Source organism: Streptomyces sp. NPDC088733, assembly GCF_044751185.1.
GTDB lineage: Bacteria > Actinomycetota > Actinomycetes > Streptomycetales > Streptomycetaceae > Actinacidiphila.
In genome coordinates this window covers 114,574-172,244 of sequence record NZ_JBIVLH010000020.1, presented here as the reverse complement: position 1 = coordinate 172,244, position 57,671 = coordinate 114,574, and the positions used below count along the sequence as shown (strand labels likewise).

The 57,671-nt window shown below is 70.4% G+C and carries 50 protein-coding genes and 1 pseudogene (2 of these 51 only partly in view); 35 read left to right on the top strand and 16 right to left on the bottom strand.

The features are described 5' to 3' along the window. The 4 genes in view from ACIP64_RS30450 to ACIP64_RS30435 are tightly spaced (at most 1 nt apart) and all read right to left on the bottom strand, a layout consistent with a single transcriptional unit that may run on beyond the window. A protein-coding gene (locus tag ACIP64_RS30450; protein ID WP_401592869.1) for an AMP-binding protein crosses the window boundary here: on the bottom strand, positions 1–1,434 show its 5' portion. It extends 132 nt beyond the left edge of the window; 1,434 of the gene's 1,566 nt are visible here — the first part of the coding sequence; it begins with the start codon at positions 1,432–1,434; the stop codon falls past the left edge of the window. After that, positions 1,434–3,113, bottom strand: coding sequence for an AMP-binding protein (locus ACIP64_RS30445; RefSeq protein WP_401592867.1), 1,680 nt, complete (start codon positions 3,111–3,113; stop codon positions 1,434–1,436). Before ACIP64_RS30445 ends, ACIP64_RS30450 begins: the two co-directional genes overlap by 1 nt. 1 nt (position 3,114) lies before the next feature. Next, complete coding sequence (locus tag ACIP64_RS30440) at positions 3,115–3,369, bottom strand: phosphopantetheine-binding protein (RefSeq protein ID WP_401592865.1); 255 nt, start codon at positions 3,367–3,369, stop codon at positions 3,115–3,117. Further along, positions 3,366–4,283, bottom strand: coding sequence for an ACP S-malonyltransferase (locus ACIP64_RS30435; protein ID WP_401592899.1), 918 nt, complete (start codon positions 4,281–4,283; stop codon positions 3,366–3,368). The genes ACIP64_RS30440 and ACIP64_RS30435 overlap by 4 nt, the downstream gene beginning before the upstream one ends. Before the next feature lie 495 nt (positions 4,284–4,778). Here ACIP64_RS30435 and ACIP64_RS30430 point away from each other — a divergent pair, with 495 nt between their 5' ends. From ACIP64_RS30430 to ACIP64_RS30410, 5 genes are all read left to right on the top strand, one after another. Further along, complete coding sequence (locus ACIP64_RS30430) at positions 4,779–5,540, top strand: thioesterase II family protein (protein WP_401592863.1); 762 nt, start codon at positions 4,779–4,781, stop codon at positions 5,538–5,540. Continuing rightward, entirely contained in the window at positions 5,533–6,387 is an 855-nt protein-coding gene (locus tag ACIP64_RS30425) for a metallophosphoesterase family protein (RefSeq protein WP_401592861.1), read from the top strand. The genes ACIP64_RS30430 and ACIP64_RS30425 overlap by 8 nt, the downstream gene beginning before the upstream one ends. Beyond that, entirely contained in the window at positions 6,384–7,139 is a 756-nt protein-coding gene (locus tag ACIP64_RS30420; RefSeq protein ID WP_401592859.1) for a 4'-phosphopantetheinyl transferase, read from the top strand. Before ACIP64_RS30425 ends, ACIP64_RS30420 begins: the two co-directional genes overlap by 4 nt. Positions 7,140–7,312: 173 nt before the next feature. After that, positions 7,313–10,117, top strand: coding sequence for an AAA family ATPase (locus ACIP64_RS30415; RefSeq protein ID WP_401592857.1), 2,805 nt, complete (start codon positions 7,313–7,315; stop codon positions 10,115–10,117). A gap of 327 nt (positions 10,118–10,444) precedes the next feature. Continuing rightward, complete coding sequence (locus ACIP64_RS30410) at positions 10,445–12,586, top strand: glycoside hydrolase family 27 protein (RefSeq protein WP_401592855.1); 2,142 nt, start codon at positions 10,445–10,447, stop codon at positions 12,584–12,586. 135 nt (positions 12,587–12,721) lie between these two features. On the opposite strand, the pseudogene ACIP64_RS30405 reads toward ACIP64_RS30410, so the two are convergent. Then, a pseudogene (locus tag ACIP64_RS30405) lies at positions 12,722–12,934 on the bottom strand (hypothetical protein); the annotation flags it as partial. 337 nt (positions 12,935–13,271) lie between these two features. Here ACIP64_RS30405 and ACIP64_RS30400 point away from each other — a divergent pair. Next, complete coding sequence (locus tag ACIP64_RS30400) at positions 13,272–13,958, top strand: alpha/beta hydrolase (RefSeq protein ID WP_401592853.1); 687 nt, start codon at positions 13,272–13,274, stop codon at positions 13,956–13,958. A 6-nt stretch (positions 13,959–13,964) separates the two neighbouring features. Here ACIP64_RS30400 and ACIP64_RS30395 read toward each other — a convergent pair whose 3' ends face one another. After that, on the bottom strand, positions 13,965–18,230 hold the full coding sequence (locus ACIP64_RS30395) for a CHAT domain-containing protein (RefSeq protein ID WP_401592851.1): 4,266 nt from the start codon (positions 18,228–18,230) through the stop codon (positions 13,965–13,967). Between the two features lie 91 nt (positions 18,231–18,321). Here ACIP64_RS30395 and ACIP64_RS30390 point away from each other — a divergent pair, with 91 nt between their 5' ends. From ACIP64_RS30390 to ACIP64_RS30365, 6 genes are all read left to right on the top strand, one after another. Continuing rightward, a complete protein-coding gene (locus ACIP64_RS30390) occupies positions 18,322–18,729 on the top strand; it encodes a hypothetical protein (RefSeq protein WP_401592849.1) in 408 nt (135 codons plus the stop codon). After that, positions 18,726–19,691 (top strand): hypothetical protein, encoded by a 966-nt coding sequence (locus tag ACIP64_RS30385; protein ID WP_401592847.1) that lies wholly within the window; start codon positions 18,726–18,728, stop codon positions 19,689–19,691. The genes ACIP64_RS30390 and ACIP64_RS30385 overlap by 4 nt, the downstream gene beginning before the upstream one ends. A 22-nt stretch (positions 19,692–19,713) precedes the next feature. After that, a complete protein-coding gene (locus ACIP64_RS30380; RefSeq protein WP_401592845.1) occupies positions 19,714–19,857 on the top strand; it encodes a hypothetical protein in 144 nt (47 codons plus the stop codon). A gap of 666 nt (positions 19,858–20,523) precedes the next feature. Continuing rightward, complete coding sequence (locus tag ACIP64_RS30375; protein ID WP_401592843.1) at positions 20,524–21,807, top strand: MFS transporter; 1,284 nt, start codon at positions 20,524–20,526, stop codon at positions 21,805–21,807. 437 nt (positions 21,808–22,244) lie between these two features. Continuing rightward, complete coding sequence (locus ACIP64_RS30370) at positions 22,245–22,847, top strand: sigma-70 family RNA polymerase sigma factor (protein ID WP_401592841.1); 603 nt, start codon at positions 22,245–22,247, stop codon at positions 22,845–22,847. 25 nt (positions 22,848–22,872) lie between these two features. Beyond that, positions 22,873–23,661: a zf-HC2 domain-containing protein gene (locus ACIP64_RS30365; protein ID WP_401592839.1), complete on the top strand. Its 789-nt coding sequence runs from the start codon at positions 22,873–22,875 to the stop codon at positions 23,659–23,661. A 337-nt stretch (positions 23,662–23,998) separates the two neighbouring features. Here the strand turns inward: ACIP64_RS30365 and ACIP64_RS30360 are convergent, their stop codons facing one another. The 4 genes from ACIP64_RS30360 to ACIP64_RS30345 form a co-directional block, all read right to left on the bottom strand. After that, entirely contained in the window at positions 23,999–24,289 is a 291-nt protein-coding gene (locus ACIP64_RS30360; RefSeq protein WP_401592837.1) for a hypothetical protein, read from the bottom strand. Between the two features lie 69 nt (positions 24,290–24,358). Further along, positions 24,359–24,814 carry a hypothetical protein gene (locus ACIP64_RS30355; protein WP_401592835.1) on the bottom strand — a complete coding sequence of 152 codons (456 nt, stop codon included), beginning with the start codon at positions 24,812–24,814 and terminating at the stop codon, positions 24,359–24,361. Then, on the bottom strand, positions 24,811–25,740 hold the full coding sequence (locus ACIP64_RS30350) for a metallophosphoesterase family protein (protein WP_401592833.1): 930 nt from the start codon (positions 25,738–25,740) through the stop codon (positions 24,811–24,813). The genes ACIP64_RS30355 and ACIP64_RS30350 overlap by 4 nt, the downstream gene beginning before the upstream one ends. A 71-nt stretch (positions 25,741–25,811) precedes the next feature. Then, positions 25,812–26,111, bottom strand: a complete 300-nt coding sequence (locus tag ACIP64_RS30345) for a plastocyanin/azurin family copper-binding protein (protein ID WP_401592831.1) — start codon at positions 26,109–26,111, stop codon at positions 25,812–25,814. Positions 26,112–27,633: 1,522 nt separating this feature from the next. On the opposite strand from ACIP64_RS30345, the gene ACIP64_RS30340 reads away from it, so the two are divergent. The 6 genes from ACIP64_RS30340 to tatC all read left to right on the top strand — a co-directional run bounded on the left by ACIP64_RS30340 (position 27,634) and on the right by tatC (position 31,808). Next, on the top strand, positions 27,634–28,407 hold the full coding sequence (locus ACIP64_RS30340) for a zf-HC2 domain-containing protein (protein ID WP_401592829.1): 774 nt from the start codon (positions 27,634–27,636) through the stop codon (positions 28,405–28,407). A 532-nt stretch (positions 28,408–28,939) separates the two neighbouring features. After that, positions 28,940–29,362, top strand: coding sequence for an ATP-binding protein (locus tag ACIP64_RS30335; RefSeq protein ID WP_401592827.1), 423 nt, complete (start codon positions 28,940–28,942; stop codon positions 29,360–29,362). Then, the gene (locus tag ACIP64_RS30330) at positions 29,359–29,574 is read left to right on the top strand and encodes a hypothetical protein (protein ID WP_401592825.1); all 216 of its coding nucleotides are present in this window, start codon (positions 29,359–29,361) and stop codon (positions 29,572–29,574) included. The genes ACIP64_RS30335 and ACIP64_RS30330 overlap by 4 nt, the downstream gene beginning before the upstream one ends. 2 nt (positions 29,575–29,576) lie before the next feature. After that, positions 29,577–30,005, top strand: a complete 429-nt coding sequence (locus tag ACIP64_RS30325) for a hypothetical protein (RefSeq protein WP_401592897.1) — start codon at positions 29,577–29,579, stop codon at positions 30,003–30,005. A 297-nt stretch (positions 30,006–30,302) separates the two neighbouring features. Then, positions 30,303–30,575 (top strand): Sec-independent protein translocase subunit TatA, encoded by a 273-nt coding sequence (gene tatA / locus ACIP64_RS30320; protein ID WP_401592895.1) that lies wholly within the window; start codon positions 30,303–30,305, stop codon positions 30,573–30,575. A 330-nt stretch (positions 30,576–30,905) separates the two neighbouring features. Continuing rightward, on the top strand, positions 30,906–31,808 hold the full coding sequence (gene tatC / locus ACIP64_RS30315; protein ID WP_401592893.1) for a twin-arginine translocase subunit TatC: 903 nt from the start codon (positions 30,906–30,908) through the stop codon (positions 31,806–31,808). Positions 31,809–32,020: 212 nt separating this feature from the next. Here tatC and ACIP64_RS30310 read toward each other — a convergent pair whose 3' ends face one another. Beyond that, on the bottom strand, positions 32,021–34,168 hold the full coding sequence (locus tag ACIP64_RS30310) for a HEAT repeat domain-containing protein (protein WP_401592823.1): 2,148 nt from the start codon (positions 34,166–34,168) through the stop codon (positions 32,021–32,023). Between the two features lie 361 nt (positions 34,169–34,529). Between ACIP64_RS30310 and ACIP64_RS30305 the strand changes: the two genes are divergently transcribed. From ACIP64_RS30305 to ACIP64_RS30285, 5 genes are all read left to right on the top strand, one after another. Continuing rightward, entirely contained in the window at positions 34,530–35,468 is a 939-nt protein-coding gene (locus tag ACIP64_RS30305; RefSeq protein WP_401592821.1) for a hypothetical protein, read from the top strand. 108 nt (positions 35,469–35,576) lie between these two features. Then, a complete protein-coding gene (locus ACIP64_RS30300; protein WP_401592819.1) occupies positions 35,577–36,023 on the top strand; it encodes a peptidase inhibitor family I36 protein in 447 nt (148 codons plus the stop codon). A gap of 378 nt (positions 36,024–36,401) precedes the next feature. After that, positions 36,402–36,932: a hypothetical protein gene (locus ACIP64_RS30295; RefSeq protein WP_401592817.1), complete on the top strand. Its 531-nt coding sequence runs from the start codon at positions 36,402–36,404 to the stop codon at positions 36,930–36,932. Between the two features lie 324 nt (positions 36,933–37,256). Beyond that, entirely contained in the window at positions 37,257–37,688 is a 432-nt protein-coding gene (locus ACIP64_RS30290) for an SMI1/KNR4 family protein (protein ID WP_401592815.1), read from the top strand. 467 nt (positions 37,689–38,155) lie between these two features. Next, a complete protein-coding gene (locus tag ACIP64_RS30285; RefSeq protein ID WP_401592813.1) occupies positions 38,156–39,028 on the top strand; it encodes a C40 family peptidase in 873 nt (290 codons plus the stop codon). 642 nt (positions 39,029–39,670) lie between these two features. On the opposite strand, the gene ACIP64_RS30280 is transcribed toward ACIP64_RS30285, so the two are convergent. Continuing rightward, on the bottom strand, positions 39,671–41,020 hold the full coding sequence (locus ACIP64_RS30280) for a tetratricopeptide repeat protein (RefSeq protein ID WP_401592811.1): 1,350 nt from the start codon (positions 41,018–41,020) through the stop codon (positions 39,671–39,673). A 216-nt stretch (positions 41,021–41,236) separates the two neighbouring features. On the opposite strand from ACIP64_RS30280, the gene ACIP64_RS30275 reads away from it, so the two are divergent. Together ACIP64_RS30275 and ACIP64_RS30270 are read left to right on the top strand one after the other, a co-directional pair. Beyond that, a complete protein-coding gene (locus ACIP64_RS30275) occupies positions 41,237–42,037 on the top strand; it encodes an SDR family NAD(P)-dependent oxidoreductase (RefSeq protein ID WP_401592891.1) in 801 nt (266 codons plus the stop codon). A gap of 620 nt (positions 42,038–42,657) precedes the next feature. After that, complete coding sequence (locus ACIP64_RS30270) at positions 42,658–43,278, top strand: TetR/AcrR family transcriptional regulator (RefSeq protein WP_401592809.1); 621 nt, start codon at positions 42,658–42,660, stop codon at positions 43,276–43,278. A gap of 227 nt (positions 43,279–43,505) precedes the next feature. Here ACIP64_RS30270 and ACIP64_RS30265 read toward each other — a convergent pair whose 3' ends face one another. Beyond that, positions 43,506–44,345 (bottom strand): helix-turn-helix transcriptional regulator, encoded by an 840-nt coding sequence (locus tag ACIP64_RS30265; protein ID WP_401592807.1) that lies wholly within the window; start codon positions 44,343–44,345, stop codon positions 43,506–43,508. Positions 44,346–44,353: 8 nt separating this feature from the next. Next, on the bottom strand, positions 44,354–45,343 hold the full coding sequence (locus ACIP64_RS30260; protein ID WP_401592889.1) for an aldo/keto reductase: 990 nt from the start codon (positions 45,341–45,343) through the stop codon (positions 44,354–44,356). A 572-nt stretch (positions 45,344–45,915) separates the two neighbouring features. Between ACIP64_RS30260 and ACIP64_RS30255 the strand changes: the two genes are divergently transcribed. From ACIP64_RS30255 to ACIP64_RS30220, 8 genes are all read left to right on the top strand, one after another. Continuing rightward, positions 45,916–47,259 carry an MFS transporter gene (locus ACIP64_RS30255; protein ID WP_401592805.1) on the top strand — a complete coding sequence of 448 codons (1,344 nt, stop codon included), beginning with the start codon at positions 45,916–45,918 and terminating at the stop codon, positions 47,257–47,259. A gap of 94 nt (positions 47,260–47,353) precedes the next feature. Next, positions 47,354–48,055 (top strand): SDR family oxidoreductase, encoded by a 702-nt coding sequence (locus ACIP64_RS30250; protein ID WP_401592803.1) that lies wholly within the window; start codon positions 47,354–47,356, stop codon positions 48,053–48,055. 136 nt (positions 48,056–48,191) lie between these two features. Next, on the top strand, positions 48,192–49,061 hold the full coding sequence (locus ACIP64_RS30245; protein WP_401592801.1) for an MBL fold metallo-hydrolase: 870 nt from the start codon (positions 48,192–48,194) through the stop codon (positions 49,059–49,061). After that, positions 49,058–49,504, top strand: a complete 447-nt coding sequence (locus tag ACIP64_RS30240; RefSeq protein ID WP_401592799.1) for a lipocalin-like domain-containing protein — start codon at positions 49,058–49,060, stop codon at positions 49,502–49,504. Before ACIP64_RS30245 ends, ACIP64_RS30240 begins: the two co-directional genes overlap by 4 nt. Before the next feature lie 342 nt (positions 49,505–49,846). Continuing rightward, on the top strand, positions 49,847–50,548 hold the full coding sequence (locus tag ACIP64_RS30235) for a winged helix-turn-helix transcriptional regulator (protein ID WP_401592797.1): 702 nt from the start codon (positions 49,847–49,849) through the stop codon (positions 50,546–50,548). A 339-nt stretch (positions 50,549–50,887) separates the two neighbouring features. Continuing rightward, positions 50,888–51,025: a LuxR C-terminal-related transcriptional regulator gene (locus ACIP64_RS30230; protein WP_401592795.1), complete on the top strand. Its 138-nt coding sequence runs from the start codon at positions 50,888–50,890 to the stop codon at positions 51,023–51,025. Between the two features lie 332 nt (positions 51,026–51,357). After that, a complete protein-coding gene (locus ACIP64_RS30225; protein ID WP_401592793.1) occupies positions 51,358–52,035 on the top strand; it encodes an RICIN domain-containing protein in 678 nt (225 codons plus the stop codon). Positions 52,036–52,468: 433 nt separating this feature from the next. Beyond that, the gene (locus ACIP64_RS30220; protein WP_401592791.1) at positions 52,469–52,990 is read left to right on the top strand and encodes a hypothetical protein; all 522 of its coding nucleotides are present in this window, start codon (positions 52,469–52,471) and stop codon (positions 52,988–52,990) included. A 125-nt stretch (positions 52,991–53,115) separates the two neighbouring features. On the opposite strand, the gene ACIP64_RS30215 is transcribed toward ACIP64_RS30220, so the two are convergent. Then, complete coding sequence (locus ACIP64_RS30215; protein WP_401592789.1) at positions 53,116–54,804, bottom strand: LysE family transporter; 1,689 nt, start codon at positions 54,802–54,804, stop codon at positions 53,116–53,118. A gap of 317 nt (positions 54,805–55,121) precedes the next feature. Continuing rightward, on the bottom strand, positions 55,122–55,742 hold the full coding sequence (locus ACIP64_RS30210; protein WP_401592787.1) for a LysE family translocator: 621 nt from the start codon (positions 55,740–55,742) through the stop codon (positions 55,122–55,124). A gap of 111 nt (positions 55,743–55,853) precedes the next feature. Between ACIP64_RS30210 and ACIP64_RS30205 the strand changes: the two genes are divergently transcribed. Both ACIP64_RS30205 and ACIP64_RS30200 read left to right on the top strand, forming a co-directional pair. Then, positions 55,854–56,306 carry an Lrp/AsnC family transcriptional regulator gene (locus ACIP64_RS30205; protein ID WP_401592785.1) on the top strand — a complete coding sequence of 151 codons (453 nt, stop codon included), beginning with the start codon at positions 55,854–55,856 and terminating at the stop codon, positions 56,304–56,306. A gap of 197 nt (positions 56,307–56,503) precedes the next feature. Then, positions 56,504–57,671 carry the 5' portion of a hypothetical protein gene (locus ACIP64_RS30200; RefSeq protein WP_401592783.1) on the top strand. Its footprint extends 20 nt past the window's final position, so the window shows 1,168 of its 1,188 coding nt (coding positions 1–1,168); the start codon lies at positions 56,504–56,506; its stop codon lies off the right edge, out of view.

The following is a 57,671-nucleotide window of genomic DNA, read 5'->3' as shown; positions in this document are numbered from 1 at the left end:
CCGAAGGACCGTGTGGGGATCGAGTTCGCTCGCCACCACGATCGCCAGGTCGCGGCGGTCGGTGGGGGCGAGGACGACACAGGCCCGCACACCGGGTATGTCGGCGGCGGCGGCCTCGATCTCGACGACGCTCATCCGTGTCCCGCGCCGTTTGAACAGGTCGTCGCGGCGGCCCTCGAAGTAGAGGAAGCCGTCCTCGTCGAGCCGTCCGAAGTCGCCGGTGTGCAGCCGGAGACCGCCGGCGCCGTCGGGCCGGAAGGTCACGGCGGAGCGCTCGGGGTCCCGCCAGTACCCGGGCATGACGTGCGGTCCGGCGGCGACGATCTCGCCGGTCTCCCCGGCCGGCACCGGGCGGCCCTCGCCGTCCACGATCAGGACGCTGGTGCCGGGCAGCGCGAGGCCGACCGATCCGGGGCGTTCGTCGTCACGGTCGACGGGCATGACGGTCAGCCGCTTGCATTCGGTCTGCCCGTACTGGCGCACGACGCGAGCACCGGGGAAAGCGCGGCGCAGGCCGTCGATGGTCGCCTGCGGCAGGGCCGCTCCGGTGCTGGTGAACATCCGCACGCCCGGTACGGGTTCGGCCTCCCGGGCGGCCAGCTTGACCAGCATCGCGGCGAGCGACGGGACAACCGGCACGACGGTGGCCGCGGTCTCCCGGATCCTGCGCATCAGGACCAGGTCCGACGTACCGTCACCGACCAGCACCAGGTGGGAGCGGCCCAGGGTGCTCAGCAGGACCTTGTACAGCCCGACGTCCCAGGACATCGGGAACCGGCTGAGCACGACGTCGTCGGGGCGGTAGCCGAGGACCTGCTGGATCGCCGAGGCCGCGAAAACGACCTGGGCGTGCGGGCAGGCGACCGCCTTGGGCGTGGAGGTGCTGCCGGAGGTGTACAGCAGGACGGCGAGTGCGGTGGGGGCGACGGCCGCTCCCGGGAGCCGTTCGCCGTCGGGCAGGTCCGCCCGTCGCTCGACGTCGGCCCAGACGTCCTCGATGCTGTGCACCGGGGCCGGGGTCAGGCCGCCGAGCCCGCTCGCGGCCGCGGCCTCGGCCTCGGCCACCAGCAGCGCGGGTTCCGCGTCCGCCAGCAGCGGCCGCAGCTGGAACCCCCGGGTCTCGGGGTTGAGCGGAACGAAGACCGCTCCGGCGCGGGACGTTCCGAAGAGCAGCACGGCGAGCCGGGCCGAGGTGGGCAGGCGTACCGCGACACGGTCTCCCGGACGAACGCCCTGAGCAAGCAGCCACTGCGCGAACGCGTGGCTGAGCCGGGCGAGACGGCGGTAGGTCCAGTGGTCCGCGCCGTCGCTGACCGCGGGGGCTTCGGGGGCCTCGCGCGCGGCGGCGTCGAGCAGCCCGTGCACGAGCGAAGGCCCCGAGGCGGCAGCCCCGTGCGCGCCATCGCCCTGGAGGTTGTGGGTACTGGACGGCATCACGGTTCCTTGTGGTTCGCCGGGAAGGACCCGGCGTCCGGCACCGTGGGGGTCCGGTCGCCGGGGTCCGCGCCGGGCCCGGAAATGGGAGCGGGGTCCGCCGCCGGGAGGCCGACCAGGCGTTCTGCTCTGCTGATCAGCGCAGCCCGGTCGATCTTCCGGTTGGTGTTCAGCGGCATCTCCGCCAGGTGCTGGAAACGCCGCGGCACCAGTTCGACGGGGACGGTGCGCAGGAGGTGGCGGGCGAGGGTGGCGACCGGAAGCGGCGCGCCGGTGTGGAAGGTGACGAGTTCGTCCGTCCCGGCGGACCTGACGCCCACCGTCAGGGTTTCGTCGACACCGTCGCAGTCCGCAAGGGCATGGTCGATCTCCGCGGGTTCGACCCGCCATCCGCGTACCTGCACCTGGGCGTCCCCGCGGCCGAGGCAGACGAGTTCACCGCCCTCGACCCGCCGTACCCGGTCGCCTGTGCGGTACCAGGTACGTCCGTCCCTGACCAGGAAACGACCGCGGTCCTGCTCCGGGTCGAGGTAGCCGGTGACGGTCTGGGGACCGGTGACGCACAGTTCACCCTCGTCGGCTACGGGCTCGCCGTCGGCGTCGAGCAGCAGATGCTCGTGGCCGTCGTGGACGGCGCCGATGGGCAGGACCCCGTTGACGGACAGTGCGGGCGACCGGTCCTGCTGATAGCGGTGCGCCGAGATGCTGATGGTCAGTTCGGTCGGGCCGTACAGGTTCTCCACCGCCGAGGCGGGGGCCGCCCGCTGCCAGTCGGCGGCGTCGCGCCGGCGGAATGCCTCTCCGATGAACAGGCTCCAGCGCAGACCGGGCAGTGCGTCCGGGGTCAGGCCTCCGGCGCGGCGCACGACGGCGATGGCGGCCGGGGTGGAGAACCACACGGACAGGCTGTTCCGGGCGGCGAACCCCGGCAGGTCGTGGTATGCGCGCTCCGGGACGCCCAGCAGGGTGCCGCCCGCCCCCCAGGCGCAGAACAGGTCGAACATGGCGCAGTCGAAACCGAGGTCGAACGTCTGGGAGAAGACGTCGTCCGGTGCGAAGTCGTACCGGGCGTCCAGGGTGCGGAAGTAGTGCGCGGTGTTGCCGTGGGTGACCGGCACCGCCTTGGGAGTACCGGTCGATCCCGAGGTGAACAGGATGTAGGCGCGGTCCTGCGGGCTCACGGCGCGCGGCCGGTCCAGCGCCGACCCCGGGTTCGGCCGGACGGCCGGGCCGGCCGCGGGTCCGGCGCCGCCGGAAGCCTCGGCGGCGAGCACCGGCAGGCGCGGCCGGTCGGGCAGCGCCTGGAGCAGGGCGGGCAGCACGGCGTCGCCGAGCGCGTCGGTGACAAGGGCCGTGACCCCCGCGGCGGTGACCATCCGGCGCAGTCGCTCGGGCGGGAAGGCGGGGTTGAGCGGGACCACGGGGGCGCCCGCGTAGAGTCCGGCGAGGACCGCGGTCCAGCCGGTGATTCCTCCGGCGGTCAGGATGCCCAGGGTCAGCGGCCGCCGCGGCGTCGCGTCGAGCAGCGCCCCGGCCCAGGCCAGGGCACGTCCGTGCAGTTCGGCATAGCGCACGCGCTGTTCCTCGTACCGGGCCGCCGTTCCTTCCGGGTTCCGGTCCAGGCCGCGCAGGAACCGGCCGTGCAGTGCGTCGCTGAAGTCGGCCTGATCGGTGGCCATGTCACGCCGACCGAGGTCGGAGGCCGTCGATGACGGCCCACAGCGCGGCCGGGGTGTGGAAGGTCGCGGGGGTGAGGTTGTCGTCCCGGAAATGCACGCCGTAGGCGGTCTCCAGGTCGGACAGCAACTCGACGGTGCCCATCGAGTCCAGGCCGAGTTCGCGCAGGGGAAGATCCTCGGCGAGCGGCTCCTGCGCGCCGAGGAACGGCAGGTGGCCGCGGAGGATGTCCTCGAACTGCTGGTTCCACACGGTCATCGGGTTCCTTCCGGGGTCGGTTGCGGTCGGCTCTCGCCGTCCGGGGCCATGCGGGCGGCGGCACGCCGCGCCGCGGGGAGCAGGGCGAACTGCGGGCTGACGGAGGTGACCTCGAACGCGCGCCGGGTCGCGGCGACCCGGCCGAAGAGGTTGTCGGGGCCCGCCACCACGACGTCGCCCACTGCGAGTTCCCGCAGGGTTCCGATGACCAGGGGCCAGCGGAGCGGACGGACGAAGCAGTCCAGGAGCAGGGTGCGGACGTCGTCCGCGCGGTCGACGAGCCGGCCGTCGTGGTCGGCCACGATCGGCACGGCCGGATCGGTGAAGGGCAGGGAGTCCAGGAACAGCCGCGCCCTCTCCCGCAGTGGGCCGAACACGCTGGAGTGCATGGGCGGCCGCATCGTGTACAGGGGCAGTCCGCCGACCGCGCGCAGGCGTCGCTGCAGGTCGTCGAGGGCGCGTTCGCGCAGGGTCACCATGAAGAAGTCGTCGTCGAGGTAGCAGGAGATCTCGTACCACTCGCCGGCTGCGTCCATCTCCGCGAGGATCTCGTCCAGCCGGTCGGCGGGAGTGCGGATGAAGGAGTGGGTGACCACGTCCTGGTGGTCGGTGCGGAAGTACTCCTCGGTGATGCGGGCGAGTTCCGCGGTCATCAGGACCGCGTCCGGGAAGGACAGGCTGCCCGTCCAGGCGGCGGCGGACTTCCCGCCGAAGCTCGGTCCCGCGCAGTACGCGGGGTCGGTTCCCAGCTCGTGCTGCGACCAGCGGGCCAGGGCGACGCAGTTGACCATGAAGGCGACTTGGGCGTCGACGCAGTAGGGGTCCTCGGAGGCGCTGAACCGGTCGGCCACACTGTGGCCGAGCACGTCGTCCGCGACCGCGGCGAGTTCACGTGCGTGCGGGTTGCTCAGCATGAAGCGGGCCACGTCGGCGTAGCGGACCGGTCCCATGCCCGGGAAGACCACGGCGCTGGGCCCCGTCGCGGGCTGTGGGCGGTTCACCGGGTCCCGCCGGTGCCCTGGTGGCGGCGCGGGCGCCGCTTTGAGCGGACGCAGTCCCGGACAGGGGGGACGGCAGACAACATGGGTTTCCCATCGGCGGATCAGAGCCGGGTGGCCCGCGGCGCCGGGGCCCGGATTCCTCACGGTGCACCGCGCGGTCGGAGGCCGGCGTGGTCGGACAGGACGACCCTAGGACGGTGAAAACGGACCCGGACCCCTAGGAGAGCCCCTAACGCCCCCTGAGGCCGCTGGCTCTCCTGCCGTCCGGCGGACCGGCTTGGGGTACGTTCGGGAATTCGGGACGCGAAGCGGCCGACGTGGGCCGATCCGGCCGCGCGGCCCGGCCGGAGCGGCCTGTCCGGGCCGGTGTCAGGTTCCGGAATCCATCAACGCTGCGGGAGAACCGACGTGTCAGGACCAGTCATGGACAACGACCTGTGGATCAGGAGGTTCCAACCCGCCACGCCCGGCACTGTGCCCCTGGTGTGCTTCCCCTTCGCCGGCGGCTCGGCCGGCTACTTCCGTCCGCTGCCGGCGCTGCTCGGACCTGGTGTCGATGTGCTGGCCGTGCAGTATCCGGGACGTCAGGACCGCCGGAACGAACCGGTGGTGGACGACATCCCGCGGCTGGCGGAACTGATCTGCGATGCGCTGGCGCCCATGGCGGACCGGCCGTACGCGTTCTTCGGGCACAGTATGGGCGCCCTCGTCGCCTTCGAGGTGGTGCGGTGCCTCGCGCTGCGCGGCCGCCGCGGGCCGGCCGTCCTGTTCGTCTCCGGCCGGCGGGCGCCCTCGGTGGTACGCGACGACCGGGTGCACCTGAAGTCCGACGCCGACTTGGTGACGGAGCTGCGGTCGCTCGGGGGAACGGACGCCGCCATCCTCGCGGACGACGAATTGGTGCAGATGATCCTTCCCGCGATCCGGGGCGACTACCGCGCCGTCGAGACCTATCGGGCACCGGTCCCGCCGGCCGTCCTGGACGTCCCGATCGCGGCCCTGATCGGCGACCAGGACCCGAGGGTCTCCGTCGAGGAGGTCTCGGCCTGGAGCGACCACACCTCGGCCGGCTTCTCGCTGAAGATCTTCCCCGGTGGCCACTTCTATCTGGGCGAGGCCGCCGCCGATGTCGCGGCGGAGATCACCGCCACGCTGTCCGCCCATGTCTGACGGGCCGCAGCTGCTCGCGGTGAGCGACCTGCACGTGGGATACCGGGAGAACCGCTCGATGGTCGAGGGGTTCCGGCCCGGGACGGACGGCGACTGGCTCATCGTGGCGGGAGACGTCGGCGAGTACGCCGCGGACGTGGAGTGGGCGCTGTCCACCCTCGCGGAGAACTTCTCACGGGTGATCTGGCTGCCGGGCAACCACGAGCTGTGGACGCCCAAGGACGATCCGGTGCAACTGCGCGGCGTGGCCCGCTACGAGTACCTGGTGGCCATGTGCCGCCGACTGGGCGTCCTCACCCCCGAGGACCCCTACCCGGTCTGGCAGGCGCCGGACGGACCGGTGACGGTCGCACCACTGTTCCTCCTGTACGACTACACCTTCACCCCGCCGGGTCTGACCGGCAAGGAGCAGGCCCTGGAACAGGCGTACGCGGCCGGTGTCGTCTGCTCCGACGAGTTCCTGCTGCACCCGGACCCGCTGCCGAGCCGCGAAGCGTGGTCGCAGGCGCGGGTCACCGCGACGGAGGCCCGCCTGGCCGCTCTCCCGCCGGGGACCAGGACCGTTCTCGCCAACCATTTTCCGCTGACCCGTGATCCCACCCTGGTCCTGCGCTACCCCGAGTTCGCCCTGTGGTGCGGCACGGAGCGCACCGCGCGCTGGCACGTCCGCTTCGGCGCGGTCGAGGTCGTCTACGGCCACCTGCACATCCCCAGGACACTCTGGATCGACGGAGTGCGGTTCACCGAGGTCTCGGTCGGCTATCCCCGTGAGTGGCAGCGCCACGGCGGTCCGCCGCCCGTACCGCGCCGCGTGCTCTCCGGCACCGGACAAGGGGCGGCCAGGTGATCGCGGCGGTGCTGCCGGCCGGCGCGGTGTCCGCCGAGGCGTTCAGCGACGTTCCGGGCGGCGTGGCGGCTCTCTTCCCTGCCGAACGGCAGCTGGTGGACGGTTCCGTCGCAGGCCGGCAGGCGGAGTTCGGCACCGGACGCGCCTGCGCCCGCCGTGCCCTGGCCGCGCTGGGCGAGCCGCCGGCCCCCATCCTGCGTGACCGGTTCGGCGCACCTGGCTGGCCGGCGGGCGTCGTCGGCAGCATCACCCACTGCGACGGCTTCCGGGCGGCAGCGGTCGCCCGTGCCGAGGTGATCGCCTCCCTGGGCATCGACGCGGAGCCCGACGCGGCGGTGCCCGACGGCGTCCTGGAGGCGATCACCGCCACACCGGCCGAGCGGGAGCTGATCACGGCCCTGCAGGCCGATCTCCCGGAAGTCAGCTGGGACCGGCTGCTGTTCAGCGCCAAGGAAGCGGTGTACAAGACCTGGTACCCGTTCGCCCTTCGCATGATCGACTTCTCCGAGGCCGAGATCCTCCCCTTCGCGGACACCGCCCGCAGCGGGGGCTTCACCGCGCGGCTGCTCTCCCCCGGCCCGCTGGTCGGCGCCACCCGGCATGACGTCCTGCACGGCCGGTGGGTCGCCCGGGACGGCTTGCTGGTCTGCGCCACGGCGCTGCGGGCCGACGGGACTCCCCCGTACCCGGGTCACCGGCACCCAGGCGGAGCCGCGGTCCGAAGTCCCCGAACTCCGCACCCACGCGACTGACATCACACCGCCGTCTCAGGGCTGCCACCAGCCAGAACAGCACCCGAAACCGCTCCGACGCCACTCAAAACCAGCTTTAACCCGCCCCATACGCCGATCCGGCGCTTTCGCCATGATCGGGCTGTTAGCTTTTTCGCGGGATCGACCGGGGGATACGTTCGAGGAGCAACCCGATGACTGCTGGGCCGCAACTGGTGGAGCGCGACGAGGAGACTCGTACGCTGTCGCACGTCCTGGCCGAAGCGAGAAGGGGCTCGGGAGCCGCCGGACTCGTCCTCGGAGCGGCAGGCAGCGGAAAATCGGCTCTCGTCCACGCGCTGTGCGAAGAAGCCTCGGCAACGGGCTTCACCGTGCTGAAGGCGGTGGCGTCGGAGGCCGAGCAGGGCAACGCACTCGGCGTCGCCGACCAGTTGTTCCGGTACTGCCCCACCGTCGGCGCCGAGCTGCGCCGGCAGACCGCGCTGCTGACCGCGCACGACTCCGACTCGCATCCGGCCGTGCCCGTCCTGCAGCAGATCACCCAGGACCTCCTCGACCGCACGCCCGCGCAACCGCTGCTGATCTGCGTCGACGATGTCCACTTCGCCGACGAGCTGTCGGTCCGGTGGCTCGCCTTCCTGCTCCGGCGGCTGTCCGGGAGCGGGGTGGCGCTGATCCTCACCGAACAGACGACCGGTCAGCAGAGGAGCACCTCGCCCCTGGACACGGTCCTGCGCGCCACCGACTACCAGCGCGTTCTGCTCGCTCCACTGAGCGAAGCGGGAGTGGCGCGGCTGCTGGCATCGCGCGGACCCCGGGCGGCCCGGCTGGACCCCCGGCGGGTCCTGGCTCTCAGCGGCGGCAATCCTCTCCTGGTCCACGCCCTGGCCACCGACGCCCAGTTGGGCGACGACTCGCCGTCCGCGGACGGCGAGGCCGACGGCCCGGGCAGCGGATACGCCTACTCCGGGGCGGTCATGAGCTGCCTGCACCAGGCCGGACGTGACGCGACGGCCGTGGCCCGCGGCCGCGCGGTGCTGGGTGAGGACCTCGGCGACGACCTGCTCGCGGAAGTCCTGCGGCTCCCGGCCGACACCGTGCGGGGGGCCGTCCGCGACCTCGAGAACGCGGGCCTGCTGAGCAAGGGCCGCTTCCGCCACCCCGCGCTGCGGACCGCCGTCCTGCGGAGCCTGCGGGCAACAGACTCCGGGCAGCTCCACCAGCGTGCGGCCCAACTGCTCCACGGGCACGGCGCGGGCGACCGGCAGGTCGTCGACCACCTGCTGGCCGGTGACGCGCCGGACGACGGGTGGGGAGCGGCGTTCCTCTGCGAGGCCGCCCGCAAGGCCGCGCAGACGGGCGCCGGGGACTTCGCCCGGATCTGCGCCGAGCACGCGTACGACATGTCCGCCGACCGTGCCCAGCGGGGAACGGCGTTGACCCTCCTGGCCGGCATCGCGTGGCAGCTCCCGACAGCCGGTGGCGCAGGCCACTTCACCCGACTTGCCGAGGCGTTCGCCTCCGACCGGCTCGACGGCCAGGCGTCGGCCACAGCCGCGAAGTACCTCCTGCGGACGGGGTTGGCCGAGGCCGCGGGAAAGGGGCTCGCCGCCCTGCCGTCAACGGGATTCCCTGATCTGCACACGGCCGCGGAACTTCGAACCGTGCAGGCCCAACTGGCGCTGTCCTACCCGGGCATCCCCGGTACGGACCGGCTGTCAGCCGCCGCCGGCGGCGGTCACCAGGGGGGCCGCGGCCTGTCGCTGTCGGTCCGCGCGGACCCCACGGTGCAGGCCGCGGGACTGCTCACCCAGGTGCTGCGGGGGCGCGCCGACGCCTTCACGCTGCGCGGTGCGGAGCAGGTCCTCTACAGCACCAGGGTGACCCAGGACACGTGGGAGCAGGCGGACTTCGCGCTGCTGTCCCTGCTCTACAGCGAGCGGCTGGCGGAGACCGAACGCGGCATCCGGCACCTGCTGGACCAGGCCGCGACCGTCGGAGCCGAGGGGTGGCGGAGTCCGCTGCTCGCCCTGCGGGCCGAAGTCGCCTTGCGCACGGGCCGGTTGAGAGCCGCGGAACGCTACGCCCAGGAATCGCTCGCGCACTGCCCCACACAGGGACACGGCGTGACGGCGGCGATGGCCCTGGCCACGCTCGTGATGGCCCAGACCGCGCTCGGGTCCTTCGACGCGGCCGCGGACACCCTGAGCCGACCGGTACCGCCGGAGGTCTACCAGACCCGCTACGGGCTTCACTACGTGTACGCCCGCGGTGAGTACCGGCTGGCGACCCAGCACACGTCCGCGGCGCTGGAGGACTTCCTGATCTGCGGTGACCTGATGGCCGAGTGGGACATGGACCGGTCGAGCCTGGTGCCGTGGCGGACATCGGCCGCCAAGGCGCACCTGCGCGAGGGCCGCCAGCGGCGGGCCAAGGTCCTCATCGACACGGAACTTCGCCGGTCGGGTCCTGCGGCGTCCCGGGGACGCGGCGTGGCCCTGCGGGTCAGCGCGGGAACGACAGAACTCCGAAACCGGCCGAGCGTACTGCGGCAGGCCGTGGACGAACTGCAGCATGTGGACAATCCGGTGGAACTCGCCCAGGCACTGCTCGATCTCGGCCAGACCTTCCGCGGGCTGGGCGATCACAAACGATCCCGGGTGATGATGATCCGAGCCTCGCACCTGGCCCTGGAGTCCGGCGCGACGCCGATCACGCGAGCGCTGACAGACCTCGTCCCCGACCACGGCACGGCGCTCACCGCACGTTCCGGCGGGGTGACGTCGGTGCCCGACGTCCTCAGCGACGCCGAGCGGCGGGTGGCCTCACTCGCGGTCATGGGACACACCAACAGGGAGATAGCGAAAGACCTGTTCATCACCGTCAGCACCGTGGAACAGCATCTGACCCGGGTCTACCGGAAGTTGAACGTCTCCCGGCGCAGCGACCTGCCGGCCGCACTCATCGCCTACCGCGCCCCGGTGGCCCGGACCGCCTGACAGGGGCCCGGTCCGGACAAAGAGATCACCATCTCGTCGACGCCGCACTTCTGCCGCGTACGCGCGACCTTCGGCTCGAAGGGGTCGTTCCTGCCGATCGTTGCCAGGCCGTGGGGCGCCCAGAAGCGCACCAGGCAGATGGCACGTCGCTCGCATGCCTCACGAACCGTGAACATAAATTAGTAATACTTCTTGACATGGCAAGAACACAAGGTCACAGTCGTCGTCGTGGCGCCGCCGCCGCGATCCGGAGGACTCTCCGACGGGGCGGGGCGCCGATGATTCCCCCAACTCTCGGGAGACACAGTGACTTCGCATCGTGCAGGGATGGTGCGTGCCCGACGGGCCGCGGCGGCCCTGGGTGCCACCGCGCTCGTAGGGATGGCCGTGCCAGGGGCGCACGCCGCCGACCCGGCCGCTCCCGGCACCATCGACCAAGGCGCGCCGCGCTACTACAACAGCGGCCTTGCCCCGACGCCGTACATGGGCTGGAACACCTACTACGGCCTGGGCGCTCCGACGGAGAGCGAGGTGAAGTCCGTCGCCGACCACCTGGTCAGCAGCGGCCTCAGGGACGCCGGCTACAACATCGTCTGGCTGGACGGCGGTTGGCAGGCCGACACCCCCCGGGACAGTCAGGGACGGCTGACCCCCAACGCCACCCGTTTCCCCTCCGGGCTGCCGTCGCTCGTGACGTACCTTCACCAGCACGGGCTCAAGGCCGGCATCTACACCGACGCGGGCACCTACGACGGCGGCAAGAGCTGCGGGCTCGGCAGTCGCGGGTACTACGAGCAGGACGCGCAACAGTTCGCGGACTGGAAGTTCGACGCGGTCAAGGCCGACTTCCTGTGCGGGATCGGCGCGAAGCTCGACCCGGGCCCCGCGTTCAAGCAGTTCAGCGACGCCCTGGCCAAGACGGGGCGGCCCATGCTGCTGAACATCTGCAACCCGCTCACCGACGACTGGGGGCTCTCGCACACCCCGGCCCAGGACGCGCACAACACCTACACCTACGGCCCGACGACAGCGGACTCCTGGCGCACGGGCACCGACCTCGCCTTCGGTGATCCCTCCACCGGGGTGTGGCCCAACATCCTGCGCAGCGCCGACGCGAACGCCTGGCACCCCGAGGCGCAGGGCCCCGGCCACTACAACGACCCGGACTACCTGCTGCCCATGCGGAAGCTCGCGAACGGCTCGTACGAGCTGAACGAGGAGGAGTCGACCTCCCAGCTCGTGCTCTGGTCGGTCATGGGCGCCCCGCTGGTGATCGGCTCCGACCCGCGCACCCTTCCTCAGTCGATGATCGACACTCTACGCAACCCCGACATCCTCGCCGTCGACCAGGACCCCTTGGCCATTCAGGGCGTACGGGTGGCCACCGACTCCACTGGCGACGTCTACAGCAAGGTCCTCCAGGGCGCCGGCAAGCGCGCGGTCGTCCTGCTCAACCGCTCGAATTCCCCGGCCCAGCGCACGGTCACCTTCGCCGACGCCGGGCTGACCGGGAGCATCAGCGTCCGCGACCTGCGCGCTCGCCAGGACCGGGGGACGTACACCGGGTCGTACACCGTCACGGTCCCCGCCCACGGCACCGCCTTCTTCAAGCTGTCCGGCACGGACGCCGCCCCCGGTGTCCCGCTGGGCGCGAGCTCCTCGGCCAGCCCGGCGATCGTGGCCAATGGGACCACCCTCACCGCGTTCACCCGTGACGCGAACGGCGCTCTGATCCAGCGCACAGGCAGCGACGGATCGTGGACGGGCGCCTCGGTGAACCTGGGCGGCCCCGTCGCGGGTGCGATCCTCGGCCAGCCGGCCGCGTACGGCTCGGCCGGCGGCCGGATCGACGTGTTCGTACGAGGCACGGACGACGCCACGTATCTCAGGACCTTCAGCGGCGGCACCAGCGGGACGTGGGGGGCCTGGCAGAGCATCGGCGGACAGATCACGGACGCCCCCGGCGTCGCCTTCCGGGGCCCGGGCGACTGGACGATCTTCGCGCGCGGCGCCGACGGCCTCATCTGGCAGACCGGTCCGGCCGGGGCGTGGAGCTCGGTGGGCGCGCCCGGTGGCGCCGCGACATACGGGCGGCCCTCGGCCGTCACGGACTCGGCGGGCCGCACCCACGTCGCCGTTCGGACGGCCGACGATTCGATCTGGGAGCGCGTGCGTTCGGCCTCCGGAACCTGGTCGGACTGGACCTCGCTCGGCGGTACGGTCAGCGGCAGCCCGACGTTGGTGGCCGCGGGCAGCAGCGTCTACCTCTTCGCCAGGGCTGCCGACTACACCCTCTGGCAGCGCAACTACTCCGCCGGCGGAAAAGGCGCCTGGGGTGGCTGGTTCTCCCGCCCGCCGTTCGTGAGCGGGGTGTTCGACGGGTCGCTCGGCGGGGCCGCGGCACCCGACAACACCGTGCTGATCGCCTACCGCGGGGTCAACGGAGCCGTTTACCAGAGCCGACTGTGATCAATCCGGCGGCCTGATCAGTCGGGCCGCCGGAGCACCACAGGGGGCGTGATCCGACAGTGCCGACGCAGGGTGAGTCCCTGGACGCGACGGCACTCGCGGCCGGGCCGACCCGACGGGGGGTCCTGGTGATCGTCATGGGCGCCGGGTCGGTCGACGGCCTGGACGGACGCGTCGGCTCCCGGCCTGACCATCGGTCTGCTTGGCAGTAGCACTGCCCGTGACCGGAAACATGTCACCGGGCTGGAGAGCGGTGCGGGCCATGGTCCAGCGTTTGCGGCCAGCGCCGGTGGGGTCCAGGCTCATGACGGCCGTGCAGACGCATTTCAGCGCGGCGGCTTCGTTCGGGCTCTGACGGGCAGCACGCTCCCGCTCCTCCAACAGTCCCGTCACCGACGGCATCCGGCACTCCACCCGAAGAGACGACACGACACGCCATCCCTCCCGCCGGGGCACCGATCTCATGCCTGCACAGCGGAGACGCAGCTACCGCCTTCGGAAAGACAACGCCTTCTTACTGATCTTGGGGTCACCCACCGGGCAGTCGGCGGCGAGCGTACTGCCAGTCCTGGGCACCCCACGCGGAGGTGTGCGTGGGATCTACGACGTCACTGGGTTATTGCTCAAGTGCACTGTTTCCCAGCGCGGTTGCCATCGCAACGCCCGGCCGTACAGACTGCCGTCCATGCCAGACAGCAACCGCATTTTGCTCCTGCATTTCGATATCGAAGAGGGGCGGGTGGTCATCGCACGGAACAACCCGGACGACGCGCGCCATGTGGTCGTGATGGTTCCCGGCGTCAGTATGGGGGCTCAGGCCATGGACCGACAGCTGAAGCGAGCGGAGGAGCTGTTCCGCAAGTTCGCGTCGGGACCGGACGACGACACACTTTCCGTCATCACCTGGGCCGACTATGTGGTACCCCGGTCGCCCCAGGAGGCCCGGGACGCGGCGTCCGCCGCCACCGGTGCCCCACGGCTCGCGAGGTTCCTCGCGGGGCTGCCCGTGACGGCGGAGGGCTATGGACGTTGGCGTGCTCCCGCGAGGGTCACCGTGATTGCCCACGGCTACGGCGGGCTCGTCGCGGGTCTCGCGGCGCGGGAGCACGACCTGGACGCCGCTGCGCTGGTGTTTCTCGGCTGCGCGGCGGCCGGTGTCGAGACGGTGCGCGCTCTGCGCTACAAAGGCCCGGTCTACGCCACATCACCCGATGTCAACGGCGACGGAACCCCCGTCGGCGTGCACGGACCGCGGCCCGACAGCCCCGGGTTCGGGGCGTCGGTCCTGCGATCCGGCCCACTGTCGTTCCAGGGTGATCCAGTGATCCGGTACCTGCCGGAGCTGCGCCGGATCATCCTGGGTGAGGCCTGAGCGTGATCAGGCGCCGAAGTGCAGGTGCGATGCCCACAAGGACGGAGTGCCAGGGTAGTTGTCCCGCTGCGAGCGGACGGCCCGGTGCAGGGAACGCGCCGCGCGGCCGAGGTCGAGCTTCCCGGTGCGTGTGTCGCGAAGCCCCGTGTAGAAGTCGTCGGTGATCTCGACGGCAACTTCGTCGTCCACTTCCCACAACGTCCCGACAACCTGTGGGAAGCCCGCCGCCTGCAGTCCCCCGGCCAGGTGCATGCCCTCCCCCAGCAGGCGCTCGGCCGGGTTAAGGGCGGTGTGGCAGGCGGAGAGATAGGCGAGCTGTGCGCCGTCGAGGTTGACAGCGTTGAGATCGGCGACGGTCAGCGGGTTCTGTTCGTGGTCGTGCAACAGGAGCCGACTGGCCGTCGGGTCGTCGATGTCGTAGCTGCCATGGCACGCGAAGTGCGCGACGGCGCGGCCGGGGAGGTCCGTCAGAACCCGGTCACGGTCCGGCTCGGTCAGAACGAGGGGGACGGGCAGGATGTCCGCCAGCAACTCGGTCTCGTACGGGACGTTCCGCAGGTCCGGCAGGCCTGGGGTGGTAGGCATGGCGACGATCAGTGAAGTGTTCGCGGAGGTGCCAACCGCCGTCTGCCGCAGTCGCGCGTGACGCAGCGCCCGGATGGTGGGCGTGTAGGACGACACGACGCGGTCCATGACCGTATGGCCGCTCATGGGATCGTCGTGGTGGCCGGCGGCGTGCAGCGGCAGCAGGCTGAGGAATCCGCCAGGCGCCCACCACAGTCGAGGCCATGGCGTGCCGTCGGCAGGGGGGCCGTGGTAGCCGAGCTTGTCGAGGACCGGGCCGGTGATGTTGTCCCAGAGCCATTTCAGGACCGTGATGATGGTGTTCTGCGCCGCGACGCGGTCCGCGGCCGGGTCCTGGGCTTCCCGTAGCGCGACATGGAAGGCGTTGACCTGGTCGATCACCGTGCTCGCGGTGACGGCGGGCAGGTGCAGCGAGGTGACGCCCTCCCGTGTGAGCAGGAGGGCGTCGCCGCGGTACGCGACGTTGAAGCTGACGACCGGGCCCCGGTCGGCGACGGAAAGAAGTTCGGCGGCCGTGGGAGGCAGGGCGAAGGTGGCAAAGCCGTCCAGGCACCGGATCTCGCGAAGCGTCGCCGCCAGCTCCGCGGCTGCCCCGATGCGGTCGCCGTCGCCGGGCAGTGCCGGGTCGGCGTCCCGGTCAAGAACATCGCGCAGAGCTGTGAATCGGGCCGCCAGCCGAGGGTGGGTCTCCTGGAGCCCGGTCAGGTCCCCACGGGTGTCCAGGAGTTGGCCGAGCAGCACGGCGCGGCCTGCTTCCAGCAGCGACAGGGCGCGGCGCGCCCGCTCGGCCGGCGGCCTGGTCGGCTCGGCCAAGGACATGGCCGCAGCATCGTCGGCGAGTCCTCTCGCCGACTCGATGGCACCCTGCTGCTCGGCGCGGCGCATCCGACGCGGCGCCACCTCGGGCAGCAGCTGGACCGCGGTCTCCAGAAGGTCGGACGCGAGCGCCAGATCCTTGGGGCCCGGTGTCGCGGGAGTCGCGGCGGCCAAATGCGCGCCGACCTTGGCCCCGTGAACGCGTAGCCGTGGCGCCGCGGCAGGGGAGCGGACCAGCTCCGACAGGACACGAAGCGCCTCTGCGCGATCCTCTTCCCGGCTGGCTTCGCCGTCGGCGTCACTTCCGCGACGGTGGGTGATCCGGGTCAGCAGTACCTCCCCGAGAACCAAGAGCCAGTTCGGTCGGGAGAAGTCGGTGGCGGCGGCCTGGAGGGCTTGACGCGCGGCATCCACCGCCTCGTCGATGTCTGTCGTGTACGGGTGCAGTTCGAAGCGAGTCTCCAACACTTGGCAGAGGTTGCCGAACGCTTGTGCCCGATGTCCGTCGCCGCCCGACGCGATCTGTGTCGCGCGGCGGCCCAGCTCGATGGCCTCCTCGAGATCCGCGTCGTTCCGGTCCGCCAGGAACCGGTGTTTCAAGGTGTCGCTCAGAGAGGTCAGACAGACGGCGTTCTCCGGATCGAGCGCGAGGGCCTGCCGGCACGTTGTCACGGCTTCGTCGAGGTCCGCCCGATTGCCCGTCCGGTGGTACTGGAGCTTGAGCGCGTAGCTGAGCGAAGCCAGGTTCCTGGCGTGCTCCGTACCGTCGGCGCACGTCGTCGCGGCCGTTTCCCGCCGCGAGGCCACAATGGCGTCCACGTCAGCCTGCACGTAGTTCCATTCGAACCGTCGGGTCAGATAGGCCCCGAGCAGGCGCCGCACCTCGGTCTGCCCCGGCTCGTCATCGTCCTCCGGGGCCGTCCAGATCTCCGTGGCGCGTAGCTGGAGATGTCCACGAGGCCGGTTCGCCCGTGGCCGGGGTTCCGAGGCTGTCGCGGCAGCGGCACGCTGAACGAGGGTGATCGCTGCGTCCAGGTCGTCCACAGTCCCGACCCGCCGCGCCCGAGCGTCCAGCACGATCGCCATGCTGATCAGCAGCCCGGGCGCGGGTTCTGGCTGCGCCGTAACGGTGAAGCGTCGGGCGATGTCGGCCGCCTCGTCCAGGTCGGATCGGGCGCCGCCGACGTACTCGAAGCGGCTCTGCAGAGCGCAACTGAGGTCCGACTGGCAGGACATACGCTCCGCGTCGGTCGCCGCAGCAGCCAGGGCTCTGCGCAGGACGGAGATGGCGTCGTCCAGGTCCGCCGGGGTCTCGCGGTCATGGAAGCGGTTGAACAGCGCCTGAGCCAGCTGGGAGAGGCGTTCGGACAGGTCCGCGCTGTCGGCCGCAGTCGCCTCGGTGATCGACCGCCGAACGACGATCACCTCGTCGAGGTCCCGGGACGCACGGGAGAGCTGAAAACCCGCCCACAGCGCGCGATCGAGCTGGAGCAGGGCGGAGAGGTGGGCCCGGTCTCCCACCGCGGAGATCGCGACGGCGCGACGGGCAAGATCGATGGCCTCAATGAGGTCCGCGGCTTTCCCGGACGCCTCGTGGCGGAACCGCAACGCGGTACTCAGGCTGGTGAGCAGCGGCACGCTGCCGGGAACGGCATGGACGGCCTGCCGGTTGACCGCGACCAGGTCATCGATGTCCGCCGGATCGCCGGTGCGGGCGAAGCGGGCGGACAGAAATGCGGCGAGGCGTAAGTGGTCGTGGACGCGGGAGTCGTGCTCCACAGGCCTGATGTCGACGAGGCGGCGCGAGACCATGATGGCCTCGTCCAGATCGGCTTCGGACTCGGTCAGCTCGAATCTGCCGCGCAGCACGTCCGCGAGGTTCGACAGGTACATGGCCGCATCGGCGTGTCCTTCGCCGGCCAGCACGGCCCGACGCGCGGCGCCCAGCGCCTCGTCGAGATCCGCCGGCGAGCGGGTGAGCTCGAAGCTGGCATACAGCGCCCTGGCCAGGTTGTGCAGGATCGCGGCCAGGCTCGGGTCGCGCGGGTCAGCTGCTGCGACGGCTTGCCGGGCAGCTCGTGCCGCCTCGGCCGCGTCCTCCGGCCTGCTCTCGCGTGTGAAGCGCAAACTCAGCACTCCGCTCAGGTTTGTTGCCGCAACAGCCACCTTGCTGTCACCTGCCGCAACAGCGACGGCCCGGCGTGCGACGGCGATGGCTTCGTCCAGATCCGCCGCATCGTGAGTGCGCTCGTACCTCAGCTTGAGAGCGGCACCCAGGTTCGAGAGGTACATGCTCAGGTCCTTCTCGTCCGCGCCGAGTTGCACGGCCGCGGCGCCGACCGCCAGCGCCTGGTCCAGATCTGCTGGCGCATCGGTGCGCTGGGAGCGGGAAACCAGCGCCCCGCAGGTTATCGCGAGCCGCCGCGCCCGATGTGGATGCCCTCGCGGGGTGGCGTTCACCACGTGGATCCATTGATCGACCAGATCCGAGAGGAGCTGGGTGTCCGGGCCGAGCATCGCGTGGTTGAGCATCGCGGGAAGTCGCAACGAGGCCTGGTCGGCCAACGCGGGCAGCAACGGTTCGGGGAAGTCCACCAAGCCGAAGGCGATCGAGGCCGCGGACAGCAGGTCCCATGCCTCGTCAACCAGGGCCTGACGCTGTCCGGACGGCACGGCTTCGGCCTGATACCACTTCAGCCAGCCCAGCAGATGCCTGGCCGGGATGTCCAGGCGCTCTTCCTCGTCGAGGCTTTCCGCCAGGCTGTCGGCCATCGCAATCACACCGGGGGACCATGCCGGTGACGGATCACCGGTCGCTCGGATCCGCAGCACGAACTCCTCCAACAGCCCCAGCAGTTCATCGCGTCCCATCAGCCCTCCTCGCAGCACGGCCTCTCAGCGTACGATGACGGCGACCCAGAGCGCACGGGTCCACTGACGGCGACAATTCGGGAGAAGGCCAGTGGCACGCGGTGGTAGGCGGACGGCGGAAGAGATCGCCGACGGCATTGCACTCGTCTGCGAGAACGTCGAGGGTATCCGCGCCAAGCTGGAACGTGGCCCGGCAGACGACCTGCGGCAACTCGACGAACTGCTCACCGCCCTGCACGACGGCACGGATCCTGCCGACCTGCTCGAAACCGTTCATCGCGCGTTGCGGCGGGCACAGGACGCCATGGGCGTCTTCGGGCGCGTCCGTGACGCGTCGATGGTGACCGTGGCCGGGATTCCCATAGTGCCCGGCGAATCGGTCCTGCTCTGTCCGCGCGCCGAGCATCCGTGCGCCCGTTACGCCTGGCCCGGGCCGGAGAGTAGGCCCGTCTGCCACGTGACGGGCTCGTCCCTCCGGCGCACGACACTCACGACGTGACCGACCTTCTCGGCGGGTTCGGCACCGAACTCAGCAAGAACCTCGCCGACAAGTGGGTGAGCCTGCTGGCACTGCCCGGGGCCCTGTATCTCATGGTGTTCGCGGCCGGACGGGCCCTCGGTCACTCCCACGCACTGGATGTCCCGCTCCTGATCCGGCACATCACCGCCTGGGCCCACGATCCGGCGGTCACTACGGCGGGTGGCCAGGTTGTACTGCTCGCGGCCGTCTTCGCGGCGTCCGTGGCGACAGGTCTGTCGGCCCGCGCCGTGGGGGCGGCGATCGAACGGGTGGCACTGGCAACAAACTGGCGCTTGTGGCCGCGCTCGGCGCGTGCCCTCGCACGACGCCGGACCCGTCATCGCCGGAACCGGTGGGACGAGGCACACCGGGAATACAGCATCCGGTGGAAGGAGGCCGCGCGCGCACAGGCACTGAAGCGTCCCCACGACCCGGGGCCACGGCAAGCCGCGCTCCACACCAGGACGGCGATCTCTGCGGAACGCCCGGACCGGCCGACTTGGAGCGGTGACCGAATGCACGCTGTTGCCGTGCGGCTGCGGCGTGATCATCGCCTGGACCTGGCCCAGCTCTGGCCGCACATGTGGCTGATGCTTGGTGAGGAAGCGCGCAACGAGATCACCGCGGCACGTACCGCCATCGCCCGTGCCACCGAACTCGGCGCCTGGGCAGCGCTGTACGCACTGCTGGCGTTCGTATGGTGGCCCGCAGGCATCGTGGGCCTGTTGCTGGGAACGACCGCCTGTCGGCGCACTCGCAGCACGACGGATTGCTACGCCCAGCTTGTGGAAGCAGCCGTCCGCCTGAATATCCGCGAACTCGCGCAGCGCCTCGGAATCGACCACACCGAGCCGCTGTCCCCCGACGCCGGTGAACGGTTCAGTGAGCTGCTCGGCTCGGCACCACCGATCGTTCCTGATGCACGGTCGGAGTCCGGCTGATCGAATGGGGGAATCGGTCCGCTTGACGATGCCCCGGAAGAAGCTGGCCCTCTGGATGGGCCGCAAGATCGCGAACCACGTCGATCGTGGCAGCCGCCCGGCCCTCGCCGGACGGCCGGCCGGCCGACTGGGCAGCAAGCGGTCCGGCCCCACACGCCTGCTCTGATCATTTGGTGGACGCTGTGGATCGGCTCTGTCTGGGGCGGCTGGCTGTACACGTTCGTAGCCGAGTTCTTCTACCTCGAAGACTCCACCGACGTGGAGAATTACGCCGTGGGACCCACCCGGTAGACGCGTTCGGCGAAGTCGTCGAGCACGGTGTCGGCGTGTTTGCGGCCGTCGCCGCGGTACTCGTCGTCCGCCGGAGCACGCACTCCAGCGCACCCGCGCCACGGCCTTCTTCTCCCTTCAGGCGCATAGCGCGGCACGCCGGCGCCGGGCCGACACGCTTGCCGAGGAACGGCGGGCGGAACTCGACACACTCGGCATCCGCTCGTAACCACCACAGCACGAGGATGGGCTGGGCTGGGACCCCCACCGGGCAGGAGGTGGGACGGGGTGCCGGACTGGAGCCCCGCCGTCTGCCACGGGCCCAAATTGCCTTTCGCCGTGAGCGGCCGCGGACTACTGTTCGAGGGCGGCAAGTTACCCGTGAGGGGCTGAAACGTGGTCGGTCTTCCGAGCGCGCGTTGACGTCGTAGGCCGTGATCGGCCCGTCATCGCGTGCTGCTCTTGATGTTGCGGCACCGCGAGCCCTCCCCCGCCCGAACCCTCAGTGCATCTGTCGTGCGCTGGGCGTCGGGCCTCGTTGTCGGCAACCCAAGGGACCCCTGTGCCGTCCGCTTCCTCCGCTGTATCCGATTCCAGTCGGCCTGTTCCGTCAAGCCTGTGGCGGGACGGCGACTTCCGTAGGCTCTGGGTGGGTCAGACCGCCTCCCAACTCGGCGAACACGCAAGCCTGGTGGTCCTGCCGCTCTTCGCCGTCCTGACACTCAGCGCCGATGCCGGCCAGTTGGGCGTCCTGCGCGCGGTGGGACAGGCGCCGATCCTGTTGCTCTCGCTCTTCGTCGGCGCGTGGGTGGACAGGTGGCGGACCCGCACGGTGATGGTGCTGACGGATGCCGGCCGGACCCTGGCACTGGGCGCCGCCGCCGTGGCCGGCTTCCTCGGTTGGCTCGGCCTGCCCGCGCTGTTCGTGGTCGCCTTCGCCGTCGGGGCCCTTTCCGTGCTTTTCGACGTGGCATACCAGGCGTCACTCGTAGGGCTGGTGCAACGCGATCAGTTGCTGCGGGGCAACAGCGCGCTTGAGGGCAGCCGGTCCGCAGCCCAGATCGGCGGTCCCGCCCTCGGTGGCGCGTTGGTGTCACTGCTGTCGGCGCCGATCGCCGCGGCCTCCAGTGCGCTGTTCTTTGCGTTGTCGTTCCTGTCGATCCGACGGATCCGCCGGACCGAATCGATCCCGGAGCCCTCGAAGCGTCCCCCTCGGGTGTGGCGGCGGATTCATGAGGGCCTCCGTTTCGTGGTCGGCGAGACCTTGCTGCGGACCGTGTGCCTCGCCTCGGCTGCCTTCCAGTTCTCCTTCGCGGCCATGATGACCGTCTATCTGCTCTTCCTGCCGCGGGAACTGCACCTGTCGGGCACCGCTGTCGGCCTGGCGCTCGCGGCGACGGGGCCGGGCGCGCTCCTGGGCTCGATGCTCGCCGCGCGCCTGCCGAGTCGGTTCGGTCATGGCCCGGTGCTCGTGTCCGCGGCGGTACTCGGCGACGGTGCGTTCCTGTGTGTGCCCGCAATGCACGGCTCCTCCGCCATCACGGTTCTGGCGCTCCTCGCCGTCAGCTTCGTGTTCGGTACCGGCGGCCAGTTGGTGAATGTCACGATCATGGCCGTCCGGCAGGCCGTCACCCCGGACGGGATACAGGGCCGTGCGGCTGCGACCATCACGTTCACAGGCATGGGGCTGACCCCGCTCGGCTCGCTGCTCGGCGGTCTTCTCGCGGAGGAGTGGGGGCTGCGCACCAGCCTCCTGGTGACGGCCGCGGGCATGATGCTGTCTCCCATGCTGATGGCTATTTCCCCGCTCGCTCGCCTGGGACGGGCGCTCCCGGAACCGCCGTGACCGGTGGCGCGATGGACACCGCTGTGTGGCCATGGCCGAAACCGCGGGCCGGTGGCGTCTTGAGGGTGCCCGTGACCTGCGGCGATGAGCAGATCCGTGCTCCCCGCCGGTGATCAGGGGATACTCACCGAACCCACCTGATGCCGGATCGTCATCACCGACTCCCGTTCTCGGAGCAGATCCGTCGTGCTCGTCGAGCGCGTCGTGGGGGCCGCAGCACGAGGTCGTGTCGCGTACGCAGGGGTCGCACGGCGCGGGAGGCCCCAAGGGGCGGCGGGATCCTCTCGGTCGTCCCGGCTCACGCCCTGTGGGACGGGAGGGGGATCCCTTGGATCGGTGCTTGTCGGGCTTCACGGGTGCCGCGGGACGCATGGTTCGGATACCTAAGTGCCTTTTGTGGAATTTGGGAGATTTACACAATATGGGATGATTCCCTTATGCCGTGGAGCCTTCCGAAGCGCGATCCGACGAGCCGGCCGGATCGCCCCGGGAGTCGTGTCTCCGGCAGGGGGACCCTTTCCTCCGCGGACGAGGAACTGCTCCGCACGCTGTACGCCGAGCACGCCGGGCCGCTGTTCCACTTCGTGCTGCGACTGACCTCAGGAGACTGGCAATGGGCCGAGGACGTGGTGCAGGAGACACTGCTTCGGGCCTGGCAGCATCCCGAGGCGTTCGACCCCCAACGCGGTCCGGCCCGGGCCTGGCTGTGCACAGTTGCGCGGCATCTGGTCGTCGACGCCCGCCGGGCCCGCCGGGCCCGGCCGACCGAGGTCGAAGGCGAGGCGCTGGAACAGGTCGCGGAGCGGACGGCCGGGGAGGACGAGATCGAGCAGGCGCTGCAGAGCTGGGCGGTCGCCGACGCCATCCGGACCCTGTCCCCGGACCACCGGGCCGTGCTGCTGGAGACGTACTACAGGGGCCGGACGATGGTCGAGGCGGCAAAGATGCTCGGCCTTCCGGTGGGCACCGTGAAGTCGCGGACGTACTACGCCTTGAAGGCGCTGCGGCTGGCGCTGCAGGAACGGGGTATCGAGCCGTGACAGCGGGATTCAGGAGGTGCGGGCCATGAATGGCGGCCATGACGCCGTCCGGTTGTCCCTGGGCGGATACGTGCTGGGAACATTGTCCCCGGCGGAGACGGAGCAGGTGCGCGCCCACCTCGCGGAATGCGACGAGTGCCGCGCCGAGCATGCCGAGCTGGCGGGACTGCCCGCGCTGCTCGCGACGGTCAGCGCCGCCGAGGCCGAAACCGCGGCCGCGCCCGCGGCAAGCGGGGAACTGGCGGACCGGCTCGTACGGCGGGCCGCGGCAAGCGCAGCGCCGCAGCCCGCGCCCGCTGCCGTACCGGGCACCGTGCGGCGAACCGAACCGGGCCGACTCGACCGGATGCTCCAGCAGGCCGCGTCCCGGCGCCGCACCACCTGGCGCAGGCAGCTGGTCGGGGTCGCCACGGCCACGGCGCTCATCGCGGCGGCGGCGTCGGGCGGCACGTGGCTGGCTGTCATCGCCTCCACCAGCAGCCAGGTGGCGCAGCCCGCGCCGACGTCACCGGCCCCGGTCCGCACCTTCTCCGGAACCGATCCCACCACCGGCGTGTCCGCCTCGGTGAAGGTCTCCCCCGCCGCCTGGGGCAGTGCCCTGCAGGTCTCGGCCAAGGGAGCACCCCCCGGAATCACCTGCAGGCTGCAAGCGGTCGGGGTCACGGGCACCACAGCGACCGCCGCCACCTGGCAGGCCGGCAAGTACCCTGGCGGCGCCCGGATTTCCGGGACGGTACCCATGTTCCCGGAAGCCATCAGCCACTTCGACATCTACGCCGGCAGCGGCCAGAAGCTCCTCACCGTGTCGGCGTGAGGCCCCGCCCCGGCTCGTACCTCGTGGCCGGTGTCGAGGTGCCCCCGGCACCGGCGTGAGCGACACGTCGAGCCCCAGGCGCAACACCTCGGCCCGGTGTCCGGTCGGCAAGGGTCCCCCTGCCGGCTCCTGCACGCCGCCGCCTGTTTCACCCGCGGCGCCCGCCGCCCGTACCTGCGGTTCGCCGCCACCCGGCTCCGCCCGCCGCCTTCGCCCGGCGGCAGACCCTGCCCCGGCCCGCCATCCGAGCCGGCATCAGGGACCGCCTGTGCCCACCCACGTATCAAGGGCCCCTCGGCATGTCCCGCGACCGCACACGGCCGCAGGACACAGGACGTCACCGACGCTGTCGTCCCGGCTCGGCCGGAGCCGACCGAAAAGCAATAGCCAAGTCGTACCCGGTGATCTCGTCGGCGGGGCGGCGAAGTGTCCAGCGGCGGACCCCGCCGTCCATGGGCAGCACCTCGACGACGGTTTCCCACGGCGGACGGCCGGGTTCACCGCAGCCGAACTGCCGGATCATGACGGCGGTGTCGTCGTCCAGGCCGAGCAGGACGCGCACCGTGTCCCTCAGTTCGCACAGGTGCGGACTCGGCCAGGCGATTCCAGGGCGTGGTTCCAGGCGCATGCGAGACATCCCCTTTGGGTTCCGGGAGGAGTGGCAGATGGCGTGGGCGGCGGGCTTCGCCGCGGTGGTTCAGTCCGGTGGTGTGCCGGTGGCGGCCCGGTCCCGGACCGGTGGCGTGACGGAAGGGCGGGCGGAGCGGTGATGTGCGGACAGCACCATCTGCCAGACCGCCAGGAACAGCAGCGTTCCGGTTTCGGCGAGGAGAGAGAGGGCGGCCTGCGGTGCGGGCTGCAGCCCGCGCTCGGTGAATCCGAACACGCCCACGGTGCGCGAGGCGGCGAAACCGCCCAGTGCCCCGAGCGCGACGCCTGCCGCGGCGGCCCTCAGCAGCGCAGGTGGGGTTCCCCACAGCAGCAGCGCGGCCAGAGCGAAGGAAGCACTGGCCTGCAGGAGGAACATCGGGCCGATGAGGTGAACGAAGCGGTACTCGTCGAGGTAGAGCTGGGCGTGGATGTATCCGCCGCCGGCGAGAGTCGCGGCAGTCGCCCACCGCAGGACGGGAACGGGCAGCCTTCGGATGTTCATGCCAGCCTCTGATCCTTGATGGCCAGTTCGCGGTCGCCCTGGCGGTAGCCGACACTGCGGATGCCCAGCGCGTCCTTGAGCTGCCGGGCCGGGACGACCTGCGGGGTGGGCGCGGGAGCACGGCCCGGCTTGGGCAGCGGGTAGGCGGTGGTCGTGGCGGAGTGGAAGGTGATGTTGCCCTCCGTCTTGGTGAACAGCTGGTGGACGTGCCCGTTGAGACAGGTGACGGAGGAAAAGCGGCGCAGGAGAGTGATGACCTTCAGCGCGTCGTCGGTGCTCCAGCCCCACTGCGGGTACATCGCGAACAGCGGGATGTGGCTGAAGACCACGACGGGGGTGTCCGACGACAGTCCGGCGAGGTCCTTGCGGACGAAGTCGACCTGCTCATTGCCCAGATGGCCGAGCTTCTCCAGGCTCAGGGTGTTGACCAGGGCGATGAAGTGCACGCCGTGGGTGTCGAAGCTGTACCATCCGTCGCCGAGCGTGCCCGCACCGAAGGTCCGCCGGTAGGTGCGGCCCGCATCGCCGATGGAGTCGTGCTCCCCGGGGACGGTGAAGACACGGTCCGTGCTCATTCCGGCCATCATCTGCTTGACCTGGTCGAACTGACCGGGCGTGGACAGGTGGGTCAGATCGCCGCTGTGCATGACGAAGTCGGGCCTGAACCCGAGCGAGTTGACCTGGTTGACCGCCTCGGTGAACGAGCCGGCCACGTCCGTGTTCGCCGGACCCTGGAACCCGATATGGCTGTCGGAGACCTGCACGAACCGCAGCACGCCGCTTCCTGCGGCACCGGGGTTGGCGTGGGCCTGGGCGTGGGCGGTCTGGGCGTCGGCGATGTGGCTGACCACCTCCCCACCGGCCACGGTCAGTACCACCGCGCCGCCGAACCACCCTGCGTGGCGCACGAGCTGACGGCGTGTCATGCCGTGTTCCGTATCAGGCCGGCCGGGGTCGCAGTCCGGCGCTCGGTCGTGACGGTCGTAGGAGTCGGTCATCAGGTCACCTCCACGGTGGCGGTCATGAACGGATGGATGGTGCAGAGGTAGGCGTAGGTGCCGGGTTTGGTGAACGTGTAGCGGTAGGTGGCGTGGGTGGCCAGGGCAGCGGACTGCAACGGGCCGCCCGTCGCGGCGCTGGTGACGGTGTGGGCGTCGGTGTCCTGGTTGGTCCAGGTCACCGTCGTGCCCGCCTTCACCTTCAACGTGGCCGGGGAGAACGCGAAGTTCTTGATGGCAACGGCGTTCCCGGTCACCGGCGCGGCCGGCGCGGCCGCGCCCGAGTGGCTCGTAGGCATGTTCATGCTAGGCATCGGCGAGGCGCCGGGAGGGGTGCCCGCCGTGTTCCCCGGCCCTGCGGCACCGGGCATCCCAGCCGCCTGGTGCTGACCGGGACCGGGCCTGACGCCCGCTCCGGAGGACGAGGGATGCGGCGACAGAACGCATGAGCTCAGCAGGCCCAGCGCGCCGACAGTGGCGAGGGTGGCGACACCCAGCCCGGCCGCAACGCGTGATCGCCGGTCCGGTGTACGGAAGTTCAGATGCATGATGTGGGTTCCTGACTGGTCGGACGAAATTGGGAGCTTGCGACGGCAAGAGGCGCAGGCAACCCGCAGGGGTATGGGGTGGATGCCGCCTTCACGGCCTGCCTGGACCGCTGCACGCGCACAGCCGTCGCCGCGGCGAGCGCCAGGCACGGGCCGAGGCCACGCGGTGGCGCCGGCATCGATGCGCGACGGCACGGCGAGCACGGCCGGCGCCAGGAACACATGCTTCGCGCGGTGTGTCCCGGTCGCCTCCGATCCGTCCTTCGGCTCGCGGGGAATCGATGAGCAACTGCGTGAAAGCCGGCTTCTGCCCCACTTCACGGACGCCGGGAGCCACCCGGTTCGACATATCCGCACTTTTATGGAGTTTTTTGGCATCGCCGCAGATCGGTCGGCCTGCCCGGGCGCCCGCGCACGCACGGTCCCGATGAGGTCCGCGGGACCAGTCGCCGACGCACCTCCCGCGGCACTCACAGAGCGCTGTGCGCGCCTGCCTGTGCGTCACGAAAAAGGGGCCGTGCCTATGCGCGATGACCGGCTCATGTCCCGGAGTTCCTGAAAACGTGATGCGAAGACCGATCCGGATCCGCTCCGCGAGCCGTGTCTTAGGTAGAGGGACTCTTCCGGGCCGCGGACGAGGAACCGCCGCCCACGGTGTACGCGGAGTACGCAGGGCCCCCGTTCCAGTGCGTGCTGCGAATGACCACAGGAGACCGGCAATGGGCGGACGACGCGGTGCAGGAGACGCTGCTGCGGGCCCGGCAGCATGGCGCAGCCTGCGATCCCGCACCCGGCCCGACCCCGGCACGGCTGTGCACACGCGCGCGGCATCTTTGGTCGTCGACGCCCGCCCGGCCCGGCGGGCGGCACCTGCCGAGGCCGACGGCGACGCGCCGGAGCCGGCCACCGGGACCGTACCGGGCCAGGACACGACCGAGCAGACACCGCACACCCAGGTGAGTGCCGACGCCGTACAGACACCCTGCCCGGACCACCGCCCGGTGCCGCTGGAGACCTCCCACCGGGGCCGGACCCTGACGGAGACCGCACCGGCACCGAGTTCCCTGGGACCGGCCCGCCAGGACGCCGCTGGGGAGCAGGTCCACGGTCGCAGGCCGCGAGGCGCCCGGCCGGGCCCGGGCGCTGGTGGAGGCCGCACCGGTGCCGGGCTCCCGTCTTGGCACCGTGACGCCACGGACGCACTTCGCCGTGCGACAGGCCCTCCAGGAGCAGCAGACCGAGCCATGACCGCGGCGTGCAGAAGGTGGCGACCATGAGCGCCGAGCACGACGCCCTCCGGCTCGCGCTGGGCGGATACATCCTGGGCACCCTGCCACCCGCAGAAGCGGAGCAGGTCCGCGCCCACCTCACGCGATGCGACGAGTGCCGGGCCGAACACATCCGGCTGTCGGGACTGCCCGCACTGCTCGCGACGGTCACCGCGGCTGCGGCCGAAGCCGCGGGCCGAACGGCGTCGGCGGCGGACGGGGAACAGGCCGACCGGCTGGTGGCACGGGCAGCGAGGAGCACACCGGGCTCTTCGCCCGCACGGCCTGTGGTGCCGGCGCCACCCCTGGACAGCCTGCTGGGCCAGGCCGCAGCCCGACGCCGCAGGACCTGGCGTCTGCAACTGGCCGGCGCCGCCGCCTCCCTGACCTTCATCGCGGCAGCGGCCGGCGGCACTTGGCTCGCGGCCGGCGGACCCCCCAGCAGCCAGGCGACGCCACCCGGGCCGACCGCGCCGGCCGCCTGGCGCACGTTCTCCGGAACCGATCCCGCCACCGGCGTCTCGGCCACCGTCAAGGTCTACCCCTCCGCCTGGGGCAGCGTCCTGCAGGTCTCCGCCAAGGGCGCACCCGCCGGAATCACCTGCCGCCTGCAGGCGGTCGGGCCCGGCGGCACCAGGACGGACAGCGCCACCTGGCGAGCAGGCCAATACCCTCCCGGCACCACGATCCCAGGAGCGGTCGCCATCTCACCGGGAGCCATCGAGCACTTCGAGATGCTCACAGGAGACGGTCAGAGGCTGCTCACCATCCGGTCGTGAGGCACTGACAACCCCCGCCACCGCACAGTGCCGCCGCCACGCCCGCACCACCTGTCTTGGGAGACCGTGCCGGCACCAAGGCAGTTCAACGGCCCGGCCACCCGACTGCCACCCGCTCCCGACACCCGACCTCGGCAATGGCGGGCCCGCCACCCCGGGCCGGGACCTCCTGGGAGCCGGGCACCCACCCCCCACCGCCGACCCCCACCAACCTGCCGCCTCCACAACCGGCTTGACGCCCTCAGTGCGCCAACGATCACGCAAGCGGACCTGGCCACCGGTGCCCCGCCCGGCCGGATACGGCACCGATCAAGCCCCGCCCCAGGCGCGGGGGCCCGCCAGGCCCCCGCATCGACCCAACCCACAAGAAATCACATAAAAGGTATGAATGGCTCGAACCGCTGGGCATGCGCCATCCGTGGAACTGAATGAGCGCGCCCATGCAGGACCGACCCACCGACCGTCCCGACCTTGCCCCCGGTCTCCCCCGTCCCGAGCTCCACCCCCACAGAAAAGCCGGAAGACCATGTTCGTGACCGATCCGCCCCGCCCGAGCCCGCCGCTCGACCCGCCCTGCCGCCACCAGGCGCTGCTCACCCTGCCCGCGCAGGAAGCGCACGTCTCCGCCGCCCGTCACTTCGCGGCCGATCTGCTCGAGACCTGGAGCGTGCCCGCCGGCGAACGCGACTCCGCCGTCCTCATCGTCGACGAACTCGCCACCAATGCCGCCCAATACGGCCGCGAGCACATGACCCTCGTCCTCGTCCTCGACCACGGCACCCTTCACATCGTGGTCACCGACTCCGGCACGACCGTGGAACGGCCCCGCCGCGACATCGCTCCCGACGAACACGGCCGCGGCACCGGCATCGTCCAGGACCTCGCCCAGTCCACCGAGATCCACCACACACGCACCGGCCGCGAGGTCCGCGCCTGCCTGAGGTGTCCGGCATGACCGGCCCGGACACCCCGCGCAAGCCGAACCGGTGGGACACCCGACGCCCCAAGACGCCGACCCCGGCGACCCAGAGGCCCCGCCCCACCAACAGCCGCCCGGACACCGCCCAGACCACCGAGCGGACCGCGGCACACCCGCCGGCCCCCGACCCCGACCGGAGGCTGCGCCGACGCAACGGCACCAGCCCCTGCACACCGGCCGAGTGGTGACCATGGACGCCGCCGAGAACAGCCACCAGAACACCGGCACCCCGCCTTCGCGCGACGCGTACACCAACGCCCCCGACCTGCACCGCGAGATACACCAAGTACTCGCCCTCGACGCCGAACGCGACGGCCGCCAACCACAGCCCGCCACCCGCCCCCCGACCGACGCCACAGGCGACACCGCAGCCGCCGAACGGGCCAGACTGCTACGCCGGGCCGCCCTCATGGACCGCATCGCCCTGGACGACCCCCGCCCCGGCCCCCTCGCAGCAGCCGCAGAAACCGCCGAACAACTCCTCCTCCACGACCACCACCACCCCGACCAGGCAGCCGGCCCCCACCACCCCGACACCACCACACCCACCCCCACCCACCGCTCCTACGTCCGCCAGGAATACGCCGCCTGGACCGCCGCCGGACGCCCCGGAACCTGAACCGAAGGAACGACACATGATCCGCGAGGCCCCGCAGCAGCGAGCACACCCCACACTCGAACATCACGCCAGACGCCAGGGAAACCCACCGGACACACCGAACGCGAAAGCGCACCAGGCGCTCCAAGCAATCGAACGCAGGTGCCCCGACCCGGCCCCAACGCCCCCGACCACGCGGGACAGCACGACACGACGCGCCGCAGACGCCCCCGTCCCCACCACTGCCCCTCAGGAACAAGCAGCACAGATCACCGAGACAGGCATGAAGACCGACCCGTCCGAAGGAGCGGTGTGACGATGTTCCGCAACGCACTGGAACCCTGGCACCTGCTGATCCTGATCGCAGTGCTCGTTCTGATCTTCGGCTCGAAAAAACTACCCGACACCGCCCGGGCGCTGGGGAAATCGATGCGGATCCTCAAGAGCGAGACCAAGGCCATGCACGACGACGTCCCACACGAGCCAGAACCTCCACCGGGACCGGGACCGCAGACGACCCCGGACGCACCCGAAGACACCGCCACCCCCCGCACCGCGCCAACGGACAGCACCACCAGCCGCCCGGACTGAGGCCCCGTCGTACTCGTCCCCGGCCGAAGCCATGCCGGCCCAGTCACCTCTCGCGTAGCCCGCACCGCCGTCACCGCTCCGGCCGGCGCCCGGCCCGCACCACCCGACAGTCCGAAGACCATCGTCAAACCGCCCACCCCCGAACCAGGCACGGCGGACCAGAAAACGGCGAGCGGTGGAACAACCGCCTCCTCGACCCGCCACCGGCCACAACCCGCACCATGGCCAGCCGCACTCACACGCGGCCGGCCATCCCCGGTCCGCCGCACAAGACAAGGACGTGGCGTGCCCCCACCACCCCGCAACAACAAGAAGGATCCGCAGCGGCGCATGCCGCTCGCGCAGCACCTTCGCGAACTCCGCAACCGGCTCGCCAAAGCCGTCCTCGCCATCCTGGTCGTCACGATCGCCGCGGCCTTCCACTACAAAGGCATCATCAACTTCACCACCAAGCCCGTACTGGACTCGGTCGGCTGCCCGACGTCCTTCGCCGACCTGGCCAAGCCGACCGCACACACCACCTGCGCGCGCATCACGATCAATGGTCTGCTCTCGCCCTTCACCCTCGCACTGAAGGTGTCCCTCATGGCCGGCGTCGTGCTCGCCTCGCCGGTATGGCTCTACCAGCTGTGGGCGTTCATCGCCCCCGGCCTCCACAGACACGAACGCAGATACGCCTACGCCTTCGTCGCCGCAGGCGCCCCGCTGTTCCTCGGCGGCGCCCTCTTCGCCTACAAAGTGCTGCCCACGACCGCGAAGGTACTGATCCACCTCACCCCCCACGGCGTCGACAACCTCCTGCCGCTCGACGACCTCCTCGACCTCGCCACCCGCATGGCGGTCGTCTTCGGCCTCTCCTTCGAAATGCCGCTGCTGCTCGTGATGCTGAACCTCACCGGAGTACTGTCCGGCCGGCGGATCATCAGCTGGTGGCGCGGCATGATCATGGGAATCACGGCCTTTTCCGCCGTGGCGACACCGAGCACCGACCCACTGACCATGCTGGCGCTCGCCGCGCCGATCTGGGCGCTCTACTTCGCCGCCGTTGTCTTTGCGCTTCTCAATGACCGGCGCAAGGCCCGACGAGAGGAAGAGGAACCCGCCGACCACGAGATCCCCGACCGCGACCTCACACCGCTGGACATCGGCGAGGTGGAAACAGTGTCGGCCGGCCAAGCCCCGCCCGCGCTGCCGGACGCCGGCGAGAACCGCTTCGACGGCGAGACGTCCTGACCTGACGGGTCTTCAACAGGATCGAGGACTGGCCCGGTGGCCTGTGAGGGCGTTGTCCACCGGGCAGGAGAGAACCCGGCCCGGAACACACCGAACCCGACCCGTCGGACGGACACCGATCACCGTCCCACCCGTCCAGCACGTCGACACACGCAAACCCAGACCCCGGACGACACGCCTGACGGCAGGCTCCCGACGAGGGGACCTGGGCCTCAGCCGACCCGATCGAGGACCGAGGCCAGTGCGGCGCGCAGTCGTTCGTCCTCCCGGATCATCGCGTGGTCGAACCAGGAGCCGACCAGCCGGCGGTCCGTGGTGACGAGCGCGGCCAGCCGGTCCTGCTGCTCCGGCGTCAGGGCCGCGGCGCCGAGCGCCCGCAGGGCGTCGCAGGCGTTCTTGAGGTCTGCGCAGGTCTCGGCCGAGTGCAGTGCCGCCTCGGCGAGCCGGGCACGGTCGAGGCCGGCCGGGTCGGCGACGGCGAGCAGCCCGAGGACGGCCGAGGGTGCCTTTCCCGGGTCGTCGAGGAGAGCTTGGAGCCGGGCGGTCAACGGACGCCCGGCCGGACCGAGCACGCCGATCTCACGGGCGGCCCGGGCGGCCGTCCAGTGGAACCACTGCCGGCCCTCGCTTCTGTCGAACACCGAGGCCAGCACCGGAACGACCTCGTCCGCCTCACCGGTGATCCGCCACAGGGCGAGCGCCAAGGCAAGGTCGGTCTCCACCTCCGGTGTGGTGTCGCAATCGATGGTCCGCTCGAGCGCCGTCCGCAGGGCCCCGGCGAGGTGGGCGGCCGCCGGGCCGAGGCAGGCCAAGGCGCGGGCACTCTCGGCGGTGTCGCGCGCACCGGTGGCCAGCGCCGCCTCGGCGGCGGCGAACAGCGGCCCGGTCTCGCCCGTCAGTTCGTGCAGCGCACGCGCCACGAACAGCTTCCGAGCGCCGGCCCGCAGGGCAAGGGCTGCCTTCTCGCGCTGCTCCGGCCCGATGCCGACGGCGACGGCGGTGATCGCGGTGGCGGCGTACGGGAACCGGGGCAGGACGGCGCACAGTTCGGGCAGCGCCTCCACGGCCTGCGAGCCCCACTGTCGCAGCAGGTGGACCAGCCCGGCGGTGTCGTTGTGGTCCTCGGTCGTCGAGCAACCGCACTCCTTGCACCCCTCGGCGGGCTCCAGCGCCTTGGCGGCCAGGCGAGCACGGACCGCGGCGAACAGTTCCGGGTCGAACGGGAAGGGCGCATCCGCCGGAGCGTGGGACCCCGCGGCGCACTGCATGGCGCGCGGGCGCCGGCCGAGGGAGCGGGCCAGCAGCGGGGCGGCAGCGTGCGGCGCCACCAGGACGAGCGCGGCGAGGGCTTGGTCGGCGGCCTCGTCGTCGGGCTGCACGGCGAGTTCGGTGAGGAGGGGAGCGGCCTCGACAGCGGCCGGGCCGATCTTGCCCAGCAACTGGGCGGCCGCCCATTCGGCGGCGAGCGGGGCGATCGCGGGGATCAGCCGCCCCGGGGCGCTGCGGGACAGAGTGCAGGCGCGGTCGGCCGCCCACAAAGCTTCGGCCCGTACCTCGGGGCGCTCGTCACTCAGGGCGGTGTCGAGCAGGTCGAGGGCACTTTCGCGATCGGTATCGGTGTTTCGTTCCAGCAGGGTCCCGACGATGGTGTGCAGCGGGTCGCGGTGCTCGTCCGCGTGGCCGGACCTGGCCGTCTCGCGCGCGGGCAACAGGCCGAGGACGGCATCGCGATGGGCGGCGAGCCACGGCTCCCCGGCGACCAACACGGCGAACACCGCGGCCAGGCGCAGCGGCGCGGGTGTGTCGGGGCCGAGCAGGGCGCGGGCCTCGGCGACGGCGGCCGGACGGTCCAACCGGCCGTACGCGGTGAGGAGTTCAGCCCGGACAGTGGGCTCGATCTCGGCGCCCAGGCGGGCCCGGACGGCGGGCAGGGCGGTGCGGGTGTCCCGGGTGTGGCCGACCGTCCAGCCGGCCGCCTGCCGGACGGCGGGGTCCTCATCGGCCAGCAGCGTGATGAGCAGCGGCAGTTGGGCGGTCACGGCGGCCCGGACGGCGCCCGGCTCGACGTCGCACTCGTCCTCGCTCGCGGCGAGGTAGCCGAGCAGCCGGAGCGCGTCGAGGGTCTGCCGGCCGGAGGCGGCGATTCGGGCGAGGTAGGGGGCGGCGTCGACGCTGGCCGCGTACACGGTGCCCTGGTGCACGATCGAGCCGTACAACTCCTCCAGTGCCGCCTCGGCGTCCTCGCCGCCCTCGGCGAAGGTCCGCAACAAGCCGGGCAGGTCGTCGGCGGAGCCGTAGGCGTGGTTGATGCTGGACCAGGGATGGACGTCGATCCCGGCGAGGGCGGTGGGGAACTCCATACGCGTGATCCTCCCAGGGACCTCCGACACCGGCTCAGACCACGTGCCACACGCAGGCCGATCTCAACTTGGCCAAGAGCGCCGACGGGACAGGCCGGACGGCGGCCCGCCGGGCTGCTTGGCCGACGTTGCCTCCCCCACCCCGCTCCCCCACATCACCCTCGGTTTCCCGGTCCGGCAGCCGGTGGGCAACGGGAAACCCGTCGACCCCGCCGGGCGGCGCCACAAGTCTGTGTCCCGTCGGCGCACGGCACGACCGTGGCCGGCGGCAATCGACGGGGGCGCCCTCTCCGGCGCCGCACGGGGAACCGGGCGGTGCCGGAGATCCGGGGCCATGAGGCGGCAGGGGGAATCGGGGTCCATGAGACGTGCGCTCATGTTGTGGTGCGCGGTGACCGTGCTCGCCACCGCCGTGGTGACCGGTTGCGGTGACGGCGGTGACGGCGCCGGCGACGCCAGCGGACAAACCCGCCAGGCCACCGGCGTACGCACACCGGCGCTGACCTGGCGGCAGGAGGTCCGCGTCAGTGACGCCCTCCAACGGCTGACCAGCCGGTGCATGGGACGCCAGGGCTTCACGTACCAGGAGGAGCGCGAGTTGACGCTCCAGGAGAGCCGGCCCGTGCGCTTCGTCCAGGACGACCTGGCATGGGCGCGGACCTACGGCTACGGCAGCCGCATCGAGGCGAAGAGCGCGCGGCTGCGCGAGCGCAACATCAACGGGACCTACCGCCAGGACCTGCCCGCCACCCGCCGTGCTCTGTTCGACCAGGCCCTGGACGGCGGCAACGGCGCCCGCATGCTCACCGCCCCGATGCCGGGCGGCGCCGAGATCCGCAAGCGCATCGGCGGCTGCACCGAGGAGGCCGAGCGCACGCTCTACGGCGATCCCGCCGAGTGGTTCCGCACCAGCAAGACCGCGCTGAGCGCCAACTCCCTCTACGCCGGGCGGCTGATGAAGGACCCGCAGCTCACCACGGCCGTCCAGGCGTGGTCCGCGTGTATGCGCGAGGCGGGCGAACCCTATCCCGACCCCCAGGCCGCCCAGGACGGCGTGCGGGCCGCGGCCGTACGACGGGGCGCGGCCCGCGCCGAGGAGTCCTTCGCCGACGAGCGCCGGACCGCCGTCGCGGACGCCGGCTGCGCTCGCCGCGCCAACCTGCGGGCCGTGGCCACAACCCGAGAGAAGTACTACCTGGACCGCCTGCCCGACCGGTACGTCAGCGACATCGACACCTACCGCCGGCTCGGCCGGCAGGCCTACGACCGGGCGGTGCGCATCGTTCCTGAGCGTGACTGACCGTCTCGCACACACGCACAGCGCCCCGCCCCGCCGGCACGGGCACCCGACGCCCCGCGCCGCCGGCGCACCACCACCGGGCACCATCGAGAAACGAGGGAAACCACCATGCGCAAGTTCACCGTCTCCGCAGCGCTCATCGGGCTCACCGCCCTGGGCGTGGCCGTCCCGGCCGCCACGTCGCAGGCCGCCGAGAGCGGCGTCGCCGGCACCGTGTGCGACAGCAAGTGGGGAGCACGCAACGGCAACATGTACGCCTGGGACGGCTACGACTGCAACGGCAGCCCGCTCGTCGTCGCCGCCGGCGACAGCCCCAGTTGGGGCGCCGCGAACGACCGCGCGTCCTCGGTGATGAACCGGGGCTACACCGGCAGCCTGTCCATCGTGAAGTTCTACTACCTGGACAACTACCAGGGCGGTCACACCTGCCTCTACCCGGGCGAGTTGTACGCCGACAACCTCTCCGACAACCACTTCACCGACGGCAACGTCGTGGACAACAACATCCGCTCCCACCAGTGGGTCAACGGCGGCTGCGGAGCCACCCTCACCTGATCCGCCGACCGGCGAGCGGCACGCGGGGCCACCGCCCTCACCCGTGCACCACAGGGACGCACGTCCGGAGCCGTCGACCCGGCTTCGGACGTGCGTCCCTGCGTCACGCCGAAGAACGCGAAATGCCCCAGCCCCTCAGCAGCTTCGGCGTGTGCCGTCGCACGGCCGTACTGGCAAACGGGGACAGGTGGGCGACCCACGCCACGCAACCGAACCAGACCACCACCGCACGCGGAACCCGCACGCACCCACCACGCACACGTGCGCCGCACAACCACGACGACTCCGACATCAACGCCGCCTCCCCCTCGCCGCACTCAGCCGGTGCGAGCGGGAACTCGCCGGCCACAGCGGCTGCAATGGTGGTCTGATGCGTCGATGTTCTACGAGGATCTCAGCCGCTACGAGTACACCAGCGACGGCGACACGTTCCCCGACCCCGACCCCAACAGCTTGCGATTCGTATGCTTTCAGCCGCCGTACGAGCGCCTCAACGTCGGTTGGCTGAGCGGGGACGAGCCGTGGACATCCGGGCCGGCCCCCGTCGGCTTCACGGACAATCTGCTGTCCATCATCGAGGCGCAAGCGATCAATCTGATGATGGGGATCCACCCCTGCGACTTCTGCGCGATCCCGTTCGACGATCTGCACCCGTGGTACGTACCGCGGCCCGACAACCACCACGCCAGTTGGGGTACCGGAGAGATCCGCGTCCCCGGCCCTTCCGGAACGGCCTTTGCGGCCCCGAGACTCATCGGCCACTACGTCGTAGACCACGGCTATCTGCCGCCCCGCGCCTTCGTCGACGCTGTTCTCGCATTCGACCCTGACGCCCACCGGGCCGCCAGGCACCCGTGGATACCGTTCCCCTGGATCCCCGACGATGTCGAAGCGCAGTGGATCGAGTGATCCGGTGATGGGTGCCAGGAATCAGGCCGCTGCTGTTGGTGGCACCAGTTCGGAAGAGTGAGGCTTCGGATTGCTGTTGAGCTGGGCGGACGCCGACCTGCGGAAACGTGGTCCCATCACCGTTGGCTTCCTGTTCGGCACCGCCTCACCTTGCACGGCCGTGGCACGCCCCACCCCCTTGGTGCGAACTGCGCGCGACGGTCACTGAGCCTGCCGGGGACGTCGGCTGGGCGCTTGAGGCTGTTGCCGGACACCTTTGGTCACAGTGGTTGCTGTACGGCGCCTGCGCTCGGGACGGCCAGTCCTCCCGATGAGGCTGCGCTTGTGTGGAAAGAAGCTGCTGCCGGGGCTCTGCCCGATGTCGGATTTCGCTCGCCTGTGGACAGGACCGCTCTCACTGAGGCGGAGCAGCGGCTCGGCCGAGGCCTGCCGGCACAGCCGGCAGGCTTGCTGCTGGAGACCAACGGGGTAGTCGGCACCTACGGGAAGGACGTCGTCTGGTCCCTGGATCGGATCGTGCAAGAGAACCTACTGTTCTGGTCCCCCGATTCCTTTCCGGGCCTGTACATGCCCTTCGATCCCCTGCTGTTCTTCGGAGACAACGGCGGGGGTGACCAGTTCGCCTTCGTGCTGACGCCGGATCGTCCGGACATCTTCGTCTGGGACCACGAGAACGACAGTCGGCTGTGGGCCGCCCGCGACCTGGAGGACTATCTCCACCGTTCCCTCGCAGGCAGTGGCGACTGGCATCGCTAACCCCTGGCAGCTGGTCGCAGTCAGTTCTTCTGGAAGTAGTGCGCTGGTCCTGCGACCTGCGGTGCGATTGCCGATGATCCCTCTGAGCTGGATCGCGACTGTCGACGGTTGTCATCGCCGCATGTCATCGGTTCGCCTCGCACGGCCCCACGACGGCCCGAGGCCAACGTGTCGGGCTCTGGCCAGTGCGCGCTGACCAGCGATGGCCCTTCTGTCCCGTGGCGAAGCAGTAGTGGCACCTTGACTGCCAAGGAGGCCGGGCTGGCGACTGCGTGAAAAGGCAGCGGTACACCGGACAGGCGCCCGCCGGGCGTGACGGCCGCACCCCAGGTAAGCGCAGGTTTCCCGGCAGTTTCCCGTTGCCCACCGCAGCAGGGCGACGCCCCGCACCTCGACGGGCCCAGGACGCGGCCACCAGGCTGCTGTCCGACCAGTTCCGCACACCACCAGAAAACGGGGGTCCTGGCATGGCCTGCCGGACCAGAGTCGTCCACACACTGATCGCCCTGCTCGCCCTCCTCCTCGCCGCGCCGGCCACGACCGCCGCCGCGGCCCCGCAACGGGAAGCCGCCGCGTGCGGCGCTCTCGCCCCAGGCGCCTCCGCGGCCGCCGAAGCCGCCATCGCCGCCGCCTGTGCCGAGGTCACGGCCGGCACCTGGTACACCTGGGGCGGTGGCCACGGCGCCCAACCCGGCGCCACCTACGGCCAGATCGACCCGACCGACCCCGACAGCGCGCACGACCCCGAACGGCTCGGCTTCGACTGCTCCGGCCTCGTCCGCCACGCCTACGCCCGCGCCACCGGCTCGGACATCCTCAACGGCACCGCCAGCACCCAGTACTACACCCACCGGGCGGCGAACCGGTTCACCGCCGCCCAGGGCCTGGCCCCGCTCCTCCCCGGCGACCTGCTGGCCTGGGGCCGCTCCGACGACCTCCACCACATCGCCATCTACCTCGGCGCGGGCAAGATGGTGGAGGCCAAGGAATCCGGCACCCGCCTCATGGTCAGCGACGTCCGCCTGGGCGGCGACTACTACGGCGCCGTCCGCGTCAACACCGGTACGGTGACCGGCCACATCCACCGCACCTGGGGCACCGGCGTGTGGACCAAGCAGGCACCCTCGCTCGGCGCCGGCCGCGTCTACGCCTTCCCCGGCCCGACCACCATCCGCGTCCAGTGCCAAAAGCACGCCGAACTCGTCGAGGCCGAGGGCTACTCCAACGACGTCTGGGCCTACCTGCCCGACTACAAGGCCTGGATGACCAACATCTACATCCAAGGGCCCGCCTGGCTCGACGGCGTCCCCGACTGCAACGCCGCACCGCCCAAGCCATAACCGCACCAGGGCGCCGGTCGCCGCCACCAACGGCTACCGGCGCCCGCACCAACCCGGCCACCCGCAACGAGCCCCGGGCACTGATCGCGGTAACCGCGACACCGAGCGGCTACCTCGGATGGCTGGACACCCCCGAGTGCCGCACCGACGATGGTCGTGGGGCCGGGGGTTGGGGGCAGCGTGGACTTCTCCGATACGGAACTGATCGTATTCATGGCGATCGGCGTCGTCGGACTCTGGGTGTCGGCCGTTGTCCTGAGCACGGTGGCGAATCGCCGTTACCGCAAGCGACTCAGTGAATGGGCGGCGGCACAAGGTTGGGCATACCGGGTCGGCGGTGGGGGCCTGTGGACCGAGCAGTTGGAGCAGGGGATCGACCATCGGGTGGAACTCCAGCTCGAGGGCGCCCGGCGTGGCCGCCATGTACTGGTCGCGCATTGGTGGTGCAAGATCCGCGAGTCGCCCGGCGAGTGGGGGACGGAAAGCCAGATGGACGTCCTGATGGTGGTCGTCCTCCGGCTTCCGGTTCGGTACCCGGACATGCGTGTGGAGAGGCGGGGCGCGGCCGACCGCCTGGCTCGCTCGGCGGGCCGGGTGCGGCCCGGACAGCCGTCCGAACCGGTCCAGGGCCCGGACAGTGCCTCAGAACGGGGGATCGTCATGCAAAGGGCCGTCCGGCAGCGCCGGCGGCGGGGGGTCGCGTCGTTGGAAGACGGCCAGGGCGTCCTCGATGCGTCCGAGGTCGATCAGGCAGGCGGCCAGGTCGTGGCCGTTCACCCAGGCGTGCTGTTCGAGTACGGCGGCGGCCTCCTCGGTGCGTCCGGCCCCGGCAAGGAGCTCGGCGATGTGCCACGCCGCGTACCAGGTAGCGCCCTCGGGGTGGGAACGCGCCTGCGCGACCGCCTGGTCGACACCGTCTCGGGCGGCGATCAGCGGGAGTCGTATCCAGTACAGGTCCCAGTCCTCTTCGCCTGCACGGGCTGCGGCAAGGGCGTCGAGATGTGCCAGGCCGTCGCCGGGGCGCCGCTGGTCGAGGTAGAGGCAGGCCAGGGTGTGGAGGATCCAGTCGTCCCCGTTGTGGGCATCGGCCTGGATGCGCATCACGTCGATCGCTTCGTTGCCCCGGCCGTGCCGGGCCAGGAGCCGGGCGAGATCGCAAGCCGCGTGGGGGTCTTGGGCCGTGGTTCCGCCCGCCTGGCGGTATGCCGCGATCGCTCCCTCCACATCGCCGCGGCCCTCCAGCAGCACGGCGAGCTGTCGTACTGCCCTGAAGTCGTCGTTCGCCGCGGCTGCGCGCAACTCGTCGAGGCGGCCCTGCCGCGCCAGCAGCGTGGCCAGTTGCTCACGCATGTCGACGCGCCGGGTGCTGCCGGTGCCCAGCAGGGCGATCGCCTCGTCGACGCGGCCCTGGCGCTCGCGGATGGTGGCGATCAGCCCGATTACCGTGTCGCGGTCGAGGCCTCGGCAGCACCATGGGAAGTCGGAGCACTCGTGCCCGGTGGTGAGCGGGGCGAGCAGCATGGCGGCTTCTTCGGCGCGGCCGGCAACGGCGGCGACGTCGACCATCGCCTCGACCAGGGGCAGCTCGCGCAGGTGCGGGTGCAGCAGGGTGAACGCTTCCTCGGCGCGGGCGTGCCGGGCGAGCAGCCGCGCGTAGAACTCCAGCGCCATCGGATGCCCGGCGGCCATACGGACCCGCGTGATCTCGATCGCCTCCGCTGGCCGGCCCCAGCCCTCCAGCAGCTCGGCCGCGGCCACGACGGCCGTCCACCAGCCGGTCGCCAAGTAGGGGGCGAGTACCTTCAACGCCTCGGCCTGGCGGTCGTGTTCACCGAGCAATCGCGCCCATGCCAGGGCGCAGAACCACTCCCCGCGCCCGGCCTGCTGCTCCACCACGTCGACGTGGCCGTGTTCGAGCAGGCGTGAGACGAGTTCGGGCGGGATGCAGCCGGATCCCGTCCGGACCCGGTGTTCAAGATCAGCGGCGTCCACGGTCACGCACCATAGCGCTCACCTCTGACACCGTGCCCAGGCCGCCGGTCTTGACGGAGGACCGTGGGTCACCACATCGCCGGCGGCATCGCTTCCGGACCCGGACGCACCCGTGTCGGCGCCCACACGGACACTCAAGTCTACGACTGTATACTTAGTCGTGCAGCACGACCTTCCCGCGTTGCGGCGCGGGAGAAATCCGTATGGGAGCAAGGAATGAACCTCAATCTCGAGGGCAAGCGCGCTCTGGTCACCGGCTCGAGTGCCGGCCTGGGCGAGGCCACCGCGAAAATGCTGGCGGCGGAGGGCGCCGCGGTCGTGATCCACGGCCGGGACAAGGACCGCACGGAGCTGGTCGCCGAAGCCATCCGCCGGGCCGGAGGCACCGCCGACACGGCGCTGGGCGACCTGGCCACAGACGACGGGGCCGCCACAGTCGCCCAGGCCGCCACCGCGGACGGTCCCGTCGACATCCTCGTGAACAACGCCGGCTTCTACCGGCATCTTTCATGGGCCGAGGCCAGTCCGGCAGAGTGGACCGACGCCTACAACGTCAACGTCGTCTCCGGTGTCAGGATGATCCGGCATCTGGTTCCGGCGATGCGCGAACACGGCTGGGGCCGTGTGGTCACGATCGGCGGCGGTCTCGCCTCCCAGCCGATGAACACCCATCCGCAGTACAACGCCACGCTGGCCGCTCGGCACAACCTCGCGGTATCGCTCGCCCGCGACCTCAAGGGCACCGGCGTCACCTCGAACGTCGTCTCGCCCGGCGCGATCCTCGTCGAAGCGACGAAGGAGTTCGTCACAGCGCTCGGTCCTGCCCGCGGGTGGGGACAGACCTGGGAGGAAGTCCAGCCGAACGCGGTCGAGGCCCTCATTCCGAACGACCACGGCCGTTTCGGCAAGCCGGACGAAATCGCCGCTGCCGTGGCGTACCTGTGCAGCGACTACGCCGAGTACATCAGCGGAGCCACGATCCGCGTGGATGGCGGACTGATCCGCTCGGCGTTCTGAGCGGAGCACCCATGCGGGCCGCCCGCCGAATCGCCCCCGGACGCGGGATGCGTCGCACGGCGGCCCGCACGGCAACGCGGGCAGGACGCGACCCGCGCGGTCGCTCCTGTACCCGTCGGGCGCGGGGCGGCCGCGCCCGACGGCAACGCGGCGGATGTGGCCCGCCGGGCCGATCTGAGGGCGCCGCCGCCCCAACAGGCCGCTCGGGCAGGGCCGTGAGCGGCCCGTTGTCCGTCCTGCGGAGCGCGGGGCGACTGGGCGACAGCGCCCGCACGAAAATTCCGAGGGACCGGCGAGTCCCAGCCAGGGACGTCAACGTCTGCGCTCGCGGTCGGTGCCACGGGCCTGCAACCCGGTAGGCCGGAATCCGTGCCGCCGCCATGGCGGCCACGTGATCACGCGCGGCTTGAGGACGGAGGGGTGCGGTTCATCAGCCCACTAACGGCGACCGTCAGAAATTCGGCTGAGCCGGTTCGCGCAACCGACCCCACGGTTGCCCGGCGCAGATTCGGCGCCCTGCCGTCGGCCTACGGTCTACGGGCCGAGCGGCGGCACGGGCCGCGGACGCCTCGAAGCTCTACAGCCGTAGACCGCCGTTTCGGCCTCACTACACTCGTGTCGTGGAGAACGAATCGCGTCAGCCCGAGTCGCCGCCTGCCGCCCCCCGCCGGTCTCGTAACGCGGCAGCGACCCGCGAGGCGATTCTCTCGTCCGCCGTGGAGGCCTTCACCCGCCTCGGCTACGACGCTGCCGGCGTGCGGGACATCGCGAAGGACGCCGGCGTCACCGCGATGATGGTCAACCGCTACTTCGGATCCAAGGAACAACTGTTCGCCGAGGTGGTGGACACCTCCTTCGCCCCGCGGACCGTGGTGGGCAGCGACCCCGCGGCCCTGGTCCACGACGTCGCCCGGTCACTGGTGGAGCGGACCGCGCCCGAGGCCGACGAACTGAGCCCCTTCCTGCTGATGCTGCGGTCCGCGTCCAACCCACGAACCGCCGAAATCGCCCGCCAGGGCATCGAACGGCATGTGGAACGGCACCTCATCGGTCTGATGACAGGCGAAAACACATCGGAACGTTCCGCGCTCGCGCTGTCAGTGATCGCCGGTGTGTGGGTGATGCGGAAACTGATCGGGAACACGGCACTGGTGGAAGCGGATCCCAACGAGCTGGCCGGGCGCCTGGAAACCCTCCTGCGAACCCTGCTCGAAGACACCCCGCCGGAAGCCGGCGACTGACCCGCTCCCCCGGCCCACCTCGGCGACTTCGCGGTCCGAAGGTTCCACCACGGCCACACTGCCCGGACGGCTGACGGGATGCGGATCCCGCCGGTGAACGGCCTGGTCGTGCCAGCGGTTGCCGAGGCCGTCGGAGCCGACGGGATCCACAGCTCGACATCGAGGCCGTCGATGCCGGTCAAGGTCACCTGCAGGCCGGCGACGAGGTGAGCGGGGCTGGGGCCAGGTCAGATGTCGAGGATCTGCGCGCTGATCACCTCGAGGAAATCAAACCGCTCGGCGGTACTCGAACCCGGCTGCGGCCTGAAGATCACCATGCGGTGGCCCGTGGCGGCACTCACCACGACGTCGCACTGCACGTCGAGCGGCCCGGCGTGCGGATGCACCAGCCGCTTCCGCGTGGAACTCAGCGGCTTGACGGCCATCTCGTTCCAGTAGCGCGTGAACTCCTCGCTGGCCTCCAGGAGATCATCGATCAGTCGGTCCGCCACCGCGTCACTGCCCCGCCGTGCGGCGGCAACCCGCAGATCCGCGGCGTAGCCCCGGCCGATGGCCTCGTGCTCCTCGGCGACGTTGAGCGCGCGCGACGCCGGATCGGTGAACCAGCGCCACGTCACGTTGCCGGCCCGCGTGTCCCCCAGCGCCCAAGTGCCGAACAGGGCCTGGCTGAGCCGGTTCTGGGCGATCAGCGTGGACAGGTCGTCCATGACCTGCGCGGGCACCGTCGTCAAGGCGTCGAGGAGGAACATCATCGCCGGGTCGACATACCTGCCTGCTCCCCCGGCGAGGGGCGGGGCGTAGCCGGCGAGCCGGTAGAGGTGGTCGCGCTCGTCCACGGACAGACGCAACGCCCCCGCCAGGCTCGCCAGCATCTCCTGTGAGGGGTGGGCGTTGCGGGACTGCTCCAGCCGCTCGTAGTAGTCGACGGAGATGTTCGCCAGCAGGGCCACCTCGGACCGCCGCAGCCCGGGGGTGCGGCGGCGGCCGCCGGCGATCAACCCGACGTCGGACGGTCGCAGCGCCTCGCGGCGAGCCCGCAGGAAACCACCGAGGTCGTTGTGGTGCATGGCATCGCTCATTCCTGGATGGCCTTCATTCCCTCCACGACATACCGCTCACCGGTCACCTCGTCGGCGGCGATCACCTCCTCGAGATTGCCGAGCGTGTCGGCGTCGAGGGTGAGCGCCGCGGCGGCGACGTTCTCCTCCAGGTAGGCGCGACGCTTGGTGCCGGGGATGGCGGTGACGCCCTGGGACAGCACCCACGCCAGGGCCAGTTGCCCCGGCGTGATGTCGAGCTTCTCTGCGATGACGCGCACCCTGTCGGCGAGGGCGAGGTTGTGGGCGAAGTTCTCGTTGCTGAAGCGGGGGGCGGTGCGCCGCCAGTCGTTCTGCGGCAGCCCGTCCAGCGTGCGCAGCCGCCCGGTGAGGAAGCCGCGGCCCAGCGGGGCATAGGCCACGAAGCCGATGCCCAGTTCGCGTGCGGTGTCGAGCACGCCGTTGCTCCGCACCGTCCGGGTGAACAGTGAGTACTCGGTCTGCACGGCCGACAGTGGCGCCACGGCGTGGGCGGCGCGGATCGTCTCGGCGGACGCCTCGCTGATGCCGAGGTAGCGCACCTTGCCCTGGGCGACGAGCTCTCCCAGTGCCCCGAACGTCTCGGCCACGGGCACGTCCGGATCCACGCGGTGCTGGTAGTACAGGTCGATACGGTCCGTGCCCAGCCGGCGCAGGGAGCCCTCCACCGCGCGCCGCAGGTACTCCGGCCGGCCGTTCGGGCCGCCGACGACCTTCCCGGAATCGTCGAGGGTCAGCCCGCCGAACTTCGTCGCCAGCAGCACTCGGTCCCGCTGGGGCGCCACCGTGCGCCCGAGCAGTTCCTCACCGGTGAACGGACCGTAGATATCGGCGGTGTCGAAAAGGGTCACCCCGAGCTCGATCGCCCGGTGGATCGTCTCCGCCGACCCGGCGTCGTCCGGGGTGCCGTACATGGCGGTCATCCCCATGGTGCCCAGGCCTTCGACCGACGCCGCCAGTCCCTGGCTGCCGAGCGCGTGCGTCCTGATGCTCATACGTGTCTCCCTCCAGGCGGTCGCCGCTGTTCGGCGGCCGCCCGGCCAGCTTCCACCCGCACGGACTGGCTTCCAGCGTCCGGTTCAGACCCGTCTTCCCAGGACGACACTACGTCCGGTCCCGTGCAGGGCCTGGCGCGTGCCGGCCGGCCTGCTCGTCTTCGCGGTCGGCCGTCCCTCTCCCATGTGCGGCCTTCTGACGTGCCTGGCCTGGCGTGCGGAGCGGTCACCGTCATCACACGACGGCGCGCATGAAGGTCAAGGACCCTTTCATCGCGAAGTGAGCGCGTGCGCCGGCCTCGCATTGGCCGGTCAAGTGGGTGCTTCATGCGTGACGCGCGCTGAGTGAGCGACGCCCGAATCGAGGATCTCAGCCGGTCGCGGCTCCGTTCGGGTGCCGACGTTCGCCGTGGACGCACTTCACTTCATTAAATGAAGTGCCGTTGCAAATATGAAGTTGCGTACGTAGGGTGTGGGACATGGCGCACATACAAAGCACAGCCCCTGGACCACTCCGGCTCCCGCCGGCCACCTCCGCGACCTCGCGCCCGAAGGTGATCCTCGGGGTGTTGTCGCTGGCGGGTTTCATGGCGAACCTGGACGTCTTCATCGTCAACGTGGCCTTCGACAAAATCGCCGAGAGCTTCCACGGCGCGTCGACCAGCGACGTCAGCTGGGTGCTGAACGCCTACGCGATCATCTTCGCGGCCCTGCTGATCCCCCTGGGCCGGCTGGCCGACAAGATCGGCCGCAAGAAGATGTTCCAGGCCGGCATGGGTGTTTTCACTCTTGCCAGCGTGCTGTGCGCGATCGCCCCGGGCCTGTGGTGGCTGGTGGTCTTCCGCGCTGTGCAGGCCGCCGGCGCCGCGGCCCTGACCCCGACGTCGCTGGGGCTGCTGCTCGCGGCGGTGCCGGGCGAGAGGCGCCTGCACTACGTGCGCATCTGGTCAGCTGTCGCGGCCATCGCCGCTGCGGCGGGCCCGGTTCTCGGCGGCCTGCTGGTCACCGCCGACTGGCGCTGGATCTTCGTGCTCAACGTGCCGATCGGCATCTTCGCGGCCTTGGCCGCGCAGCGCGCCGTCCCGGACTCGCGCGACACGAAGGTCACCAAGCTGCCGGACATGATCGGCGCCGGGCTGCTGACCTTCGGCGTGGGGGCGTTGGCCCTGGCGATCGTCAAAGGCGGCGGCTGGGGTTGGGCCAGCGGCAGCACCATCGCCGGCTTCGTCGCGGCCGCCGTGCTGCTGGCCGGATTCGTCTGGCGAGCCGAACACCACCCGGTCCCGGTGGTCGACCCGCACCTGTACCGCGTACGCAGCTTCGCCTCCGCCAACCTGGCGATGATCGCCTTCGGGCTGGGCATGTCCGCCTATCTGCTGGTGATCGTCCTGTGGATGCAGAACGTCTGGCAGTGGTCGGTGATCGCGACCGGCTTCGCCGTCGCCCCGGCGCCGGCCATGGTCCCGATCGTCACGATCCTCGCTCAGCGGCTGGCCAAGAGGATTCCCGGCGGGCTGCTGTCCGCAATCGGCTGCGCCGTGTTCGCCGCAGGCACCATCCTCCTGCTGACGTCAATCGGTCCTCGGGGCGCCGATTACGCCATTGCTGTGCTCCCCGGCCATTTGCTGGTAGGCGTCGGCATCGGCTTGGCGTTGCCGACGATTCTGTCTTCCGCGACGCACAACCTGCCGCCCGAGCGCGCCTCCACCGGAAGCGCAGTGATCAACATGACACGCCAGCTCGGATTCGTCCTCGGCGTCTCGATCATCGTCGCCACCCTGGGCAACCCGGCGTCCTACCACGCGGCCCACACCGTGTTCGCGCACGCCTGGTGGACCATCGCCGCCGTCGAACTCGCGGCCGCCCTCGGCTGTCTGGGCATGCTCGACCGCCGTGGAACCGCCCAATGAACGCACATCACGCACGTCACGGGCCCTCCGGCCCAGAAACCATTACTGAAAGCCAAACGGGTCTACAGAGACCAGAAGGCACAGAGGCGAAATCATGATGGAACTCAAGGATGCAACCGTCTTCATCACCGGAGCCAACGGCGGACTCGGCACCCAGTTGGTCGAGGCGGCGCTGACGCGCGGGGCACAGCGCGTGTACGCAGGCGCGCGCAGCCCCAAGCCCTGGGGTGACGGGCGAGTCGTGCCGGTGAAGGTGGACCTGGCCGACGCTGCCTCCATCGACGAGGCCGTCCAGCAGACCGGCGACACCACCGTCCTGGTCAACAATGCCGCGATCTTCCCTCGCAGCGACCTGCTGACCGGATCCTTCACGGAGCTGGAGTCGGTCGTCCAGACCAACCTCCTCGGCCCGATTCACCTCACCCGCTCGCTCGCCCCGTCGCTGGTGGCGGCCAAGGGTGCCCTGATCAACATCAACTCGGTTTTGAGCTGGTTCGCCGTCGGGAAGGCTCACAGTGTGTCCAAGGCCGGACTGTGGATGGCGACCAACGCTTTCCGCCTGGAGCTGGCCCCCCAGGGTGTGCACGTTCTCGGTGTCTACCCCGGCCCGATGGACACCCCGATGCAGTCCGGCGAGGACCGCACCGGCATGACCGATCCGGCCGACATCGCCGGCGCCGTCTACGACGCGCTCGGAGCCGGTGAGTACGAGCTGCTCACCGATGAGACCGCCGGCAAGGTCCACGGCGCCCTGGCGGCGCCGGTCACCGCCCTCTACCCGAGTCTTGCCAAGTAGCGGGCAAAAGGCCCGGATCGGCCTCGCGCACCCGGCGTGGCCTGGGCCGGGCCCAGGCCACGCCGGGCACGGGGCCGGCACCACCCGCCGCAGGCCTGCGGGGCTGATCACCGCGAACGGAAGGAAGGTGCGGACCATGCCCGAGATGCGCTCTTCGAAAAAGCTGGACTTCAACGTCTTCAATGCGCCCCGCAGAGCTGCCGTCGGCGAGCGGCCGTTCGAGATCGGCCCGCCGTTCGGCTGGGACCCGACCACGGCCACGCTCATCTACGGTGAGCACGACGCCGTGCTGGTCGACGCGCTCACCACGGTGGCCGAAGCCGAGTCCCTGGCGAGCTGGATCGCTCTGCACGAAAAGAATCTCACCACGATCTACATCACACACGGACACCCCGATCATTTCTTCGGGCTCTCGGTCCTGCTCGAACGCTTCCCCGACGCCAAGGCGATCGCCACCCCCGGCACGATGGAGCTCATTGCCCAGACCCCGCCGGAGCTCATCGACTTCGGCCGCCACATCTGGCCCGGTCTGCCGGCAACCCTGACCCTGCCCGAGCTGTACGACGCGCACACCTTCACGCTTGAGGGCGAGGAGCTTCGCATCATCGAGCAGGGCCGCACCGACGGACTGCACACCACCTCGCTGCACGTGCCCTCCATCGACCTGGTCGTCGGTGGTGACGTGCTGTACAACCAGTGCCACATGTTCGTCGGCGAGACGACGCCGGCGAGCCGGGAAAACTGGATCGCCGCGCTGGACCGGCTGGCCGCGCTCGCCCCGAAGTTCGCGGTAGCCGGGCACAAGAAGACCGGCGCCCCCGACACGCCAGAGTGCATCGAGGACTCCAAGCGCTATCTGCGCGACTTCGGCCGGCTGAAGGAATCCACCTCCTCGGAACAGGAACTGTTCGAGCACATGGACGCGCTCTATCCGCACTGGGACAGTCACCAGTCCTGGCTGATGTTCGGACTGCCCCTCAAGACGATCCCGGAAGGAGCCACATGACGCTCACAGACCAGGTCGTCGGCACATGGCAACTGGTGTCGTTCACCGCCGAAAACACCGAACACCCCGGGATCACATACCCGTTCGGACCGGATGCCACCGGAATCATCATGTACACCGCTGACGGCTACATGTCGGCTCAGATCATGCGGCAGGGCCGCAGCGACTACGACCCCCTCGACCGCGACGGTGGCAACCGCGAGCAGGCGGCCGCCGCGGCCGGCTACCTCGCATACAGCGGCCCGTACTCCGTGGACGAGACGACGCGGACATTGCACCACGAGGTCGAAGTGTCGCTCCTGCCGACCTGGCAGAACACCGTTCTCATCCGCCAGGCCACGCTCGAGGGCAATCAGCTGACCCTGGCCGCGGAGGACACCCTCCCCAGCGGGACGCTCCGCTCCACCATCGTCTGGAAACGAGCCGCGCCGCCGCTTGCATAGCCGACCACGGGCAAAGGACCCACCGCCCCTGCTTGCCCCCTGCGCTCGAGCCCCCGCAGCGGTCTCGCCGTCGTGGCGTTCCGCTCGGCGCCACCGCTGCCCGGGGTGACGCCTTCGGCGGAGGCCAGCAGGGCGTCGAAGGTGCTGTCGATCATCGTCGTGACGGCTTCGTCGACCTCGGACGTCTTCCTGTTCTCCCGCCACTCCCTTCGGCCGGAGGTCACCTGGCGACAAGGCACCTTCGACTTCCCGACAACACATCCAGATCAAAACTCTACTTTTGCAAGTTCAGATCGATAAAAGCTATCCGAAGTGACAATGCAAGTCTGCTATAATTTGAGCATGAAACGTCGCGCTTTCGGCCAGTACTGCGGCCTCGCCCGCGCCCTGGAGCTCGTGGGTGAACGGTGGGCGCTGCTGATCATTCGCGATCTCACAGTGCGACCGCAGCGCTACACCGACCTCGTCGACGGGCTGCCCGGCATCCCCAGCAACGTGCTCTCCACCCGCCTGAAGGAAATGGAAGAGGCGGGCATCGTGGAGCGCCGCATCGCACCTGCGCCGCAACGCGGGGTCATCTACGCCCTGACGTCCGCCGGACATGATCTCGAACCGGCCGTCAGTGCTCTCGGCCGCTGGGGAACCGTCCAGCTGGGAGAGCCCAAGCCCGGGGAGATCGTCACTCCCTCATCCGTGGTCATGGCGCTCCGAGCGGCCTTCCGCCCCGACGCGGCGGCCGGACTGACCGCGTCCTGGGAGCTCCATGCCGACGACATGGTCATCTACACCGCCGTAACGGACGGGCACCTCACGGCTGGCATCGGGGCCGCCCCGGACAAGGCCGACCTCGTTGTCACGTTCGAACTGGACGGGCTGCCCTCCTATCTGGCGCTCATGCAGGCCGCCAAATGCGGGCTGGTCACGTTGGAAGGACCGCGCAGGTTCCTGGACGACTTCATCCGCGTGTTCGCTCCTGCCAAGGTGGCGCTGTCAGAATCGCGCCCCGAAGAGCCCGGGCCTATGAGGCCCGCTCTTGATGCCTGAAGGTTGACGTAAGCCCCGCATTCACGGGGCCGGCCGCCTTCTTCGGGCGGCTGGCGACGCAGCCACTGCTTGCGGCAGGGTCTCGTCAGTCCAAGGCACCTGCGCCGGGCCTCAGCGGCGACCGGCGCAGGCATTTTGGATGTCCGGGCCGTGGCAGTACCCAGGATCCGTGAGGCCGAGGATTTTGTGATTCTGTGCGCGAGGCCCGCTTCCTGGAGACGGTGACCGCTCGGCAGCAGACCCGTCAGAGCGAGCAGGGTGCCCGAGGACGGTCTCGGCACCGACGTCCGCCGGCGCCGGGGTCCGGGTGTCGAGCGTGTACGCACTCAGGGCACGTAGGTGAAGCCCGCGATTGAGGTGTCACCCCGAGAGACCGAGGCCGCCGAACCGGTCGCCAGGGGCGTGACGAACCGCGGCATCGCCGGCGCCCTGTTCATCTCCGAACGAACCGGTCCACCGTCCTCCCACCAAACCTGAGCCACACGGGTCCCGGCGCCGGCGCCGGCCTCGGCAATACGTAGTGCGATAAGTCATCCGGCGGACGCCCGGACCCCGCGACGGCCCGAAGAATCCTCTTCGACATACCACCCTGCGGGGCGCCCTCCGGCGGCTTTGACGGCGGTGCGAGCCTCGCAGTCACCGATCGCAGGAGGAGCACCACTGTGAAGACCCTTTGCCGCCGGGCCACTGCGCTCGGATCCGGGCGGCGTCCGACGGGAGGAGGCGGCGGCGACACCGGGGAATGAGGTCGCTCGCGCTCCGTCCCGCTCCGGCGAACGCCGGGTACTCGAACCATGGAGGAGAACACCATGTCGATACCCCACGCCTTACGGGACGACAGTCCCGGCAAGACCACCGCATCGGCCGCACCATCGATGCCGACCGGGCGCAGACGTTCCCGACTCACTCCGGCGGCCCTGGCAGCGGCCGTGGTGTTCGCCGTCTTCGCGGCGCTCGCCCCCACGCCCGCTCAGGCGGCGGAACCCACCCGCTACGAGCTCGTGAACTCCCGCACGGGGCTGCGCGCTGACGTCATAGGGGCTTCGGCCGATCCGTTCACCGGCGCCTTCCTGTGGCCGGACAACGCCAGCGCCTCCCAGGAGTACGAGCTGCTCGACAGTGGAAGCGGGTACTTCCGGATCAAGGCACGGCACTCCGGGCAATGCCTCATGCTCGACTGGCGTTCGGGGTCCTACGTGAACGGCACTCGCGTCATCCAGTACCCGTACTGCGACGCCGGCTACGCGCCGGGCGAATGGACCATCGCCTGGGCGAAGCCGAGCTGCACGGGCCAGTGCTTCCCCTCGGTCATGCTCCTGAAGAACCGGGCCACCGGTAGGTGCCTGGACGCGGAGGGTCCGTCCGGCACGCCCGGCCAGCAGGCCCTGTTGCAGCAGTGGGACTGCATCTCCAGAGACGACCACTGGAACACGGCGAACCAGAGCTGGGGCCTCAATCAGCTCAACAATTTCCCCGTCATCCACTGAACGGCGCACCCCCTGACGTGAACCTGTGTGTCCTCCACGGCCCTCACAACGGCCGTGGAGGACCCGGTTTCTGTCCCGCAGCCACTCTCAACTCACCCCCCAAAAATCCGCTACGCGCTCACGAGCGGGGCGGAAATCGCGCGCCTGCAGGGGTGAGCGCGCAGGCGGTGCCGGGCCGGAACCTGCACCAGCGGTCCGGCAATGTCGGCGCGCTCCGCCGCGGTGACAGCGCGGTGACAGTTCCTGGACGTACCTGGCATGCACACCCGCAACTGCGCTGAGCGCAAGGAACGTCCTTGAGTTTGTCCCAGGAATCCGAGGGGGGTACCGGGGGCGCCACGCGAAGTCACCCTGCCGCTCCGGTGATCGCCGTGACGCGCCTGGCGACACCGCAATTTTCATTCCGTTGCACCCGAATACGAAAGGATGGACCGTGAAGGCCTTCAAAAGGATTGCGCACACGGCGATTCTCGTCACCGTGCTGGCTGTGGTCACAGCGTGCGGAAGCGGCAACTCGGCTGTTTCCGGCCCGGCGGATCATCCGAGTTCGGTGAGTCTTCCCACCATGGACGCCGGCGGGGAGGACCCCGGTGGCAACGAGAGCTGCAAGTACCTCACTCGAGAGGAGGTCGCTGCGGCGATCGGCCCGAATGACGGTGGCAAGCAGGACTACGTGTTCGGTGGTTGCGTCTGGTCGGCCTCAAGCACCAAGGACGGCTTCAGAGAGGCAATTTTCGCGGCGGTGCTTCCCAAGGCCCAGTATGAGAGCGTGGCTGAGATCGGGGATCCGGTGAGCGGATTCGGCGAGGGCGCCACGTACGCCACGATGCACGGCGAACTGTGGTTCCCCTGCCGTGAAGGGGACTTCTGTGGGATCAAGGCCCACACCGCGAGCTCGGACGACCGCGAGCAGATCGCACGGCGACTGGCCACAGCCATGCGGGGCCGTCTCTAGACAGTCGTGCTGTCCTCTTGGCCCGCGTTCCGCCGTCGTCGGTCAGGGCGGTGCGGCCGCCCGGCTGTTCAGCCACCAGGTTGTGCCCGGTTCGTGTGGAGAACCGGAGCGAAGCCTGCCCGACGTCACCGGCCTCCCCGCTCACGGCCGTGCGAGGAGTGGTGCTCATCGGGTGCCGCCTCCTCTGGGACAGCCTGCCGTCGCTTGTGATCGCTGAAGCCTGCTCGTCGGCGGTGGCGGTCGAGGGAGGCAAGGGCTACACCCGTGACGCCCAGAAGCGTGCCGACGAGTTCCTGCCAAGGAAATCCGCTGGTGAGCGAGGCGGGCCAGATCAGGTCGATGGCCAGCGCACCGAGCAGTTGCCCGGCGATCAGCCCGAGGGAAGTCAGCAGCACGCCGAGGTGTTTGGCGAGGTAGGCGGACTGGCCGACGATGAGCACGCCGAGCGGGCCGCCCAGATACAGCCACGGGTCCGCAGGGGGCGTCGACCAGCCGCCGTCCGCAATGCTCCGGACGGTGACGGGGATGGCCAGGACGAGAACGCCGACGATGAAGTTGATGAGGGTCGCGGGCACGAAGTTGCCGTAGTGGGCGGTCTGGAGGCCGTTCATGACCGTCTGCACGCCGTTGGCCAGCCCCGCGGTGAAGGGCAGCAGGAGCAGCAGCATGGTGCCAGTCGAGCCGGTGCCCGTACCGCCGGGGGCAACGCTGAGGACAACGGCGGCGACGATCACCACCGAGCCCGTGGCGCGTGGCCAGGTGATGTGCCGTCGGCCTGCCGGTCCGATGCCCCACAGGTCGACGCCGATCCCGCCGAGGGTCTGCCCGGCCACGAACGCAATGGTGAACAAGGCGATTCCGGTCACCCCGGCCACCACGCCCTGGGTGAAGATGAAGTAGGCGGCTGGTACGCCTGCCAGCAGCGCCCACCTGGGGAAGGCTGCTCGACGGCGCACTGCGTCCGGGATGCGTGCCACACAGCGGCGCGTCGAGGGGGCGGCCAGGGCGATCACGGCAACGAGCAACAAGCCTGCGATCGAGGCAAGGAGCGCGGCTTGTGGCCCGTCCTTCAGCCGCACCCCGAGGGCCCCGGTGATGCGTCCCTGCGCCGGCAGCAGCATTCCGACGGCAAGAGCGGCCAGGAGGTGTACGGGCCTGATGCCCGCAGGTGAGTCGGCAGGTCGTAGTGCGGCAGGGGGCGGTGTCGTGCGTTGGCCTTTGTCTGTGAGGCGGGCTCGGCATGCCGTACGGGGTGGCTGTCGTCGTGGGGATCCGACGAGGATGGTCGTGGCAACCGCGACTTTTACAGCGATCTGGGCGGCGCGGTCGCGGGCGCCCAGGACACGGCCGGCAGCTCGGCCGAGGGGGAAGTGGAGTCGGGCGCGGACGCCGGCCAACGCGTGGTGGGTTGGGTGAACTGCGGCAGGAAGATCAGCAGGCCTTTGAGGGTCAGGGCGCTGAACCTGATGCGCCGGGCCGGGGAGATGTCGTGCGGAGGCCGCTGGGCTGCTGCCGGCATGGGTGGATCCCGGTTCGGCTGGGGCGGTGAGGACGCGGACGCCGGTGTATACCAGGTAGGCGGCGCCGCCCACGGTGAGTGCGCTGAACGCCAGGGAGTTGGCGGTGACCAGGAGGCCAAGGCCGGGAACCACGAGCGTGGTGATCAGGGCGTAGCCGATGGCGATGCCGCCGACCACGGGCAGGACGACGCGGTCGTGGGCGCCGGCCGCCGGAACACACGCCCAGCCAGGGCTGGACACCGCGATCAGGGTGAAGGCGATCGCCGCGCAGGCGATCACTGCGGACAGTTCCATGGGGGCAGTTCTTTCCTCGGGGTGGTCAGGGGGCGGGACCGGTGACGCGGATCCGGGTCCGATGTTCGGTGGCGACGGGCGTGCGCTCACGGCCGCCTGAACGCCGCGCCTCCGGCCGGCACACGGTCAAGGTCCGTCCGGGACATCAGGACGCCGTCGATGGCCTCGATGCGGTCGCCGACGGCGGACGCGATCGGATTGGTCTTGAGTTCGAAGGTGAAGGGACTTCACCGTCCTCTCCGCACAGGGCCAGGGCCGCGTCGCTTGCCTGCTCCGGCTGGATCAGGGTGTTCTCGGGTTGTCCTCTTTCGGGCGGGTCAAGCGGCCACGCGTTCGGCGAGCAGGAAGAGGCCGATGAGGATCATCAGGGCGCCGGAGGCGCGGGTGACCGCCCGGGCCGCGGAGGGTCGGGTCTTGAGCACCGTGCGGGCCAGGACGGCGACGGTGAGGTAAACGGCTGCGCAGGCGGTCATGTGCAGGGTGCCGAACAGGCCGGTCTGCGCGGCCACCGGCCAGCCGGCGCCGGTGGTGTCGATGAACTGCGGGAACAGCGAGAAGTACAGCAGCAGTGCCTTCGGGTTCAGGCCGCTGATTCCGGCACCCTTGAGCATCATCCGCATCCGCGAGGTGCCGGCCGTCTCTTCGGTGGTCATCGGCACGGTGGGCCGGCGCAGTACATTCCAGCCCAGCCACACCAGGTAGCCGGCACCGGCGACGGTCAATGCGGTGAGAGCGGTCGGCGAACCGGCCACGATCACGGCCAGGCCTGCGACGGCCAGGAGCGTGTAGCCCGCGTATCCGGCGATCAGCCCGCCCACCGCGGAGAGTATCGCGCGTTCGTGCAGGCCTGCCGAGATCGCGAAGGCCCAGTCCGCGCCGGGGGTGAGCACGAGCAGTAGATCCACCGCCAGAAAGGCCACCAGCGTGGTCGTGTCCATGGGATCTGCCCTCTTCCCTAGTTCATTACGTGAAGAAGGCTAGGCCGAATTCGCCCGAAAAGGTTCCTTTATTTACCCCGCAATCCCGGATCCTGAGGGAAAATATTCTCCATGGATGCCATGGACCGGAAGATTCTTGCCGAGCTGCAGCAGGACGGCCGTCTCACGATCACCGAACTCGCCGCCCGCGTACAGCTGAGCGTCTCGCCGTGCCACCGCCGGCTGCGCGACCTCGAACGTGCGGGCGCGATCCGCGGCTACCGCGCCACCGTGGACCCGGCCGCCGTCGGGCTGAACTTCGAGACCCTCGTCTTCGCCACCCTGCGCTGGGAGGACGCCAACACCGTCACCGCCTTCGAAGAGGCGGTCACCGCCATCCCCAACGTCCTGCAGGCCCAGCGCTTGTTCGGCGAACCCGACTACCTCCTGCGGGTCGCCGCCGCGGACATCGCCGCCTACCAGCGCCTCTACGACGAACAGCTCGTCCGCCTGCCCGGCGTTCAGCGACTGACCTCCACCCTCGTGATGAAAAACGTCATCGCCGACCGTCCTCTGCCCGCGTAGCCCCCGCGCAGCCGGACATACGTTTGGCGGCCACCGCGTCACCGTTTTGACCGGCGCCACAGAGGGCTCCTTATGCCAGGTGTGTGCGATTGGCTGCGCGGTCATGCTGCGGTCAAGGTTGGGTCAACTCGGCCTTGTAGGACTGAGGCGGACAGGGCGGAGCGAGTCGCTCCGCCGGCGCAAGACTTGGAGTCGTCGTGGGAAGTCTCACCAGAAGGACCTTCGTTTCCGGGCTCGCCTTCGTGGGCGCGGTCGTGGCAGTGGTTCCTGCGGGGGCCGCGCACGCGGACACCGCACCCGCGGTGGCGTCCGCGCAGACGGCGCAGACGGCGCAGACGTGGGAGCTCATCGGCAAGGACGTGTTCACCGGTAACGCCGGGAGCTCGCGCATGCAGGGCGTCACCACCGACGGCACTCACTGGTACTTCTCCAGCAGCAACGAGCTGGAGATCACCGACCTGCGCTACAACACCATCCTCAAGACCTCGCCGGCTATCGCCCCCGAGCTGTTCAATCCCTCGCCGTTCGCCTACAAGGGCCTGAACCACATCGGCGACATCGACTACTCCGACGGCAAGCTCTACATCTCGCTCGACACCAGCACGCGCGACGCGGTGACCGGCGGCCGTTACGACACACCCGTCTTCGCCACCTACAACGCCGCCGGCCTGAGCTTCACCGGCGAGGCCGCGCCCCTGAGCCCGCCGCACGGAGTCCAGGACATCGCCAGCTGGGTGGCCGTCGACACGAGCAAGGGCCTCGCCTACGGCATGGCCTACAACAAGGCGACGGAGATCGCCGTCTACAACCTGAAGGACTGGAGCTTCAACCGCTACATCCCGCTGTCGCAGTCGGTCGACCAGGCCCAGGGCGGCAAGATCCACGACGGCTGGATGTACTTCGCCTCGAACGACGCGGGCAAGAACATCTCCCGCGCCAACCTGACGACCGGCGAGGTCCAGAACCTTTTCACCCTCAAGACCCCCTACCCGCAGGAGGTCGAGGGCCTGTCGTTCCTGAAGACGCCGCAGGGCACGACCCTCAACATCCTCAACCGCGAGCAGCCCGACCCGAACGCCGACGGCAACGTCACCTTCTACCACTTCCTCCTGAAGGAGCCGGGCACGCCGACCATCGTCGGCTCGCCGAAGGTCGGCGGTTTCGTGACGGCCGACGCCGGCGAGTGGACCCCGTCCGCCACGTTCGGGTACCAGTGGCTCGTGAACGGCAAGCCGGTCAAGGGCGCGACCGACGCGCGGTTCCACCTGCTGGGCAAGTACCTGCACGACAAGGTGACCGTCCAGGTGACCGGCACGTGGACCGACGGGACGTCGCGCACGGTGGAGTCGGCGCCGCTGACGGTCG

Excerpts from the sequence above, each read along its gene's own strand:
- ACIP64_RS30445 (WP_401592867.1), bottom strand. The coding sequence starts at position 3,113 with ATGGCCACCGATCAGGCCGACTTCAGCGACGCACTGCACGGCCGGTTC.
- ACIP64_RS30440 (WP_401592865.1), bottom strand. The coding sequence starts at position 3,369 with ATGACCGTGTGGAACCAGCAGTTCGAGGACATCCTCCGCGGCCACCTG.
- ACIP64_RS30435 (WP_401592899.1), bottom strand. The coding sequence starts at position 4,283 with ATGCTGAGCAACCCGCACGCACGTGAACTCGCCGCGGTCGCGGACGAC.
- ACIP64_RS30425 (WP_401592861.1), top strand. The coding sequence starts at position 5,533 with ATGTCTGACGGGCCGCAGCTGCTCGCGGTGAGCGACCTGCACGTGGGA.
- ACIP64_RS30415 (WP_401592857.1), top strand. The coding sequence starts at position 7,313 with ATGACTGCTGGGCCGCAACTGGTGGAGCGCGACGAGGAGACTCGTACG.
- ACIP64_RS30410 (WP_401592855.1), top strand. The coding sequence starts at position 10,445 with ATGGTGCGTGCCCGACGGGCCGCGGCGGCCCTGGGTGCCACCGCGCTC.
- ACIP64_RS30400 (WP_401592853.1), top strand. The coding sequence starts at position 13,272 with ATGCCAGACAGCAACCGCATTTTGCTCCTGCATTTCGATATCGAAGAG.
- ACIP64_RS30395 (WP_401592851.1), bottom strand. The coding sequence starts at position 18,230 with ATGGGACGCGATGAACTGCTGGGGCTGTTGGAGGAGTTCGTGCTGCGG.
- ACIP64_RS30370 (WP_401592841.1), top strand. The coding sequence starts at position 22,245 with ATGCCGTGGAGCCTTCCGAAGCGCGATCCGACGAGCCGGCCGGATCGC.
- ACIP64_RS30365 (WP_401592839.1), top strand. The coding sequence starts at position 22,873 with ATGAATGGCGGCCATGACGCCGTCCGGTTGTCCCTGGGCGGATACGTG.
- ACIP64_RS30360 (WP_401592837.1), bottom strand. The coding sequence starts at position 24,289 with ATGCGCCTGGAACCACGCCCTGGAATCGCCTGGCCGAGTCCGCACCTG.
- ACIP64_RS30355 (WP_401592835.1), bottom strand. The coding sequence starts at position 24,814 with ATGAACATCCGAAGGCTGCCCGTTCCCGTCCTGCGGTGGGCGACTGCC.
- ACIP64_RS30350 (WP_401592833.1), bottom strand. The coding sequence starts at position 25,740 with ATGACACGCCGTCAGCTCGTGCGCCACGCAGGGTGGTTCGGCGGCGCG.
- ACIP64_RS30345 (WP_401592831.1), bottom strand. The coding sequence starts at position 26,111 with ATGCCTACGAGCCACTCGGGCGCGGCCGCGCCGGCCGCGCCGGTGACC.
- ACIP64_RS30340 (WP_401592829.1), top strand. The coding sequence starts at position 27,634 with ATGAGCGCCGAGCACGACGCCCTCCGGCTCGCGCTGGGCGGATACATC.
- ACIP64_RS30330 (WP_401592825.1), top strand. The coding sequence starts at position 29,359 with ATGACCGGCCCGGACACCCCGCGCAAGCCGAACCGGTGGGACACCCGA.
- ACIP64_RS30325 (WP_401592897.1), top strand. The coding sequence starts at position 29,577 with ATGGACGCCGCCGAGAACAGCCACCAGAACACCGGCACCCCGCCTTCG.
- tatA (WP_401592895.1), top strand. The coding sequence starts at position 30,303 with ATGTTCCGCAACGCACTGGAACCCTGGCACCTGCTGATCCTGATCGCA.
- tatC (WP_401592893.1), top strand. The coding sequence starts at position 30,906 with ATGCCGCTCGCGCAGCACCTTCGCGAACTCCGCAACCGGCTCGCCAAA.
- ACIP64_RS30310 (WP_401592823.1), bottom strand. The coding sequence starts at position 34,168 with ATGGAGTTCCCCACCGCCCTCGCCGGGATCGACGTCCATCCCTGGTCC.
- ACIP64_RS30305 (WP_401592821.1), top strand. The coding sequence starts at position 34,530 with ATGAGACGTGCGCTCATGTTGTGGTGCGCGGTGACCGTGCTCGCCACC.
- ACIP64_RS30300 (WP_401592819.1), top strand. The coding sequence starts at position 35,577 with ATGCGCAAGTTCACCGTCTCCGCAGCGCTCATCGGGCTCACCGCCCTG.
- ACIP64_RS30295 (WP_401592817.1), top strand. The coding sequence starts at position 36,402 with ATGTTCTACGAGGATCTCAGCCGCTACGAGTACACCAGCGACGGCGAC.
- ACIP64_RS30285 (WP_401592813.1), top strand. The coding sequence starts at position 38,156 with ATGGCCTGCCGGACCAGAGTCGTCCACACACTGATCGCCCTGCTCGCC.
- ACIP64_RS30275 (WP_401592891.1), top strand. The coding sequence starts at position 41,237 with ATGAACCTCAATCTCGAGGGCAAGCGCGCTCTGGTCACCGGCTCGAGT.
- ACIP64_RS30265 (WP_401592807.1), bottom strand. The coding sequence starts at position 44,345 with ATGCACCACAACGACCTCGGTGGTTTCCTGCGGGCTCGCCGCGAGGCG.
- ACIP64_RS30250 (WP_401592803.1), top strand. The coding sequence starts at position 47,354 with ATGATGGAACTCAAGGATGCAACCGTCTTCATCACCGGAGCCAACGGC.
- ACIP64_RS30245 (WP_401592801.1), top strand. The coding sequence starts at position 48,192 with ATGCCCGAGATGCGCTCTTCGAAAAAGCTGGACTTCAACGTCTTCAAT.
- ACIP64_RS30240 (WP_401592799.1), top strand. The coding sequence starts at position 49,058 with ATGACGCTCACAGACCAGGTCGTCGGCACATGGCAACTGGTGTCGTTC.
- ACIP64_RS30235 (WP_401592797.1), top strand. The coding sequence starts at position 49,847 with ATGAAACGTCGCGCTTTCGGCCAGTACTGCGGCCTCGCCCGCGCCCTG.
- ACIP64_RS30225 (WP_401592793.1), top strand. The coding sequence starts at position 51,358 with ATGTCGATACCCCACGCCTTACGGGACGACAGTCCCGGCAAGACCACC.
- ACIP64_RS30215 (WP_401592789.1), bottom strand. The coding sequence starts at position 54,804 with ATGGAACTGTCCGCAGTGATCGCCTGCGCGGCGATCGCCTTCACCCTG.
- ACIP64_RS30210 (WP_401592787.1), bottom strand. The coding sequence starts at position 55,742 with ATGGACACGACCACGCTGGTGGCCTTTCTGGCGGTGGATCTACTGCTC.
- ACIP64_RS30205 (WP_401592785.1), top strand. The coding sequence starts at position 55,854 with ATGGATGCCATGGACCGGAAGATTCTTGCCGAGCTGCAGCAGGACGGC.